This window comes from Candidatus Limimorpha sp. (genome assembly GCF_056203535.1).
The window spans coordinates 57672-100698 of the sequence record NZ_JBADWU010000054.1; the positions used below are offsets into that span (position 1 = coordinate 57672).

Sequence of the window (43027 nt, forward strand, 5' to 3'; positions counted from 1 at the left end):
TATGGTTGCAAAGTGATTTTCTAAGAAGTGGAAAGTTGAAAGTTTTAAAGTTGAAAGTTGAAAACTTATTACTGAAAACTGAAAACCGAAAACCGATAACTGATAACCGAAAACCGATAACTGATAACTAAAAAACATGTCAAAAAAGAATAAACTGGAACGTTTCGCCGAGAACAAGACATTCGGCAATTTGTTTGAATACTCCTACGAGCGCATTATGGGGGAGGGTTTCCCTTTGCAGGGCCGTTGGCACGAGGATTTTTTCCATAACGATAACCCGATTGTGCTGGAACTGGGTTGCGGCAAGGGCGAATACACCGTTGGTTTGGCACGGGCGCACAAGGGTATTAATTATATAGGTGTCGACATCAAGGGCGCACGCATCTGGCGCGGCTTGAAGCAATCGAATGAGGAGGATTTGAAAAATGTGGCTTTCATTCGTGCCCGCATTGACCAGATTGAGCATTTCTTCGGAAAGGACGAAGTGGCCGAGATTTGGGTCACGTTTCCTGACCCGCATCCTGGCGAAGGTGAACGCAATGCCCGCCACCGCCTGACTTCGCCCGAATTTTTAGAGCGTTACCGTAAAATCGTCACTTCTGACGGCATCCTGAATCTGAAGACGGATAGTCCTATCATGTATGAGTTTACCTTGCATGATGTGATTGAAAAACAGGGACTTAAACTCTATTACAATTACGATGACCTTTACGCCAACAATGATGACTTGGAAGTGAAAACCATCCGTACTTTCTACGAACAGATGTGGCTCGACCAAGGCCTGACGATTAAATATTTGAGATTTGACATCAATAAAAAATAATAGTCGCATGATTAGACACTGTTAATTTTAGGTGTTTTTGCTGAACAAATAGTTGAATTATGGAAGTGCAGAAAAAAGACAATATGATATTTGCGCCACTTAAAAACAAGTGGTTGGTGCAAAAACCTGAAGAAGAAGTTCGACAGACTTATATTTGCCGTTTGGTTGATTATTATGGCTATAATCTGAATCAGATGGGACAAGAAATACAAGTCAACAACTCCCAGCGTGGTCAAGGTATGGCACGTGCTGATATTGTCATTTGGCGAAATGAGCAAGATAAATTGGAGTCAAACTCACCATTGATTGTTGTTGAGTGCAAGGCAGAAAATGTTACCATACGTCAGGCTGATTACTTCCAAGGCTACAACTATGCAGGTTGGGCTGGAGCCGATTTCTTTGTCACCACCAATTTGAAAGAAACTCGTATCTTCAAGGTTGACAAGTCGAAGATGCCTAAGGAACTGGATGAGATTGCTGACATTCCCAAGGCTGATGTCGCCAATGACAGAAAAAAGATTCAAGAGATACTTAAACAGACCCGTGAATTTACCCGTGAAGAATTCACCCGTATGTTGATGACTTGCCATAATATTATTCGCAACAATGATAAGTTGTCGCCCGAAGCAGCCTTTGATGAAATCAGCAAGATCCTGTTCATTAAGATACGTTATGAAAGACAAAATTCTAAAACTCAGATATTTTCGCTCGACACATTTAAAAAAGACAGAGATAGTTATAATAAATATCGTCCAAAAGATGGGCCTGTGTTCTATCAGTTCTTGTTCCAACAGACAAAAGATGAGTTCAAGAACGACAACCTTTTTGAACCCTCAGAAACCATCCGTATCAGAGAGGATAGTTTTGAGAAGATAGTAAAGGAACTGGAGGTTTACAACCTATCCATCACCAGCGATGATGTGAAAGGCATTGCCTTTGAAAAATTCTTGGGCAAGACTTTCCGTGGTGAACTGGGACAATTTTTTACTCCGCGCACTATTGTCAATTTTATGACAGAGGTGCTCGATCCTATGGAAGGTGAACTTATTTGTGATCCTTGTTGTGGAAGTGGCGGTTTCTTGATAAAAGCCTTTGAATATGTCCGTGAAAAAATAGAAAACGAATTGTCGGAACATAAAAAAGAACTTAAAAACCAAATCTATCCTGAGAATTACGAAGAATTATCTGACAGCCAGAAGGCTGACATTGACAAGAATGTCACGGATGCTTTTGCCAAGATGAACTATGAAATCGACTTGAGCAATCCCAACGGACGGTTGCGCAATCTTTCGTACAATTGCATTTTTGGCACCGATGCCAACCCTCGTATGGCTCGTACCGCCAAAATGAATATGATTATGCACGGCGATGGACATGGTGGCGTGCATCACCACGATGGCCTGCTGAATGTCAATGGCATTTGGGAAAACCGCTTTGACGTCATTCTCACTAATCCACCTTTCGGTCAGCGTGTCAGTAAGGATATGAAGATTAACGAAGCCGACAGGTTTACCGACCAAGACAAAATCAAGGCGTATCGTGAACACTATGGCAAGGAGTATGACAATGCTTTGCGTCAAGTCAATGATAATATTGGGAAACCTTTTTGGGATCTATATGAGACAGGAAAGATGAGCGGCGGACTGACCGAGGTGATGTTTATTGAGCGTTGCATCAATTTGCTCAAACCGGGTGGCCGTATGGGTATCGTATTGCCCGAAGGTGTGCTCAACAACAGCAAGCTGCAAAATGTCCGCGAGCATATTGAGGGCAAGGCTAAGATTCTGCTCATCGTCTCCATACCGCAAGATGTCTTTATTGCTTCCGGTGCCACGGTAAAGCCTAGCTTGCTTTTCTTCAAGAAGTTTACAGACGAAGAACGCATACGTTACGAAAGAGCCATTGAAGACGCTGGCGTGCGTGTGAGAGCCAACCACAATGTGGAAAAGCTGGAATTGCTTAAAAAAATGGAAGCAAAAGGTAAGAATGCCCCATCCAAAGAGGAAAAGAAAGATTTGAAGAATCAGCTGAAGCGCCTTGAAGAGCGCATGGCTGCCGAAACAGTATCGCTCATCAAGGAGCTGTTTGATTATGAGATACCTATCGCTGAGGTTAAGTATGCAGGCATTTCCACTACGGGTGCAACTATCAGCGATGAACTTCCTGAGGTGTGCAAGGCTTTTACGGCCTATCGTAAAGAACACAATTTATGGACATCGGCTGCCAGAAAAGTGTCTTATCGAAAAGATGACCAAGGCAAAATATACCGGCAAACGGTAATGCAAAATGGTGAAGCCCACGAGAGGGAACTCGTTTATGGAAAGGATGAGGAATGATGGACGCATTAAGTTTTGTCAGGTTCAGTGAGTTGCAGAACTGGAGTGTGCTCTATCTCACCACAAAGGCGATTGGGTATAATCGAAATTATACGTTATTTTCCATTGGGTCTTTTCTCCATCGTAGTGATGACTCAATCGTTATCATGGACGAAGAAGAATATATTCAAGTAACTGTACATACAAACAATGGAGGAATAGAAGCACGTGATTTGACTCCCAAATTGGGAAAAGATATTGGCACAAAAAGGCAATATCGAATCCATGAAGGACAATTCCTCATGTCGAAGATTGATGCACGAAATGGCGCATTTGGCATAGTACCATCAGATTTGGGAAATGCTATTGTAACCCAAGATTTTCCAGTATTTAATGTTGATAACTCGAAATTAAATTCTGAATATTTATTGTTGGTCACGACAACAGAACATTTTAAAAAAGTTGCCCAAGATTGTAGTAGTGGAACCACAAATAGACAGCGTATTGACATTAAGAAATTTCTAGCACAACGAGTGCCTCTCCCTTCCAAGTCTCAACAAGATGAAATTGTTGCCAGATACAATCAAACCATAGCTGAGGCTGAAGCTAAAGAAACTGAAGCTGAGCAGCTTGAAAGTGAGATTGAACAGTACTTGATGGGAGAGTTGGGAACAAGTGTTTTAAAATCAGCTTTTAAAAACAGAATAAACTTTGTTAGATTTGCTGATACGGAACGATGGGATGTACCATACTTTATTTCTTCTACAAAAGCTAAGTCGAAATACGAGACGGTAAGCATTACAAACTGTTTGGATCATTTCATGGAAGATATGAATGGCAAGGCAATCCGTATTGAGACAGCAAAATTCCCTGATAGCAATTTTCATTATTTAGGAATGGAAAATGTTGAAAAGAATACTGGTGAATTGATAGACTTGCCTGTTGTCAAAGGTTCGGAGATTAAAAGCCAGACAATACTGATTCCACAAGATTTTCTTATTTATGGAAAGTTACGTCCCTATCTGAACAAATATTGGCTCAATGAAACTCAATTGACGGATATTGTATGTTCTTCAGAGTTTTTTGTGTTTCATGTCAAACCGAGTATAAACACCCTGTATTTCAAATATGTTTTGGCTTCTTCTTTCGTGCAGCAGCAATTATCTGACCAATCAAGTGGAGCAAGAATGCCAAGAATTAATGAAAAGATTTTCAATAATATACAAATTCCCATTCCTCCCATTGATGTCCAAAAAGAAATTGTCGACCATATTTCAGAAATGAAGGCTCGAATCAAATTGTTGAAGCAGGAAGCTGTCACCCTGCGCGACAAGGCATTGAAAGATTTTGAAAATGAAATATTTGAATAAGATATGACCAAAGAAGAATTAAATAGTATTGCTGAATCAATCAAGCAAACAAAAATGCCGAATGAAACTATCACATTAAGGAATATTCTTAATGCATACGGTCGTTCTTCAAGAACAGAACCTGCAATTAATGTAGTTAAATCTTGGCTGTCAAATAATAATTTAATAACAGACAATTCAATCAATCCATTTACACCTTTAGATGTACCGCTTCATATCAAATTTAAATATGTAATTAAGCACACTCATTTTCAATTATATTCATTATGGATTAGCAGCTATCGCAATCTTAACGATTTTTCCATTGACTTTGAACAGACTGATCAATATTGCACTTTGATTGGATTGAATGGCTCTGGCAAAAGTAATGTCTTAGAAGCCATTAGCGAAATCTTCCACAGTTTGTATAAAGGCAAACCTCGTCCATTTGACTACATTTTGCGATATATAATGAATGGAGAGTTTTATGAGATAAAAAATGGCAAAATCAATGGAACACCTGTTACTGATACCCATTTGCCTCGAAATATTGTTGCGTCATATAGCGGTGAGGACAATAGGATGTGGAAGTCGCATTATTGGCCATTTTATCAGGAATATTGCCAACAAATTACAGTTATGCCCAATATTGCAGTGCCAAAAATGTTGGCAGTTGGGCGAAAGCAATGGAATATAGCATTCCTGACATTGCTATATGCACGTAGTTTAAATACCGCAGTGGATGATTTTTTGAAAAGTATCATTCAAACATCCGATTGCCAAATCCATTTAAGATTCAATGATGATAATCTTAAGGATTGGAAAGAGACTATAGGGAAACGTTTTGTCAATGCTCTCAAAGCTAAGGCTGTATATTCTGTTGAAGATTTTACCTTAATTGTTGATAGTTTAGGTTATGTGGATTCTCCTTCAACATTGTTTAATCTGTTGTATCAGGCTACTGCTGAAAGGGGGAATAATCCAATCAGTGATGTTGACATTATTATTGATGGTCATGGCAGTTTAAATGGGCTTAGCGAGGGTGAAAAGAAAATGATTGTGGTGACTACAATAATGGAGATTCTCTCTACCGAACGTAGTCTTTGCCTTTTTGATGAGCCAGATTCTCATGTTCATGTATCACGGAAAATGGAGATGCTAAAACTTATTGATACGGATAACAGGTATTCAGTACTTACCACGCATTCTCCAATGTTCATTGACGAAGATAAGGAAGGAAACGTCCGTTTTATGAATAACGGTAAGGTCGAAAGTGTTGACAAATTGAGGCTAGTTAAACAGTTGTCAGGTGGAACAATTAGCTTAATTGATGCTGCATATATTATTGGTTGGAAAAAGAAAATCCTTTTTGTTGAAGGACAGTATGATAAAAAGTATATAGAAAAAGCCATTGATGTATTGTCTGCCACTTACCCGATTTTTGTGCGTTTGAAACAGAACGTGACCATTCTTTCTATCGGTGGTACAGGAGACACAGAAGCCAAATACGATGAATTAATACGAGGTATCATAGATGAACTAGATAAAGTTGTTTTTCTGTTTGATTACGATGGAAGTAAGAACAAGAGTGGCGGTTTGCGTGGCTGGAATAAGGTATCACAAATTACCGAAACGAATCCATCTTTAGCATCGAAAGTCATTCCATTGTTTTATCAACCTGGATACGGTACGGATTTTGATTCAGAATATCCTAACGACGTTAGCTCAATTAAAGATGTGGATTCCTGTATGGTTGAAGATTTATTTAATGAAAATGATTATGAGACCGAAATCGCACAAGTTACATCGTCTAAAACACACAAGGATTTTAGGTGCATCAAAAAATCAACAGCTGAAAAAATCAAAGAATTCATTGAACAGAATTATTCCAAATTCACAAACTATAGTGGTTTTGAACCTGTATTAAAAAAGTTAATTGAAGTTTTTAATTTAAGCTGATTTTTGTCGTTCAACAGAATGGATTTACACAGAGCTCGATTTGTTATGAAAACCACAAAAATAGAATGGACAGATAAGACTTGGAATCCAATTACGGGATGCACAAAGTATTCTTTGGGTTGCCAGCATTGCTATGCCGAAACGATGTCGCGTAGGCTTAAAGCTATGGGACTTGAGAAATATGCTCACGGATTCAACCTTACATTGCATGAAGACTGTCTTGATGAGCCTAAAGCATGGAAGAAGTCGCATAATATTTTTGTGTGCTCAATGAGCGACTTGTTCCATAAGGATGTGCCTGACTGGTTTATTGACAAGGTGATGCAAACTATTTTAGAGACACCTCAGCACCGATACCAGATCCTGACCAAGCGAGCAGAGAGAATGGCGAATTATTTTGCGAGTCATGCTGTACCTGAAAATGTGTGGCTGGGGGTCACAGTTGAAGCTCCCGAAGTAAAGTTTAGAATTGACCTTTTGCGGCAATTGCCCTCAGTAGTGAAGTTTTTATCATGCGAACCTTTAGTTAAAGACTTGGAAGAGATTAATCTTGAAGGCATAGATTGGGTAATTGTAGGTGGAGAGAGTGGACCGCAAGCACGTCCAATGGCAAAAGAATGGGTGGAAAACATCAAAACGCAAGTAGAACAATCGGAAGCCGCATTTTTCTTCAAACAATGGGGCACTTGGGGCAGCGATGGCGTCAAACGCAATAAACATGCAAATGGGAAACTGCTTGACGGTAAAGTGATGCAGGAAATGCCGAAATGATAACATGTAAAATATTTATAATCAGATATAAATCTTTAAATCTTAAATTTTGAATTTTTAAATACAAAATTATGTATACCGACGAACATCAACTATACATCGCGCATAGCGAGAATGGTCCTATCAACCTGATAGGCAAAATGGCCAACCGCCACGGACTGATTGCTGGCGCAACAGGTACCGGAAAAACCGTCACATTGCAAGTCATTGCCGAATCGTTCAGTCAGGCGGGTGTGCCTTGTTTCATGGCCGACATGAAAGGCGACCTTTCGGGTATCAGTCAGGCGGGTGCCATGAGTAGCTTCATCGAAAAACGCTGCCCTGAATTTGGCATTTCCAATCCGCAGTTTGCCGGCTGCCCGACACGTTTCTTCGATGTGTTTGGCGAGCAAGGCTACCCGATGCGTGCCACCATTTCATCGATGGGACCGCAACTTTTGGCCCGTCTTATGGAACTCAACGAAACCCAGGCTGGCGTGCTGAATGCCGTGTTTCGCATTGCCGATGACAACAACCTGCTGCTCATCGACTTGAAGGACCTGCGCCTGATGCTCGATTTCGTGGGCAAAAACGCATCGAAGTTCACAACGGAATATGGTAACATTGCTTCTGCAAGCATTGGCGCCATCCAACGTGCCGTGCTGCAACTCGAAAGCGAAGGCGGCGACAAGTTTTTTGGTGAGCCGGAATTCAATATCGAAGACCTTTTTGCCGTTGAAAACGGTAAGGGCGTGATGAATGTGCTGACCGCCGACCGACTGATGCTGAATCCGAAACTGTATTCCACTTTCCTGCTTTGGCTGATGACGGGACTCTATTCGCGTCTGCCCGAAGTCGGCGACTTGGAACTGCCTAAACTGGTGTTTTTCTTCGATGAAGCTCACATGCTTTTCGATGGCACTTCTAAGGCTTTGGTGGATAAAATCGAGCAGGTCATCCGCTTGATTCGTTCAAAAGGCGTTGGCATTTACTTCATTACGCAGGTGCCGAACGATGTGCCGGCCAATGTTTTGGCGCAACTTGGCAACCGCGTCCAGCACGCTTTGCGTGCCTTTACGCCACAAGACCAGAAAGCCGTGCGCGCTGCCGCCCAGACTTTCCGCGTCAATCCGGCCTTTAAGACCGAGGATGCCATTATGGATTTGGCCACAGGCGAGGCCCTCGTTTCGTTCTTGGATGAAAAGGGTTCGCCATCAGTCGTTGAACGTGCCAAGATTCTCTTCCCTTTGAGCCAGATTGGTGCCATTACTGCCGGTCAAAGACTTGACATTCAGAATGCTGCTCCTGACCATATCAAGGAATACCTGAATTACGTCGACCGTGAAAGTGCCTACGAAGTGCTGACCGAAGTAAACCAGCAATTGGAAGAAGCCAAACAGCAGGAATTGCAGGCCATCGAAGAAGAAAAGGCCTTGAAAGCCAAGGAGAAAGAAGAAGCCAAGGCTGCCAAGGAAAAGGAAAAGAGCGAGAAGAAGAGCAAAGGCATCAAGCGCACCATTTTGGGCACGATGATTGGCGCTGCCGCTTCAAGTTTTGCCCGCAGCATCGGGACACAGGTGGCAAAGAGCATTGGCGGCTCGAAGAAAACCACAAAGGCAAAATCATCGAAAAAAAGCGAAGAATCGGTGTTAGGCAAGGCCGCCAAGAAAGCCGCTCAGACGGCCACTTCCACTGCAACACGAAAAATTACGGAAGAAATCCTGAAAGGAATCTTCAAATAAGAATCGCGAATTTAAGCGAACACAAATGAAACGGATTGTCTGGATGTTTTTCCATTCGGGCGATCCGTTTTGCTTTTTTTATCTGAAAGTATTTTGTGATATAATTCGTAGATAATTTACGGTTCAAAAAAATCATATTCCGCCAAGGCGGGAGAGAGTAAATTCGGAGTAAATTTTTCGAGTAAATTTTGAGTAAATTTCTTTTCGTGCGCCAGCCAATCCATGTCAATTTATGCGCTTTGCTCCCTGAGCTTGTCGAAGGGCGCATTTGAAATTTAATTTGTGTAATCTGTATAATCTATAATTCGTTAAAAATCAAAGTAATAAGCGCAATCTGTGGTTTAAAAAACCTCTGCGGAAATCAGCGGCATTAGCGGGAGAAAAATTCATCCTTAAAATTTACAAAATAGAGCCGTTCCTGGGCGCGTGTGACTGCCGTGTAAAGCCAGCGGACATCGTCTTTCTCCAACTCGTCTTTCAGGTTGAAAGAGGAATCGATGAACACGTCTTTCCATTGGCCGCCTTGGGTCTTGTGGCAGGTGAGGGCGTAGGCGAATTTCACTTGCAAGGCATTGAACCACGGGTTTTTCTTCATCTCCTTGTAACGTTCGCGGCGGCTCGGAATGTCCATGTAATCTTCCTCAACAGCATCGTGCAGCCTTTGGCTTTCCTCGTCAGTCAGTGAGGCACTTTCGCTGTTCAGCGTGTCCAAAATGATTTTCACTTCCAGATTGGGCGCATCGGGATAATCTAAGAAACTCAGCTCCACATCAGCGAAACGGAATCCGTACATTTCCTCGTAACGGCGGATTTTGCGTATCTCGGCCATGTCGCCGTTGGCAATGAAACTGATGTTCTGGTTGCCATCGGCCCAAAAGTAATTGTTTTTCACAATCATCAGGCGGTCGCCGGTGGCGATTTCTCCTTCAATGTTCAGGATTCGGCTCCTGATGGCCTGATTGAAAAGATTTGTCCTTTTGTTTGATTTGCAGATGATTACGGTTTCGGTGTTGTGCTCGGCATCGAAGGCTTGATAGAGCAATTCCTCGAAGGTCTCAGGCTCAATGCGTGTGGTGTCGCCGAAATCCTTGATGTTGAAAAGCGGCAATTCGTATTCGTAAAGGTTTTCGTTGAGCAATTGCCGAAGGTGCGTTGCATTGGAAAGAATGCCCGACTCCAAAGCCTGACGCATGACTTCAGTGAGTTCGTAGGTGGCAATGGTGACTGGGAATTCGCTTTTAAGGTAGTCGATGTCCAAGGCGGGACTGTGGTCGCTGCCGACGGGAGGCAGCTGCGCCGCATCGCCGATGAGCAGCAACTTGCAGTTGTCGCCGCTGAAGACGTATGACAAAAGGTCGTCAAGAAGGCTGGCGTTGCCGAAGTCGCGCTGTTCGCCAATCATGGAGGCTTCGTCGACGATGAAAAGCGTGTTCTGAAATTTGTTTTCGGCGCGGCCAACACGGATGCTTCCATCGGGGAAAGTCATCACTTGATAGATGCGTTTGTGAATGGTGGTGGCATACTGTTTCGTGTAGCTGCTGATGACTTTGGCGGCACGGCCTGTGGGCGCCATCAGCACGTATTTCATGCCGATTTGCGGCAGCGTTTCTACCAAAGCCGTCACCAAAGTCGTTTTTCCGGTTCCGGCATAACCGCGCAGAATGTAAGTTGGATTTTCTTTCTGAGAAAGCAGGAAAGCGGAAAGATGGCGCAAAACGGTGGCTTGGCCTTCGGTTGGCTCAAAGCCGAAGGAGTCTTTCAGTCGCCAGAATAATTCTTCCCTGCTGAACATGATTTAGAACGGATAGCCAATGCCGATGTTGAAGTTCCAGTTGCGGTATTTACCGTTGAAACGCCAGCGGCTTCCGCTTTCATCGCGGTATGGATTGAGCATGGCCATGGCAATGTCGGCTCTGAGGACAATGAATTTTATGTCGAATCGCAAGCCGATACCCGCATCCATAGCCAATTGCTTGTAAAAAGTATCGAACTCGAAATTGCCGTCAGGCAAGGCTTCGTTGGCAGTGTAGGTCCACACGTTTCCGGCATCGACAAAAACGGCACCTTTTACGATGTCGTAGATCGGGAAACGGAATTCGGCGTTCATTTCCAACTGCAAGTCACCGATTTGTTCCAAATCGTTTTGTGTGGGTATATAGGCACCAGGTCCCAAGCTGCGGTAACGCCAACCGCGCATCCCGTTGGCACCTCCGGCATAGAAACTGCGTTCGAAAGGCATGTCTTTCGAGTTTCCAAATGGAATGCCAAGGCCTATCTGTTCACGGAAAACGAGCCACGTTTCGTTGTGAATCAGGATGTGCTGCCTGAAATCAAAATTACCTCTGACATATTGCGCATAGCGTATGCCGAACAATTCATGGTGGGCTTCGTTTTCATCGATAAGGTTTGTCTTGTTGAAAAGCGAAATGAGGTTCCCGCTTGTTTCGAAATCGGTGCGCAAATAGATGAAACTGCCTTTGCGGTATAGGTTTTGCGTATTGTAGACGAATGAATAACGTAGGCCGAAAATCAAATGGTCGGTGTATTGGTCTTTTTTCCTTTGATTGTATTCTTGGTCGAGAATCCGCTTGAAATCTTTATTCAGATTGCTGATTTTCACCGTATTGAGATAAATCGGGGTAAGGAAGTGCTGTAGACGCATGTTGCTTTTCCAATCGAAACCGTAGGAAGCCTGAATGATGTACCGGGTGTAGTAATACCTGACTTGTCCGTTAAAACCGAGCGTGATGTTTGTCTTTGGCTGATAGTCGCGAGCAAAATTGCGCAAAGGGAAAGGACTAAGGAATTTCGGGAAAATGAGACTTGCCGTGAGACCGAATTCTTTCGTGTTGAACAGTTTGTCGGCACGGTCTAACGTGTCGAGGCTGATGACTTTCTGGGCTTCAAGGCCGCCTCTCAGACTTATCTGCAGGATTTCGGCGCCACGGAAAATATTCCTGTTGGTGTAGGATAGACCGCCTTTTATGCCGAGGTCGCTTTCGGCTCGTGTGCCTTCCAACTGAAACGTGTAGGAATGCCTGTCGACTTGTTGCATCGTGATGCGGCAATCCAAAAGGTTGGCGGTGTCGGGGGCATTGGGCACCGTGTCGAAGGTTATGTTGATGTTGTTGAAAGCCTTGAAATTGTTGAGGGCATTGTAGGTTTGGGTGACGCGCCGCAAACTGTATGGCATTCCCGTCTGAATCTGAATGGCTTGCGAAAAGGTCTGCGGCTTTATCATGGGCTTGCCGAAATAATAGAATTTAAGCTTGTTAGGCTCTTTTTTACGTCCCACTTCGACAGTGATGCTGTCGGTGCTTGTCGGTTCAACACCTTGATAATTCAAGATGTAATTGGGATAAATGCTGATGCTGTTGATGACGTATTGTTTGTGGGGCTGCGTGGAGCCGTCGGCTTCGTTTTTCATGTCGGCAATTTTCATGGTGACGGAAAGCGTGTGGTTGTGAAAATTGCTGTCCACTTCGTAAGTGATGTTGTCGCGTGTGAAATAGTAATAGCCTCTGTTGCGCATCATTTCCGTAATCTGGTCGCGGATTTCGTTTAGCTTGTATTCATCGTAAATGTCACCTTCCTTGATGGGATAAGCAGGTGCAATGCGATGCACATATCTGGAAATCAGCGTGTCAGAAATTTCGTATTTAAAAGCGTTGATGGTATAGGGCCGCCCCAATTTCACATTATAGATGACAAAAGCCTTGAACCGTCGTGTCTTAACCGAATTCGTGACTTTTGAATTGAAATATCCGACATGGTCGAGGTAGCGTTCCATTTGCTGTGAAGAGTAGTCGGCACTGTTCTTTTCGTAATAAAACGGTTCCTGTCCTACGGTTTCGTTCAGCCATCTCATTGTTTTTTTGTCGGTCTTGTCTTTCGTGACATAATAAACCCACGGCTTCAGATTCAGGCTTATGAGGCCTCTGTAAGGTTTCTGGGTGATGTAATTGGAAAGCTCCGATTCGCTGACATCGAATTTTGCCGAGTCAATGATGATATAGTTCTGCCTGACAAGATATTGACCTTGAGGGACATGATGCCTCAGGGAACAGGAAGAGAGCAAAAAGGCTGTCAACAGCAAAAATATGATATAAAAACCTTTGCGGCGCATCGGACCAATTTTGCCGCAAAGGTAAGAATAAATCGTTTATTAGAGACGGTTTTGGCTTTAATGAAAAATACAAATTATGACACTGATTAACAGACAGCTCCTGCGTGGAGAAAAAAAGTCACGGTCAGAACTGACCGTGACTTTCAACTTTACTAACCTGAGACACTTATCGTGACTCGGCATGTTTCTTCGATTTCTTCCTGTCTTTTGCCCAAAGGCCGTAAACTTCGCTCACATTGCCTGCCGTGGTGAAAGCGTTGATTTCGTTCTTGTTAAGGAATTCCATCAGCGATGAGAACTCGTCTTTGGTCAAAAGGGCTTCCAATTCGATGGATTTTTCGTTGGTGTAACCGCCAATCACTTCGTAAAGCGTGCAGCCGCGTTTCAGGTCATCGATGATGTAACGACGGACACGGTCGTAGTCTTTCGTAACGACACAGACACGCTTACGGTTGTTGAGGCTTGCCGTGAAATAGTCGACCACAAGGCCGTTAATCCAGGTACCAATCAAACCGATGACGACCATACGGAAAGGATTGATGGCGAAAGCCGAAAGGCAGATGATGGCACCGGCAATGCTCACCGATTTACCAATATCGAAGTGCAAGTATTTGTTCACGATTTTTGCCAAAATATCGAGGCCGCCTGTTGAAGCATTGATAGAGAACATGATGGCTTGAGCCGCACTCAACATCAACACGAAGCAGCAAAGGTCGAACCAAGGGTCACCCATGACTGACTGTGCGCCGGTGACAGGATTATCGGTGGCAAAAGTCTGCCAAGGCAAAACGGCATTCCAAAAATCGGTCAAAGGACCGAGAATCATGGCCGAATAAACCGTCTTGGCACCAAACTCCTTATCGATAAGGAAATAAGCCAAAACGAGCAGAATGGCATTGATGACCATGATGACGACAGAGAGGCTAAGATGAATGCCCATGTTCTCAAAAATGCCACACAACACAATGGAGAAACCCGAAATGGTTCCCACAATCAGTTTACTCGGGACAAGGAAATAATAGACGGCTGCTGCGGTCAAAAGCATGCCCAAGGTCATGATAATGAGTTCGACCCAGAACTTTTTGGTGCCCAATGTTTGGGCAACCGTACTGAAAAACTTATTCATATCTAACTAATTACTAAATATTTAATTAAAAAAATACAAGCTCAAAAAGCGGCTGCAAAGAAACGGAATATTTTCCAATTTCCGTCCTTTGTTGCAAAATAAAATGTACTTTTGTGCTTTAATTAAATCTAATCCAAACAATCTATGAAAATCATAGCCATTTGCGCCATTGAGCAGGAAGCCGTGAAATTTGAGCTTCCAAATGCCGAAATCCATTTCATTCAGGGCGGTGTGGGCAAAACCCTTTCCGCATTTCATCTCACCAAAGCCATTTGCGAAATCAAGCCTGACATGGTCATCAATTTCGGAACGGCTGGAACCGTAAGACACAATGTCGACGACATTATCGTCTGCAACCGTTTTGTTGACAGGGATTTACGGAAAGTCAGCATTGACTGCATTGAAAGCGAATATCAATTCGAACCTATTAAAGGTCTGCCGTTTTTGGAGAAAGTCAAGGAATACGGAACCTGCAACACGGGCGACAGTTTCGTCACCGAATTGGCCGATTTGGAAGGCGATGTAGTCGATATGGAAGCCTTCGCCGAAGCCACGGTTTGCCACGAAATGAACATTCCTTTCGTCTCCGTGAAATGCGTCACCGACGTCATTGGACAAAACTCCGTGAAACACTGGGAGGACAAACTGGCTGATGCACGGGAAGTGCTGAAGGCGTTTTTCAGCCTATAACACGGATAATATTAAATCGAACACGGATTAAACGGATTGACACGGATTCGTTTTGCGGGCAAAACATTTTCCGTGTCCTAATTCTGTAGAGACGTAGCGCGCTACGTCTCTACTATTTTCAATGCCTAAGGGGGAACGGGCAGAAACGACATACCCAAATGAATTTTCCATATAGATAACCGCAAAACGAAAGTGGCTTGAAAAAATGTACACATTCGGCAAAAAGTCGTTTGAAAAAATGTAGAATTTATAAAAAAGTCATTTGAAAAAGTGTAATTTTGCAGCGTTAAAACTCTACAAACAAGATGCTTGCAAGAAAAATCGAAAATACATTGTTAAAATGGAAACAAGCACAAGGTCATAATCCATTGGTCATCATGGGCATACGCCAATGTGGGAAGACCTTTATCGCCATGGAATTTGCAAACAGCAACTACGAGCATGTCGTTTATATAAACTTCATCAAACAGCCGGAACGGATTATGGCTTTTAACGGCTCAAAGGACGTAGAAAACATTCTGCTCAATCTCTCTTCACAAATGTCCAATGCCAGATTCGTACCAAACAAGACCTGCATCATTCTCGATGAAATCCAAGATTGTCCCGATGCCCGCACTTCACTCAAGTTCTTTAAGGAAGATGGCCGTTTCGATGTGATTGCAACAGGCTCTCTTTTAGGCATTTCAGGTTACGGAGAAAAACAAAAGAAAGCAAAGAAGCAACAAGAGGACATCCTTTTAGGAAAAAATTCCGTTCCCGTCGGTTATGAAACCATTATCGAAATGTATCCTCTTGATTTCGAAGAGTTTTTGTGGGCAAACGGTATCAGCAGCGAAGTGATTGACGTCTTGAAAAGATGTTTCCAATCCGAAAACCCAGTGCCGGAAGGGATTCATGTTGCAATGAAAAATTTGCTTTACCGCTACATCGCCGTAGGAGGGCTTCCATCAGCAGTAAACAAATTGTTGGAAACCAACAACATGGGAGAAGTTGATAAAGTTCTCAAGTCAATCATCAGGGAATACAAAGACGACATGGTTAAATATGCTTCAGACGATGACAAGCCACGCATCAGGGAATGTTTCGAGTCGGTGCCACGGCAATTGTCAAAAGAAAACAAGAAATTTCAGTTTTCCAATGTCAAGCCTGGCGGAAGAAGTTCAATGTATCTCGGTTCATTGCAATGGCTTGAAGACGCAGGCATTGTGCAGCGATGCTACAACACTGAAATAACCGAATTGCCATTGGAAGGGAACGCTATCGATAATGTATTCAAGGTTTATGTCACCGACATCGGTATTTTAATTACAATGTTAGGAGCTTCTACCCGCGCAGACATTCTTCAAGGAAATCTTGGCGGATTTAAAGGAGCTATTTTCGAAAACCTAATGGCCGAAACGCTGCACAAAAAACAGCAAAACCTTTATTATTACCATAAGGATTCGGGCCTTGAACTCGACTTTTTGATTCGCTATGGCAATCAATGCGTTCCTGTGGAAGTCAAAGCCAATTCAACACAAGCCAAAAGTCTGTCAACCGTCATGAAACATCCCGAAAAATACCACATCAGCCAAGCCTTTAAGTTCGGCAACTATAACATTGGCCGGGAAAATGGAGTTTTGACTCTGCCAACATACATGCAATTTCTATTAAACCTTGAACCCAAGGAAATGCAATTGGAACCCTTCAATGCTAACGCCATCAATCAACTTGCAGCAGCATTCCTTCATTCTCAGGAAAACGACTGACATTTAGAATTCTGTAGAGACGTAGCGTGCTACGTCTCTACTATTTTCAATGCCTGACGACAAATTGGCAGATGCGATAAGCTTTTTGTGCATCGGTGACGCGAAGCAGATAAAGCCCATCGGTCAAAGTGCTGACATCCAATGTTGCCGTTCCGTCGCAGCCATGCAAATTGCGTTGCATGACTCTCACGCCCAACACATTGAATATTTCAACTTCTTCGAAGTGTCCGCCTTCGATGCACAAAGTGCCTTGCGTAGGATTTGGATAAACTACGAAACCGTTTTCCGACACTTCGTCAACTGCCATATCAAGTCCCATGAGGATTGGGAAACCGCTGTTATGGTTTTCTTCATCCATATTCCATACATCGGTATTATCGTTGAGCGTGGCCACAAAATCAGGTGTCCGCATGGCATCTTCAGCCATTGCAACACCTAATCCATTTGCCCCGCAAGTATTCAGATAATAGCAATTACTTACAGAATCCATTCCGGCTCCTTGTCCGACAACACCGCCCGTAAAGCCATCCAGCCCATCAATGTCGCCAACATTGTAGCAATTGTGGAGATTAATGCCATCCGAAGTACTGTACCCTAGGCCCAAAATGCCGCCACAACCTTTTGCTTCAACTTTTCCTTCCGCCAACGCAGTAACAGAACCGGTGTTGTAGCAGTTTTCAATGTTTCTTATGCCCATGATGCTGCCAACGATGCCTCCTGCAATGGCTCCTTTCGAAATCACATCACCTGTATTATAAGATTGCTCAATTCTGCTATTGGATCCTGCAATACCGCCTGCGGAATATTCCGCCGTTACTTTTCCTTTGTTGTTGCAGCGTTTCACACTGCCTCCTTGACCGACAATGCCTCCGGCCATTCCTGTTCCGTATATTTCAGCATAATTAGTGCAATCAGAGATCAAGGCCCGCGAATAACTAGACACTAAGCCGACAATGCCGCCCGTATCCTCTCCTTTAATATAACCACTGACAATACGGATATTTTTCAATACGATAGTGTCAGACACTTTGCCAAACAGTCCAGCATAACTCTTGCAATCCACATAAATATTGGAAATGGCATAATCACCGCCATCGAAATTGCCCGAAAAATAACTATAAGCAACATGTTTATCTTCCCTTTCGCAACCATCTTCATAATAATAGAATGAACCAATAGGATCCCAACGCAGGTCTTCACTGCCATTGAGGTCAATATCTGTGGTAAGTTTAAAATACAAATCTTTCGTACTGAAGCCTTTGTTGACCACATACGAAAGCATGGCCAGCTGATCGGCACTTTCAATAAGATAAGGACTTTCTTCGGTTCCTTCGCCGCGCGTCCACATTTCGCGGCCGCCATGCCAGACACTCGTCTGCGCCACGGCAAGATTGCCTGCAAAAAGCAAGGCTATAATGAAATATATCTTTTTCATAGTTGTAATTCTTTGAATTTGAAACAATAAACTTTCATATTACTTTTTCAGGCCATTGAAGAAAAACTCCCTGACATGGTCGATGAATTCGCCTCGGCGTTCCATAGCCGACTGGCTTTCGTTTTTCCACACTGTGGTAAGTGCAAAATCGATTTCCTGCATTTCCTGATAACCTAAATTGAAAGGTCCCATTGAGCCAACGCCACGACGGTCATATGGATCTTTATCGCAATATTCTTCAGTCCAATATTTTCCTTCAGTATTGAAACCATCTTGAGGGGCAATACCGTCCGTGCCTAAATTGACCGGATCCGAATCGCCCGGATACATGAAATGACATGCTGGGCCGGAATAATCGCACCCATACCCTACAGTTGAACCATCACCGCCCCTCATGCGCATCATGTTATAATAATCATTGACATATTTGGGAAAATGCTCATTATATTGTGCTTGATAGCAGAAATTGCACAGCCCCAGACGTTCGTCATCGGCAATGCCATTGCCGAAATTGATACCATTATAGGCGAACTTGTCGTTAGGAAACTCCTCGTTGAAAAGATGTTCGCCAACGCCATCGAAAGCAGGATTATCGCGGCCATCGGCTTCCACGCGCGGACCTGCCAACACCGTTACAACCTGCACGGGAGGATTACTACCGTATGCAAAAGGCTGGCCTTCACCATCCGTAGGAGTAGCGTTATAGCCATAGAACGAACCGCGTTGCACATCGCAACCTATAAAGTCGTCATAACCATCACCAATATCAAAATCGGCAAACAAACCAGCATAGCACAATGAATATTCAGATGCGCGCCTGTTGAAACACTTGTAGTTGAAGAAGATGGTGTTATTGATGGCTTCATCTTCGGGAGCATCGAAGGCATACACCATGGCATGAACTTCAAGGCCAATACTCTGACCGAAGGTTTCCGTATGCTCACACGCATCGTTGAAAATGAAAAACAGGCACTGGTCGCCCTTGATGTCGGGATAGTCGCCATCGGCAGGCACATAACGCCCGTCGCCGTTGACATCGACAAAAGGCGCCAGATTCGGGGCAAAGCCTTCATCACCATGAGCCGGCCATTCGAGAATGTCCTTGGGAATCTCGTAACCACTATCGCCATGATGAGCGATGAACTGTTCGATTTCGGTTCGCGTAAGATTCCAAATGCGCATGTATTTCATTTGGGTCATAAGGTCGTTTGTGCCATAATCCTGTCTCAAAGGCCCCATCACAAAATCCCTACCCATATTATTGTAATACGTTCCCGAAAGATGAAGTTGATTGGCAATATCCACTGCGCCAAACCAAAACGAAAACTGAAAAAATGTCTGGCAGCCGCTGCCTTGCGGCACTTCATACCACGGACAAGGGTTGGGTTGGCCCGATTGGTAAGACCATTCCGAAGGCGGCATAATGGAGCCATTGCCCAAGATGGTAGCCCGAATGTTGTTAATGTCGAGATGCGAGATAGGCGGAGTCTGGGCCTGAAGCACTCCGCACAGGCCAAAGGCCAAAAGAAAAGCTAATGTCTTTTTCATAATGCAAAGTATTTAGTGAGTAATTAATTTCGCAACAAAGATAGAGAAAAAAACATACGAAAGGCAAAAAATGTCAAAAAAGTCCAAAAGGCAAACAATAAAGCCGCCACCTCGACAAGCTCAGTGAGCTAAGTATCTCGCAATTTTATTGTCTGCAAGTCCAAATATCTAAATGTCCAAATGTCCAAAAGTCAAATTGTCCATTCACAATTTATTACTACCTTTGCATAAAATATCAAACGATGAACTTATTAGACTGGCTCCCGATAACGAAAAAAGAGACCGACCTGCGCGGCTGGGACGAGGTGGATGTGGTTTTCATCACGGGCGATGCCTACGTTGACCATCCGGCCTTTGGCGCTGCCGTCATCGGGCGCGTCTTGGAACACGCCGGCTATCGTGTCGCCTTGATTCCGCAGCCCAACTGGCGCGATGACCTCCGCGACTTCAGAAAATTCGGCAAGCCGCGCCTGTTTTTCGGCGTTTCCGCCGGTTGCATGGATTCGATGGTGAACCACTACACCGCCAACAAGCGCCTCCGCTCAAACGATGCCTACACGCCAGGCGGCGAAGCCGGTTTCCGCCCCGATTACGCAACCGTCACCTACTGCAACATCCTGAAAAAACTCTATCCCGATGTGCCCATCGTCATCGGCGGCATCGAAGCCTCGCTGCGCCGCGTGACGCATTACGATTATTGGTCGGATACCTTGAAGCCCAGCATTTTAGTCGATTCGAAAGCCGACTTGGGCGTTTACGGCATGGGCGAAATCACCATTATTGAAATTGCCAAGGCCTTGGAGCAAGGCAGGAAAATCAACGAACTGACCGACATCAAGCAGACGTTTTTCCTGCAAGACAAGAGCACTCCCCTACCCGATTTTAATGGTCAGACCATCGAATTGGTCTCGCACGAAACCTGTCTGAAAGACAAACGACAATACGCTTCCAATTTCAAGCACATTGAAGAGGAATCGAACAAGAAAATTGCTGCACGGCTAATACAGGAAGTTGGCAGTCAAAGGCTTATCATCAATCCACCATTGCCGACTTTCACTGAAGCACAAATTGATGCTTCGTTTGATTTGCCTTACACAAGACTGCCGCACCCGAAATATGCCAAACGCGGCACAATTCCGGCCTACGAAATGATTCGCCATTCCATCAACCTGCATCGCGGCTGTTTTGGCGGCTGTGCCTTCTGCACCATCTCTGCGCACCAAGGCAAATTCGTCGCTTCACGCAGCAAGGAATCCATCATGAAAGAAGTGGAAAAAGTCGTTGAAATGGAAGACTTTAAAGGCTACATCAGCGACTTGGGCGGACCTTCGGCCAACATGTACCGCATGAAAGGCAAAGATGAAAGCCTTTGTGCCAAATGCGCACGGCCAACTTGCTTGCAGCCAACGGTTTGCAAGAACCTCAACACCGACCATCATCCGCTTTTGGAAATCTACAAAGAGGTTGACCAGCATCCAAAAGTCAAGAAAGCTACCATCGGTTCGGGCATCCGCTACGACCTTTTCCTGCACGAAAGCAGTGCCGAGGAAAACCGAGCCATGGGCTACGATGAATATTTCCGCCAGCTGGTGACGCGCCATGTCAGCGGACGCCTGAAAGTGGCCCCCGAACACACCTCCGATGCCGTGCTGAAACTAATGCGCAAGCCATCATTCGACATGTTCGTGAAACTGAAAAGGAAATTCGACCTCATCAATGAAAAGGAAAACCTAAAACAGCAACTTATACCCTATTTCATTTCCTCCCATCCCGACTGTTATCTGGAAGACATGGCCGATTTGGCCGTGAAGACCAAGGAACTCGGCTACCATTTGGAACAAGTGCAAGACTTCACGCCAACACCTATGACTTTGGCCACCGAGATTTACTACTCAGGCTACAATCCCTACACTTTGGAACCTGTTTTCGTGCCCAAGACCAAAGACGAAAAGCTGGCCCAGCAACGCTTCTTTTTCTGGTACAAGCCCGAAAACCGCGAATGGGTGAAAAACAGTCTGCGCCGCATGGGTCATACCGATTTGATAAAAAGGCTGTTTGGAAAGTAACTTGTTCATCTTTAAACAAAAAATAATATTTTTGCCGAAAAATAATCATCATGCCAGAAATAAGTAGATTTTTAGGAATTATCATAACAATGAATTTCAGCGAACATAACCCACCACATTTTCATGTCCGCTACAATGAATATGAAGCTGCCATCAGAATTGACAATCTTGGCATACTTATTGGAGACTTGCCGCCAAAAATATTCGGTTTAGTCGCAGAATGGGCAAAGATGCATCAAACGGAGTTGAAAGAATGTTGGGATAAATCCCATAATGGAGAAATTATCAAAATCAAACCTTTAGACTGATTATCATGAACTACGATTTGGAAAAAATTGAATATCAACACGATTTCATTCTGAAAGTCACATTCAAAGATGGGACTTCAGGATTCGTCGATTTTGCAAAAGAAATCAATTCCATCAAGCCATATAACGCACTGAATGACATCAATTTATTTAAAAGCGCATACATTCATCCGGAGTTGCACACTCTGACTTGGTCTGACGATTTGGACTATGATCCAATCCTTCTTTATTACAAAGCAAACAACATTCCTTTCCCTGAATCTTGGGAAATAACAGCGTAAATTCTAACAACAACATAAAATGAATAAAAAACACATTTTCGGAGCAGCAATGCTCATCGTGGCCATGGTTTTCGCTGGCTGCGGCAACAAAAATCAGAAAAATGAAGAAGCGAAACCTGAAGAGGAAACTACAACTGAAGTGAAGCAAGCCAAGCGTTTGCTCCTCATCGTCGATCCGCAAATCGATTTCACCACGGGCAGCTTAGCCGTCAATGGCGGATGCGAAGCCATGGATAATCTCATCGAGGCTTTCCAAAGCGGTCTGGCAAGAAACTACGACAGGATTTTCGTGTCCCAAGATTATCATCCTGCCAACCACTGCTCTTTCGTTGAGCAAGGCGGTGTATTCCCACCTCACTGCGTACGAGACACCAAAGGATCGAAAGTTTATCCTGACCTTCAAGATGAACTTGAACATGTAAATGGTATCGAAGTCGAATATCTTACCAAAGGCGACAAGGCCGATGTGGAAGAATTCTCCATCCTGAAAAACCAAAAGTCGTGCGAACACATCAAGGAAATGATTAAGGCCGAAGAATATGCCGGCATCGACATTTGCGGCATCGCTTCCGACTATTGCGTCTATGAAACCTTGAAAGACCTTCTTGAGTTTTATCCAGCCGAAAAAATCCGCGTCGCCACCAACTGTGTTGCAGCTGTTGCCGACAACGAAATTCTTCCAAATTTCATGGCCGAAAAAGGCATTGAAGCCATCGAATTTTAATTGATAACGAGTAATTGCGGGATTATGGCTGACAATAACCGTAGTCCCGCATTTAATAATTAGATTTCCGCCTGCGCGGAAATGACGGTCTCAAAAAAGGCCGTCAAAAAGTCCAATCGTCTAATTGTCAAAAAGTCCAATTGTCCCAAAATCCCTAATCATGTCCAAATTCAAAGATTTCTGCTCGCGCAAAGGCGTCGATATGACCTGGAAAGCCTATTTCGTCGATGCCTTGGGCGCAATGGCTTTAGGCTTGTTCGCCTCTCTGCTCATCGGAACGATTTTCCAGACCATTGGCGACAAGACCAACATTGAGGCTTTCGCCACCATTGCCAAATATGCCAAGCAAGCCACAGGTGCCGCCATTGCCGTCGCCATAGCTTACACCTTGGGCTGCAAAGGCTTGGTGCTTTTCAGTGCCATTGCCGTTGGCATTGCAGGAAACGAATTGGGCGGCCCGATGGGTGCTTACATTGCCGTCATCGTGGCCATCGAATTGGGCAAAATGGTCTATAAGGAGACGCAAGTCGATATTTTGGTGACGCCAGCAACGGTCATCATTAGCGGTGTGCTGATTGCCTTTGCCATCGGTCCAACTATCAATGCCGTAATGACTGCCTTGGGCGCTTTCATCGAAAAAGCCACCGTGATGCAGCCTTTCCTGATGGGCATCATCGTTTCGGTGGTCATCGGCATGGTGCTCACCTTGCCCATCAGTTCGGCCGCCATTTGCCTTGCCATTGGCTTGGGCGGACTGGCTGGCGGTGCGGCCACGGCAGGTTGCTGCGCACAAATGATTGGCTTTGCCGTGATTAGCTTCCGTGAAAACCGTTGGGGCGGACTCGTTGCACAAGGCTTAGGCACTTCCATGCTGCAAATGGGCAACATAGTCAAAAACCCGCGCATCTGGATTCCGCCTACTTTGGCAGCCGCCATCACGGGACCGATTTCAACCTGTGTCTTTCATTTGCAGAACATTCCTATCGGTGCCGGCATGGGCACCTGCGGCTTGGTCGGCCCTATCGGCATTTATACCGCCATGCCCGAAGGAGGCCTGAATATGTGGTTAGGCATGTTGCTCGTGTGCTTTGTATTACCAGCCGTCTTATCCTTGATTTTCAGCGAAATATTACGCAAAATCGGGTGGATTAAATTGGGCGACATGAAGATTGACTGCTGAGTTGTTGAATTGTTTTTTGTTGAATTGTTGAATCGTTGATGCCCACAAAACCGCTTACACCCGATCAAGTCCTCGACAAAATGGCGAAATACTGCGCCTATCAGGAACGTTGCACCAAAGATGTGACGGACAAACTGAAGACCTTCGACATTTCCGAAACTGACAAAAAGGAAATCCTTGATTACCTCATCGACAATCGTTTCGTTGACGATGAACGTTTTGCACGCAGTTTCGTAAGAGGGAAAATCAACCAAAGCGGCTGGGGCGTGAACAAAATCCGATACAACCTAAAACGAAAAGGCATTGCCGACGAACTCATCAGCAATGCCTTATCGGAATATGACGGCGACCTTTACCGCCAGAAGTTAGAGCAAATCCTCAAAACCAAGAAAGTCAAGGCCGCAACGCCTTTCGAGGCCAAACAAAAACTGGCTGCCTACGCCATTCAGAAAGGCTTTGAGCCAAGTCTGGTTTGGGAAGTGCTGAAAGAATCATTTCAATGATTTCGTTTTTTTGTTGTAAAGTTATCATTGTTGTCCAGCAAACGGACAGCAGTTATAACTGGCAAGAAGTTCCACCAAAATCAGTAAAAAACCCGCTATAACCAGCAATATATCCGATTTTCCCCGAACTATGGCTGGATTATACGGTTTCGCCAAAAGCATTTAAATTTCTATTCCAGCTTGCTTCACAATAGACATAAATGTCCCTTTTTTCAAATCCTTACCATTATGAAAAGGGACGACAATTGTCTTGTTTGAAATCGAATTATAATAGACCTGATGAGAGCCTTTCGACCTTTTAAACACGAAACCGTTTTCTTCAAGAAGCTTTATCAGATAATCAGGGCTTAGATTCATATAGCAAAATTCAAGGAATACTCCAACATATTACTATCATCAGGCACCATTTCGCCATGATCCTGCAATTCCTCAACATACAATTCAATAGCTTCCTTTGCCATTTCTATGGCTTCATCAACAGTCTCGCCGTATGTTATGCAACCTGGTAACGCAGGAACCAGAACCGTATAGCCGCCTTCCTCTTCTTTTCGCAAATTTATCCTGTAAGTACGCATCTGAAACTAATTTTGTGCAAAACTACACATTTTTCCGAAAAACGGAAACTCCTATTGCCACATTTCTTTCGCGATTTTATCCATCGAGTTTTCTTAAAACGATAAAAAAACACCATAACCAGCCATAAGTCCGATTTTTAAGAGTTATGGCTGACTATAGCACATTTTAGGCAATTAGACACTTTCACAGTCTCTCCGCACTTCGAGAACCTGCTGTAACGGGCAAAAATGATCTCCGACTAAGGTTATTTATACCAGGGTCTGCTTCCAATGACTTGAGCAAGTCATTGCATTAACTTGGGCAAGTTATTCCTATGATTTGGGCAAGTCATTTAAGCGAGTTATGGGTGTTATTTCCTTATGACCCTGGTTGGAATTCTAAATGATGGTAATGGTGGTTTTTCTGCAATAAGGACTGGGTAAATCAAATTGCAGCAAAAATCAGATTGTCTGTTTGGGCAAAAACTACCAAACGGCAATCACTCAATAATACTTTCACTTACATCATTATGTTTTGCCTCGTTCTTTAAAACCGATTCTTTTGAAGTATTCGCATAACAATAGACGCAAAGATGACGGCAAGTATTATACATTCCAATGTCTTTACTTACCATACAGCCACACACTTTACGTTGTCCTTTATCCTTTAACTTTTCCGGGGACAAAGGCGGCTGATTGAAATCCAGTCCAAACATCGCATCGGGCAAATCACCATAATACAAATAATAAAGCAATTCCTTATCCTGATGCCATAACCTTTTCATCAACTCCCCATCAATACAACGATTGTGCTCAATTTGATATTTCTGCAAATCTATCATTTCTCCACAAGTAGCCAACGAAACATTCCATCCCTCTTGTTCCCATCGTTCTCTACACTTAACCAAACCATCGGCAATTACATTCATTTGACTTTCGGACAATTCGTTTTGGCCAACAGTTTCCTTTTCAAAAAACGGAGTTTCCTTTACGAGATTGCTTTGCACCTTCCGATAACCATTGATGTCAATAAAACTAAAAACGAGTTTATCAGTAAAGCCCTTTATCTGATTCCCGATATGCCATATACGGACGAGCAAATCACGAGGCGAAAGCAGAGGAGTGACAATCAAAGGGTCGAAACGCCAAATCACTCTTTCTTTTCCTATCTTATTTGATAATTCCTTAAAAGTCTCGACACGCTCACAGAGTGGTGGCACATTAGGTTCAAAACGCTCCGGTTCATAATCGTTCAGCGTATACTGAAAATAATAATGTATGCCACGCTCATCTAATTCATGCAAATAGGGTATAATTGGCTTGGGATTCTTTGTCCAGAAGACCACCACCCTACAATTTTTAAACGAAACGTATGTTTTCTGCCTATTGAAAGGGTTGTACCAGACCACATATCCAACCTTTAGCCTATTGATGAACCACTGCGCATAAAAAGCGGGGATATCAGTACTACGCGAAGCCGAAATGATAACGGGAGCTTGAGCTTCGACACTTTCGCCAGAAGGAAGTTGTATTAGGGTTTTATTTAGCATAAACAATTCGTTTTTCGAATAAAAACGCTTTTCTCGACAAAGATATTAGTTTTTCAAATTCTAATCTCGTTCTTTTAGTTCTTTCCTAAATTGTTCCGCAATTTCAGAAGTAAAAAAACCAAACAACGCCTGATAAGATGATCTGCTTCGACCATCGCCTTCTTTTCTACAAAGATTGATAAAATAGCTTATTCTCTCATCTTTTTTTTCCGGGTATTTACTTGAAGCAATATCCCACCAATATTCCAACTGGGATAATCTATCCTCACTCAAATCTTTACAACAAGGCAATCTGCGAATCATACTGTCTTGATTGAACAAATCATTTTGTTTTTGTCTCGTTTCTTTTTTTGGTTCCAAAAATTTGACACAGTCTTTCCACTTGCCCTTCGTACCTTTTACCATAGGGTCAGATGATAATTTTTTCAATTCATTGACAAATCCCTTTGTAATTTTAATTTGTCCAAAGTTCTGCCACAATTCCAACGTCTTTTCTTTATACCAGTTTCGCGCTTCCGGCTTCATTTTATTGAAATCATCTAAATCAAAAAGGGATTGAAGACATTCTGGAATTATTACGGCCACTTCTTCAATTTTAGTCTCATTCATTTTACTCGAAATCGCAGAAGCGGCATTCAATTTATCCAAACTGCCTTGCAAATCATAGCCGTGCAACTGATAATATATGTGCTTGTAAACATTTTCTATTCGATCAATATCATCTGATTCAAACAAAGATTTAGTAATGCTTCTCGACATATCCACATATCCACAAGCCGCACCCCAAAAACCTAAAACATACCGATAATCTTCCATCGCATTATATTGCAAATACGACATCATATCACCATAATCATTACCCTTAAGCAAAAAGGCTGCTACTGACTTAAGCACAATATTCTTTGTTGCAGAAAAATCAAAAGGAAGGGCTTCATTAATGTTCATCACAAGAGACTTCAAATAACTGCATTCCTCGCTATCACCCCATTGGCGATTATTCTCCTCAACAAAGAATTTTATTTGTTTGACAAAATCCATAGTCACACCTATTCTATCCAATCTTACTGTTTCTAGAGAAATTTTACCGTTGATAATATGAGCAACGAGTTTCTTGAACAAAGTGTCAGACACGCCACCTTCATCATATAACTCGTAAGAACTGGTTTGTTTTGAACACAGAAATTCTGTATAACGGATCAATTCAGATTCATATTCGTCATAAGAATCTACAGGTATAGATTTACGCACACTAATATTATTGAATTTCAAAAAGTTGTTTTTCAATAATTTTTCACCACCAACTTGTTCAACGAATTTGTCAAATTCAGCTCTATTTGAACAAAACGAAAAAACCTTTTCTTCCCATAAAGAATTTGCCAAACTAATATTTGGATCATATTTTTTATATTCTGCATCAAGCGCTTCAAGTTTAGTACGATATTGTTCACTATTATTATTCTTCATAGCCGAGATGTAATCGCACATTTCCAATTCGACAGCTCTCATTTTAGCAAATTCAGGTTTGACACTTTTTCCACTGCCCAAATACCAAGCATACAGAAAACCTTTCCTCTTATTAATACGGTCTGCCTCAATTGCTAAATCATCGTTTCTGTTTTGACAAACGTCTTGCAGAAGCGACAAATCAGTCTTTGAAATATCAAAAGCAGATTTCTTATCTATCAATGATTTATGATAAAATTTATATAACTTATTGGTTTTACTATCAGAACATTTCAAATCTAATTCTCTTATAGCACTGGAAGAGAAAAACAATATCCTACAATTGAAGGGGTTAACATATATTGTTTTTCCCGTTACAAAAATGCGATCACTGACATCCCTTAAAGATGAATCGTTTAACTGGCAATCATCCTCTATCTCCAAAACAATAGGATAGTTGCTCCTTTCAGAATCCACTATCTCAAAATAAGGGATAAAACCAAACAAAACAATTTGGTCATCAGGAAAATCCAATCCTTTTATCTTTTCAAAACACTTGTATCCAAATGTACTACTTTGATACAAAGAAACAGGTGAAATGCTTTCTGAAGACAAAACATTATCAATGTTAAGACTTGATGTTATGATGTATGCTTTCATATTGCTCACTATTGAAAAACAGAATAATCCACATTATTACTTTTATAAAGATTTGAGCCCTTTTGTGGAAATCGAGCACTAAGATTTCCACTATAGAGCAAATGAAGATTTTCACTCACACGAGTAATTGCGACATATAAAGCACTTCGTTTATCATCACCATAATTAATTTGGCAATTAGGAATAAACACGTCCTTGAATTGCAAACCTTTTGCACACCACCACGTCATCACCTTGGCGTTTGAAGAATGGAAGTTCAAATCCATTTCCGTATCCATATCGGCACTATATTTATACTCTATTGGTTCCCCCTTTGAAACAAAATAATCCTTCACATACTCAACGGATAATTTTTCTGGCTCAGCAGCAGAAATATAACCATTCTTCTTTGCTGAAAGAGCCCTTTCTTTTGTATTAAACGGCATCAAAATTCCAACACTATTTAAAGTTTTGTTCTTCTTTATCCTTATTATTTCATCTAACTGAGCATCTATAGATGATGTCTCTATCAGTTCGGGTTTTTCTCCATGACGTACACATTTTTCCACAACGTCCTCAACCTTTCCGATTTTTTCCGCCAAAGAAGCGTTTTCTATTGTTAATCTGTAATTTTTATACAATTCTGTTGGTCTACGAAACCCCAATACATGAGCTGTAGCGTCAACATCTTGTGTTTGTTTCTTGAAACCCATTATAGACTGATCGGTATCTCCAAAGAAGAAACAAATATCGGCATATGAAATCAGTTCATCTATTTCTTCTTTCGAAAAATCCTGACATTCATCAACTATCAAATATTTGACCTTGGACTTGTTTTCAAGCTTTTTCCAATCAGCATAATGAAACACTTTCTCTGGATTAACTTTTCCATACTTTTTTCCGTTATTATTTACCGTTTCATCATCTTTAGCAAACCCATCTTTAAAATATTTTTTCAAGGTTTTGGTATAAACGATTACTAAGTATGAGTCCGTCAAAGCAGCTACTTGTTTTGCTTTATGTATTGCAATTAACGATTTCCCACTACCTGCGGTTCCCGTCACTACCATAGATAGATTTTTTTTATCAATAAACACTCTATCTGGATCAATTTCCTTATCAACCAAAGTCTTTTGACCAGCATCTAATTTAGCATAATCAATATAAAATTCATCTTCCATATTTTTATCGTTTTATCATCCTCCAAGCCACTTTGCTTTTATCATTTGACTTGTGAGAATGGGTTATTGTATATGTTTGATTATATCCTTCATTTTGCATAACAATCTTACAATTAGCTACTTTCAGTCCTTTGTCCATCATCTTCGGCAGCCACTCTTGAGAAGTATGACTATATGTGGTTACATCTTCTAAAAGCAGAATGCCATCTTCGCCTAGTTTGGGGAGAAGAAACTTTGCAATATGCTCGTATGGGTTTTTCTGTTCAAATTGCTGTTCGGTGACAAATTCACAAATAGCTTTGAATGACATAATAATGTCAAATTGCTCATTCATCACTTCGTTAAGAATGTTCAAATCATAGAAATCATCAATGTATATTGCCGCGGGGTGATTTTCTATCTGGCATTGAAATTGAATGTTTTCTTGCATTATGCCCATTATCTGCTCATATTTCAATAGCGCATTCTGATTGCCATCCAAAGCAACAATTCTGACTTTCTTCAACTTTGTGAATTTTTCACTTAACACTGTCAGCAAACCAATAATCTCCCCTCCTGTTCCGCAGCCAAAATCAAAGATTGATATTTCTTCACGATTCTGCCATTCGGGGAAATAATTGCCGAAATAATCAGAAAAAATCGAATACGCCTCTGCGTAACTTCTCGGAAAATAAGTACCAAGATAATTAAGAGTTTCCTCACGACTATCATAAATATTTGTCATATCCGAAAACGAAGGCTTATATTTCGCTCCCAAAGTGTCAAATATCAAGTCATCTATCCATTTTGGCAATGTCATCGTATCAAGCATATCGCTAATTTTTCTCGCAAAATAACATTGCAAAATTACTATCCGAAGTCCGAAACAAGGGTTCCAAATCATTGCGTTCTTCACAACAAACCATTGCATTTTTTACAATGACAAAAATTCCAAAAGTGACTGATTACTCCTATTTTTCAAGCATTCTTTTGCAAAAGCTGGTCGGCAACCACAACCGAGTACTCGTAACAGAAATTGAAATTCAAGGAGAGGGAAATGCGGCGCAAAAGGTCCATGTCCATAGAGGGCTTTTTCAGGATGCGATTGAAGTTGCCTGGGTCGCAATGCACCTTGCGGGCCAGCCATGCCTCGCTGCGTTCCTGCTCTTTCAGCTTTGCCTTTATCGCATTGCCTATGTGGTATTCTTCTGATTCCATCCTTTTATCCTCATTTCGTTATCATTGCAAAAATACAATTAGCCGACTGTTTTCCAGCAATCTATCATTGCATTGTTTACAATGTTTCATTGCGTTATTTACAATGTTTTCTGCCTACAATGAAAAAGCGCAGGTTTCCATTGTATAGTTTCCGAGGGCTACCACACCCCTGCCCCAATACAATTTCTGCCTGCGCAAAACGCAAGCATCAACTTGTATTCTGTGAGGCAATTGAAAGTGGTAGTTTCGGAAACTCACGAATAAAAGCTAACGCTTATTCAGTATGTCAAAATGATTGTCTTTCTGTCTCTTCCTTTTATACCTTAATTAATATATGGTTTGTGTTTATTTGGCAAAAGTAAGGTTTTATTGGTTTTGGAAACAAAAAAAATGTCACTTTTCACATTCCACGAAACAAAAACTTTGGCAACAACATACAATTAAACACAATTTTTAACTTATTGATTTAGGAGTAATACACTTCTCGACCTAGCATATACCGAAAGGCCAAAGGCTTCATTGAAGTCAGCGATCCATCCATTTAACGTTTTAACATTTAACATTTCGGGACGTTCCCAGAGCCCAAAATGATTTCCCTAGTTAGAGAAAAAAATTTCCCTAGTTAGAAAAATGAAAAAAGACATTTTCCCCTTATGGTCGGCAAGATGTTAAAACGTTAAAATGTTAAATGCGCACATTTATCGTTTCCAAACTTCGCTTATCGAAATTCAACTTAATGAATTCCAACATCTTGCATATCTCTTCTTTCTTTTAATCTTAATTACACTTTATGCATCACATGCACACGAAAATCATTGTCATTTTACTAAGTACATGACAAAATTTGAAAGATGTCGAATTTAGGTATATGATTAGGGTTCATTATGCACTCGGCGATGTAGTCCAGGCCGTACTTGAAGAATGACACGGCCTTTCTCCCGTTCTTGAGTATTCTGATTTTCTTGACCAGTCTGTCTCTGGAGATTCCGACCAGGTATGCCCAGAGGAAGGCGATGGTGACGATGGCGAAGAGCCTTTCAATCCGTTCGATGTCAGCCAGGTGGGTGTCCTCAATGTTGAACCCGCTGGATTTCATGGACTTGAAGCAGGTCTCGATCTGCCAGCGCATCCTGTAGGTCTCGGCAGCTTCGTCGGGGCGGTTGTAGGACACCAGTATCTGGAGTTTGGGGACACCGTCTTCGTCCTTCATCCTTGCCGCCGAAAGATAGCACATCTGTCCGTTGACGACGTATATGCCGTCGAGGCTCTTCGACTGCCCGGCCCTCAGGCCCAGGAAAGCCCACGATGCCTTGAACCTGCTTCCCGTGCCCGGCTTTGTGACCCAGAAGTTCTCCCTGATGCGGATGTGGTAGCGGATGCGCCTGACGTTGAGGTAGGCCAGCCAGTCGGCCCCGACGAACTCCCGGTCGGCCACGAGGCAGTCTATGGAGTCCCTGCCGAAGAGCGCGATGTAGCGTTCGATGATGGCTATCCGTTCCTCCGTGTTGGAGTTCCCTTTCTTTTGCAACAGCCTGAACAGCAGCGGGAAAGCCACGCCTTCGTAAGTGACGCCGAGCACCAGCGCATTGATCTTGAAACTGCCGAACTGCCAGTTCGTCCTGTCCATCGAGAGCGTGTAGGGACCGTCGTGCGGAAGCAGACGGAAGATGAACCGGGCGATGAGCGAGAGGTCGAGGGCGTAGCCCGACATGAACCTCTGTATGCGTCGCATGTTGGACGAAGCTTCCGCCGCACCGCCGAAAGCCAGCGCCAGCCTGCCGAAGCTGACGGTCTGCATCTTGCACAGAGCCGAAATCAGCAGCGCCATGAAGCGTATCCGTGCCAAGTTGATTGTTTTGCCGAAATGACTGCACAGTATGTCGAATAAATCGCTATCTTTGCGCCGTATCTTGGAATCAGTAGCTATGGAAAACATAGGAAATTTTCTTCAAAGTTACTGATTTCCAAGATATTATGCAAGTGCTTTAACTAAAAAAAACACCGGATTTTTCCGTTTTTTTGCTCTTCTTGAAATTTTTGTCATGTACTAAGGAGTAAATTACTATTTTTGTCGCAACTTAAATGACAACAGGATGACACCCGAAGAAGTAATTATCAGAACACAAACAATTCTAAAAGAGAATTCAAAAGACTGGCAAGAGCGTTATGTCAATTATTTGACAAAATCAGTTGAAAATATACCTTCGATTGTCGAAAAGCGACAACTGTTTCATAAATGGGGAAATCTTAATGTTTATTTCACTATTGGTAGAGCCAAAGATAATTCAGGTGATTTTGACCTAAGGTATCAAGGGCAAAGTGTGGGAAGCGTTAATGTATCAAAAGAAGGTAAGGTTACACTTCACATTAGCGAAGAACAATATAAAAACAATTGTAATGAAAAATACTTTATTGGATATCCAAAGAGTATTTGTCTACCAAGTGGGAAAGAAGGATACGACTGGAAAAAATCAGTTGAAGCCAAAGAGTTTAGAAAATATTATAAGAGTCACCCAGAAAAGCAGGGGCATCAAGAGCATAAGTATGAGAATCAACTTTTAGTTGAATTTTTCAAAGAACATAGCGACAAGTCTCTTTGTGGAATACAACCAGTCACAATTGGTGATAGTGATTTGTTTTTCCAATTAACTACACCGTTAACAGCGAGTACATCTGAAATTAAATATGCTCCCCAAAAAGGTGGTGGAATAGATATTTTGGCTCGTAGAAATAGAGTATTAACTATATTTGAGCTTAAAGATGAGTTTAAGACAAAAGGAGAAAATCCAGAAAAAGTAATTTGTCAAGCAATTGCTTATGCAACTTTTATTGTAGAGTTATGTGGCACAAAAGCTAAAGATAAGTTTTGGGAGTTTTGTGGATATAGCGGTGAAAAACATGGGAATGAGAAAATCAACGTTTCAATTCTTATGCCTGACCCAGGAGATGGAACCGTGCCTGAATTCATGCATAAAGAAAGAGTTCTTGCTGTGCCAGGTTCAAAAATGAAATTAGAATTGCATTACACCTATTATGATAAGGAAAATGCTACAATAACAAGAACTTCGTTATAGAAACAACAAAACAGGGCGGATTTGATTCCGCCCTGTTTTGTTTCTCAGATTGCTTTTACACTGGTGATAAGTTCTATCGGCCAAACGCCTCTTCCTTGCTCACTTCCTTGAATTTTGTAATGGGATACATACTTCCCTTTTCTCTTTCTGGCTTAAACTTGCTGATTGGAACGGCAACTCTTTCGTGCGCTCCAAATAGTTCTTGGAGGATGTAGTATTTATCACCTAGTATATAAAAGTCTCTGGCATCGCATAGAAACTGATAATATCTACCAGCCAGGTCTTTATAATACCTTGTCTTTATCTCAGGCAGAGATTTCAAGCCTTGCAAACAGCGTTCTAATATATCCTCCGGACGGGCTATGTCTTTAGACAAGGCATCGCTGATGGCTTGCTTCATCATATCCTTGCCAAGAATATACTGGTTTTCTATACAAGCAAGCTCAACATCCATCACAACCATGCTGATGCGCTTGATGAGGAAATTGATCTCATCGGCGTTTTGCCCGTTGTGGTTGTGCGCATCGGCTTTCACCAATCTGCTTTTCTCGTTCCAATCTTCTTTCTTGATGGAAATCCCTAATGTTGATTGGACACGTTCTCCCATAAAGCTCCATGAAATCCTGATGGGACTTTCATCATGCAAGTTGGTGCGTTTCTCCAAGGTAAAACTGACTGACATATCTATTGGGTTTTGCGTGCAAAGATAGAGAATTATTCTGTTACGCACATAATTTACGCACTTATATTTTTACTTATTAGTATGCTGTTTCTTAGCGATTTACAATCAAATTGATTTCAATGCGATGAGGCTATTCGTATTAGTATCTTGTTTCAAAAAACATTTGTTCTTTAAAATACTGAAAAATGAGATTGGGAATCGTTGGCTCCAGAGAGTTCTTGGATTACTCTCTGCTGGCCGAAACAGTCGACAACTTTGTCGAAAAAACCAAGATTAAAGTCGAAAAGATTGTTTCAGGTGGTGCCAAAGGCGCGGATACGCTGGCCGCCCGATACGCTTCGGAACACAGCTATCCGCTGGAAGAATTCAAGCCTGATTATGGCCTCTACGGTCGCGGCGCTCCTCTGAAACGAAACACGACTATTGTCGAAAACTCTGACATCATTCTCGCCTTTGTCACGGCATCGAGCAAAGGCACTTGGGACACCATCCGAAAAGCCCAAGCACAGAATAAAATTGTCAGGATTTACAACGTCTGAGTCCCTTCGGGGACTTAGACACCCCTAAAAATCAAAGTCTAATTTAAACAGAAAGAAATATGGCAAATTGCGAATGGTGTGGGAAGTATTTCCCCGATGGAAAAGGGTACACTGGTGGCCCTCGATGGAACAGGAGGTACTACTGTTCCAAGAAATGCGCGCTGGAAGGCGAAAACAATCTGACGAGTGCCGACGAGGCAGAAGATAATCTGAGTTTTGCTCAAAGAGTGGGCAGGTTTATCAAAAACCTCATCATCACGGTCGTCATTATTTTGGCTATTTTAATCATCATAGGGATTTTATCATGAATTAAAAACAATGTTATGACAGAAACCGAGAAACTATTTGAAAAGTACGCCGAAGAAGGCGAAAAGATGGATGCCTTTGAAGCTTTGCGTCTGCTGACCAAAGCTTACATGAAAGAATGCGGGATTAGCCTTAGTATGCGAACCACGGTTTATACCGCTGCTGAGCAATGGCTATATCACCGCCTTCCTGAACAAAGCAACAATCCTTTCACAAAAGAACAAAGTGAAGAGCCATTGGTTAACCTGATGCCTCTGCTATGTAAGGAATACGACCCTGAGTATTACGGTCAATGGGACATCTGCGGCGGGTTAACGCTTGCACAAGAAGGCGAAACGGTTGAGGATGCTTACAAGCGCATTTGTCTCATCGCCGTTGAGGAAAGACGTTATGACATTTCTACGCTACGCGCCTTCTGTTGGGCCATCAAGAAATATCCATACTATTTTGAGTTATGGTTGGACGAAATGCTGAAAAGTTAAACGCAAGACAGTATCAGAAAAGCTGAATTATTACTTTTACGCACAGCTTTTACGCACATAAATATATAGCTATCATCTTACTGTCTTATAGCGTTTTGCAATTTTCTTGTAAAGATTGCATTACTGCCAATCGTATTGTATAGCGAAATTTAAAAACAAACGCACCATGAGTACAAAAAAATCCCACAAAGAACAAGAGAGAAAAAGAAAGCAACAACTGGAAGCCCGCGCCAACATCGACGCCTTCCGCACCCAACTTGAAATGAAAATCCGCAACCGCTTCCCGGAGTTGGGCACCGACCACCCCGCTGTGGTCGCCGAAATGGACGCCATCTGCGCTGCAGGACTGGCCGAGGGAATGATTGTCTTGGGCAAAATGGTGACTGGAATCCGCACTGAAATGGGAGTGAATCCCGAGGCCGACAAAGGGTCGCTCATCGGGTCCATCGTGCCCTACGTGCTCGGCATCACCATGGAGAACCCGATTGAGAATGGCCAACTGGACAGCACCCTTGCCAACGCTGCCGAAATCAAGACCCCGTTGCAGGTGAAGCTCTACTTTGACAACGAAGTCCGCAACAAGGTGGTGGAATGGGTGAAGGCTACCAACTTCGGCACCGTGACAGCGCGCCTCGGCCAGCCCATCGTGAAGTTGCCAAACGTGGTCGCCGAGTTCAAAAAAGTGGTCAAGGATGCTGATTTTCAATATCTTTTGGAACAATAAAAAAGCAATGAAAAAAAGTGGCATCAACGGCATTCGTACCATTGTGGTTTTGGATTCAATGGGCCTTAATGGTCAACGGACAATAAATCAGCTCAATCCAAAGGCAAGGCGTTCTCCGCTCTCAATCATTAAGAGCGGAGGCTATGCCTGCGTTCCAGCGATGGAAAATTTCGGGAACTTTTATCACCCATACGCCATATTCAACATTTCGCTTGACCTGGCAAAGAAGATATGTGGCAAGCAACAGCAAGCCTCATTTGTGTTTAGTGTACTGAATGAAAAAGGCATGATTCACAGTGAGTATTATTCAAAACAAGATCCAACACTTCCGTATAGCAAACAAGCCAATGACTATATCAAAAATGACGAGTGCGACACTTGGGAAGATACGTCTTATGCAGATGGCAATTTCACGGTAATAGGAAAAGAATTCAAATATGGTATGCCATTCAAAACTCTTTATGCGGTAAATGAAGCAATTTGTGAAAACTTGAAGAAAATGGTATCTATTGAGAAACTTCGTGGAAATCATTCAATCACAGAAGAAAGCGCACTTGAATATACGATAAATGGTGTAGGTCTATCTCCGTACTTGTGGCGAAAAGCAACAACAAAAGGACTATTATGACGAACTCTGTGCCGAATTTTTAGACAATACAAAGAATGTCTTTATTTTTGCAGAATGAAAATTAATGTTTAATCTTGCAATAATTTTATACCATGGAAAAAATTGAAAATTCAATTAAAAATGCTATCGAAAAGTCTTTCGAAATCCTAACAGAACTAAAAAAGAATGGTTTTTCAAAAGAAACTAAACTAATCATCCCAATTTATCAAAACAACAAGAGGAAGAATTCGGATTCGGATGACAAAATTAGGATTAGCGAGCAAGAATTAAGGTTCATCTTTATTGAGCAGCTCAATAAAATTATGGCCCCAGGCTTTTACTATTCAATTGAAACGCCTACAAAAAGCAGATACAAATTCTCAGACAAAGGTAAAGATTGTGAACCGGTAAGAAATGAAGGCCAATCTGGAAATTTTGACCTTACAATTCAAGATGAAAAGAAACAAATCATTGCCATTGTTGAGTTTAAGTCTAAGTCTGCATCTCCCCACGCATATGCTAAAGATTTATGTAAATTATGGAATAAAGAAGAAGGGCTTGGGGCAATAAGATACTTTATCAATGTTTTTGAAAATATGGATAAAACAACTCTGAATAGATTTGTGCAAAAAATTACTAATAACAATTGGATTAAAAAACAAAAAGGAGATGTTGATGCGATTATTGTATGTAAATCTTTGACCGAAAACCAAGAAGATTACGAATTCTTCGGAAAAGATAGTGAATTAAAAGAACTAAAATAGATCTCATTATTTGAATAAGAACATGAATAGCAATCAAAACGATATAAAGTTCATAATTCACCGTGGTTCCCACCAAATCGGTGGGAACTGCGTGGAGCTTGCGACACGCAATGCCAGGATACTTATCGACTGCGGCTTGCCCTTGGATTACGATGAGCAAGACATAGAGACCCAAAATGAGATTCGTGAGAATGCACGAAAATGGCTTCAAAACTGCGACGCTGTCTTCCTCAGCCACTACCATGCAGACCATTACGGGCTGCTCAATGAGGCTCCACAAGGCACCAAGGTTTACGCCACGAAGGAAACCGCTGAGCTGATGAAAATATCAGGGATGTTTGGCGAAGACCTCACGGAATATCTAGACATTCATCCTATCGAAGACACGGTGACTGTTAAAGACTTTCGTGTCACGAAATACGACGTTGACCATTCAGCTTTTGGGGCATGTGCGTTCCTCTTCGAAGCGTGCGGGAAACGTATCCTTTATAGCGGTGACATCAGACTGCACGGGAAGAAAGGTGTGCTATACAAAAACCTTCCTCAAAACGTGGATTATCTCTTTTTGGAAGGCACTAATTTGGGCAGGGGCGTTAGGCAAAAGACGGAAACGGCCATTGAGAATGAGTTTGTCAAACAGTTCTCTTCCAATTCGGATAGTTTGCATCTTGTGTGGTGCTCTTCTCAAAACATCGATAGGATCGTTGCATTGTATAGGGCTTGTGTCAGAACCAACCGCGTTTTAGGTGTAGACCCCTACGCTGCGTATGCCTTGGAGCTTGCTCATCAGAATCGGCAAAGCATTCCTAACAAAACATTCCCAAGTTTGGAGATTTATTTCCCATGGTCGTTTACCAGTTGGATGTTTGAGAAAGACAGACAATTGGTCCTTGACCTGCGTAGAGGGGCAACGAAATTAGACCAAACGGATTTGCCTGTGAATCCTTCAAAATATGTGCTGCTATATCGCCCTAAACTTATTGGCGACCTCAACAGGTACATCTCGAAGACTAAGGTTTGTCTGACCAATTCTATTTGGGCGCAATACTGGGAGCAAGACAAAAGTGAAATCAATCGTCTGAAGGCTTGGATTGAAGATAAGCCAGAGCTTAGGCAGAAACTGCCTGACATCCACACCAGCGGCCATGCTGACGTGGCATCGCTACAAAAGATTGTCGAGCATGTTCAGCCGAAATGCATCGTTCCCATACACACGGAAATGCCCGAAAAGTATAAAAAGCTTTTCCAAAGTTATTCCGTTCTCGCTGTCACTGACGAAACGACAATAGATTTAACTAACACAAAGGAATAAACATGAAAATACTACATATCTCTGATACTCACGGCAAGCATCAGATCCTGAAAGATTTGCCTAATGCCGATGTCATCGTGCATACGGGTGACATCACTGAAGACGGCATCGAAGAGGAAGTCAAGGACTTCATCGAATGGTTTGGCCAGCTGCCTTACAAGCACAAGATCTTCATTGCAGGCAACCATGACAATTGTTTGTATGGTGCCAACATTGAAGGCTTGCCAGATAATATGCATTATCTCTGCAATGATGGCATCACCATTGACGGCATCAAGTTTTACGGTGTGCCCATGTTTTTGCAGGACGACCTTGACGGCAACTTCCCTGAGCTGTTTGGCCGCATCCCTGCTGATACGGATGTGCTGCTTACGCATCAACCTCCATTAGGCATTCTCGATGAACAGGACGGTATCAATTATGGTGACTATACTCTTTACAAGCGTGTAATGGATGTAAGACCGAAATATCATCTTTTCGGACATCTGCACCACACTGAGAAAACACAGGAAGCGTTTCGGAGGGTGCGGTTTTCAAATGCGGCTGGAGGCAAGTATGGCCGATATGAATTGCTAAAGATTTGAGTCATAGGAGGGAAACTAATGGAAATCAAACAACTTGAACCCAAAGAAAAGATAGTTACTTTCTTTGGTGAAATCAAAAACACAACAGTCGAAGCGGCCATCAAGGATATTGCAAAAATCAACGCTAACGACCTTGACTATTCTGAGAAATGCCGTCAATGGGCGATTGAGAACCGTCAGGAGCCAGCTGTAGTACTCCTCACGCCAATCAGATTTTACCTTTCCACGGGCGGTGGAACGTGCTATGATGGAATGGCTCTCCACGATGTGATTGAGGCTTCAAAAACTCCAATAGAAATGATATGCACGGGCAAAATCATGTCGATGGGCATTGTGGTTGCGCTTGGTTCTAAAGTTCGCAAGGCCTACCGCAATACAACCTTCATGATTCATCAGGTACAAGGAATTTCCATTGGCTCATTGAGAGAAATGGAAGACACGGTGGCCGAAGCCTCTCGTATCAATGACATGCTTTTTAGAATCATCAAGGAAAAGACCAGCATCACGGATGCCCAGCTTAACGATGTGGTCCAGAATCGTAAGGACTGGTTTCTTACGGCTGAGGAAGCCTTGAAGCTGGGGATTGTGACGGAGATTATTTGAGGGGCAATAAGAAAAGAGGAAATGACAAAAGGAACAATGACTTTATTAAATGGCGCAATACTGGACTGCTATCCTTTGAAGCATACAGAAGCAAGGGTGGACAATGAAATGAGGCTTGACACTACAGGCAAATATTTATCTATTGGGAAGTCAAAGCATAGACATGATGCTGCGTCAAAAACTGACAAGGAGAAAGAGAAGGAGAAAAAACTATTCCTGAATAATGCCTTCTTGTTTCTTCAAAACAAAGACAGAATTATGTCGGATAGTCGCATGTTTCTTTGCCCAGTACCCATCCAGAACGGTTTGGCCTATACGGGAACAGCTGGGTTTAACCGTCCGACTTTGGGTGTGTATCTTGAATGGTGGCTAAACTGTGAAATAGCCACGATATTCAAAGAGGATAAAACGAGATGGCTCGTGCATTTCATTTCAGGTAGTCCTTTAACAGGAGCCAACAAATGTGGCATTGTCAACGAAAAGGGTGATATAGACTCAGAATCCCTTTGCCCGTTTTCGTCTATATGGTCGAGTTTTACGAGCATAAATAAGCGCTATGACGAGGAAAAAAGTTTGTATCAAGCGTACACTTTGGAAGAAGTCGTTAATAAGCTGGGACGAAGGGGTGTATTGAAACCTAGACGGGGTTTGGGAAGGTGAAATCAAAATTGCACAACTTATTCCTTAATTCCGCAGCACTATAATTTATAACTTTTTTAATGTCCTGAGCGACAAAAAGTTGCCCAGGACATTGCCATGTCAGAAATTTCACCTATCTTAGTGCTGTAAATAACGTAAGTTCGATATAAAATAATTGCTTGAAAAAGAATAACATAGCGATATTTTTTTTGTATATTTGTAGTGTAAAAATAACACTAGTACTTTGTAACATCTAAATATTGCATAAAACAAAGAATAATCGTATCTTTTGCCGCGTCACATACAACACGATACGATTATGCCTATCCAGAAGTACGAGGTAAGTCTGTCTGCAACGGAGCGCAAGCAACTTACCAAGATTGTAAAGTCCGGCAAGATGCCGGCAAGGACCATCCTTCGGGCCAATATTCTTCTTGCGGTGGACAAGAACGGGAAAAGTCCCATGACCGTGCAAGAAGCTGCGATTGCATTCAACACATCGTCCACTACAGTTCAGAATGTCCGGACTGCTTATGGGGAGAGGGGGCTCGACGCAACGCTTCAGAGGAAGAAGCGGGAGACTCCACCCGTGGAGGCAAAAGTCACAGGAGAAGTCGAAGCCCATATCATAGCCCTCGCATGTGGGGATCCGCCCAAGGGATATGCCAAATGGACACTCCGTCTCCTTGCCGACAAGTCGGTCAAACTGGGGTATATCGATTCCATATCGCACACACAGGTTGGACGCATTCTAAAAAAAACGAATATAAGCCTCACCTGAAAAAGTGCTGGTGCATCCCGGCCGACCATAATGCAGCCTTTGTTGCCGCGATGGAGGATGTCCTTGAGGTTTACAGCCGGCCGTATGATGAGAAGCGTCCGGTCGTATGCATGGACGAGAAGCCGGTGCAGCTGCTGGCGGAAGCCAGGGAAGGCTTTACGTCCAACAGTTCCGGCATACGCTACGAAGACAACGAGTATGTGAGAAACGGCACCTGCAGCATCTTCCTTTTCACCGAGCCTCTTGCCGGATGGCGACAGGCTGAAGCTAAACGGCAGAGGACCAGAACAGACTGGGCAGAGTGCATCAAGTGGATGCTTGACATGCACTATCCTGATGTTGAGCAGGTGGTCCTTGTATGCGATAATCTCAACACCCATAATATCGCATCGCTTTATGAAGCGTTTGAACCGGAAGAGGCTCTTCGGCTGGCTAAACGCCTTGAGATACATCATACTCCCAAACATGGGAGCTGGCTGGACATCGCTGAAATTGAACTTTCAGCCCTGGGAAACCAGTGCCTGTCGAAAAGGCGCATAGACAGCATTGAAAAGTTGAATGAAGAGATTGCTTCTTGGAATGCCGAGAGGAACGCCACTCAAAAGAGCGTCAATTGGCAGTTTAAGACTGTCGATGCCCGAATCAAACTGAAACATCTCTACCCTATATTGAACTTTTAAGTGTTACAAAATA

42 protein-coding genes (1 of these 42 running past the window's edge) are annotated in these 43027 nt (G+C 42.7%); 28 read left to right on the forward strand and 14 right to left on the reverse strand.

Features of this window, described 5'->3' with window-relative positions:
* The 7 genes from AC06MN_RS06475 to AC06MN_RS06505 form a co-directional block, all read left to right on the forward strand.
* Nucleotides 1–16 carry the final stretch of an HU domain-containing protein gene (locus AC06MN_RS06475; RefSeq protein ID WP_475671536.1) on the forward strand. 1061 nt of this gene lie to the left of the window's left edge, so 16 of the gene's 1077 nt are visible here — the last part of the coding sequence; its start codon lies beyond the left edge, outside the window; its stop codon occupies nucleotides 14–16.
* Between the two features lie 120 nt (nucleotides 17–136).
* Nucleotides 137–823, forward strand: coding sequence for a tRNA (guanosine(46)-N7)-methyltransferase TrmB (gene trmB, locus AC06MN_RS06480; protein WP_475671537.1), 687 nt, complete (start codon nucleotides 137–139; stop codon nucleotides 821–823).
* A gap of 59 nt (nucleotides 824–882) precedes the next feature.
* A complete protein-coding gene (locus AC06MN_RS06485; RefSeq protein WP_475671538.1) occupies nucleotides 883–3159 on the forward strand; it encodes an N-6 DNA methylase in 2277 nt (758 codons plus the stop codon).
* 146 nt (nucleotides 3160–3305) lie between these two features.
* Complete coding sequence (locus AC06MN_RS06490; RefSeq protein WP_475671539.1) at nucleotides 3306–4508, forward strand: restriction endonuclease subunit S; 1203 nt, start codon at nucleotides 3306–3308, stop codon at nucleotides 4506–4508.
* A gap of 3 nt (nucleotides 4509–4511) precedes the next feature.
* Nucleotides 4512–6446: an ATP-dependent nuclease gene (locus AC06MN_RS06495; protein WP_475671540.1), complete on the forward strand. Its 1935-nt coding sequence runs from the start codon at nucleotides 4512–4514 to the stop codon at nucleotides 6444–6446.
* A 45-nt stretch (nucleotides 6447–6491) separates the two neighbouring features.
* Complete coding sequence (locus tag AC06MN_RS06500; protein WP_475671541.1) at nucleotides 6492–7217, forward strand: phage Gp37/Gp68 family protein; 726 nt, start codon at nucleotides 6492–6494, stop codon at nucleotides 7215–7217.
* Nucleotides 7218–7288: 71 nt separating this feature from the next.
* Nucleotides 7289–8938: a helicase HerA-like domain-containing protein gene (locus AC06MN_RS06505; protein ID WP_475671542.1), complete on the forward strand. Its 1650-nt coding sequence runs from the start codon at nucleotides 7289–7291 to the stop codon at nucleotides 8936–8938.
* Nucleotides 8939–9308: 370 nt separating this feature from the next.
* Here the strand turns inward: AC06MN_RS06505 and AC06MN_RS06510 are convergent, their stop codons facing one another.
* The 3 genes from AC06MN_RS06510 to AC06MN_RS06520 all read right to left on the reverse strand — a co-directional run bounded on the left by AC06MN_RS06510 (nucleotide 9309) and on the right by AC06MN_RS06520 (nucleotide 14190).
* Nucleotides 9309–10730 carry an ATP-dependent DNA helicase gene (locus tag AC06MN_RS06510; protein ID WP_475671543.1) on the reverse strand — a complete coding sequence of 474 codons (1422 nt, stop codon included), beginning with the start codon at nucleotides 10728–10730 and terminating at the stop codon, nucleotides 9309–9311.
* Nucleotides 10731–10733: 3 nt separating this feature from the next.
* Nucleotides 10734–13064, reverse strand: coding sequence for a translocation and assembly module lipoprotein TamL (gene tamL / locus AC06MN_RS06515; protein ID WP_475671544.1), 2331 nt, complete (start codon nucleotides 13062–13064; stop codon nucleotides 10734–10736).
* A 166-nt stretch (nucleotides 13065–13230) separates the two neighbouring features.
* Nucleotides 13231–14190, reverse strand: coding sequence for a YitT family protein (locus tag AC06MN_RS06520; protein WP_475671545.1), 960 nt, complete (start codon nucleotides 14188–14190; stop codon nucleotides 13231–13233).
* Between the two features lie 144 nt (nucleotides 14191–14334).
* On the opposite strand from AC06MN_RS06520, the gene AC06MN_RS06525 reads away from it, so the two are divergent.
* Nucleotides 14335–14880 carry a 5'-methylthioadenosine/S-adenosylhomocysteine nucleosidase family protein gene (locus AC06MN_RS06525; RefSeq protein ID WP_475671546.1) on the forward strand — a complete coding sequence of 182 codons (546 nt, stop codon included), beginning with the start codon at nucleotides 14335–14337 and terminating at the stop codon, nucleotides 14878–14880.
* A gap of 305 nt (nucleotides 14881–15185) precedes the next feature.
* The gene (locus AC06MN_RS06530) at nucleotides 15186–16628 is read left to right on the forward strand and encodes an ATP-binding protein (RefSeq protein WP_475671547.1); all 1443 of its coding nucleotides are present in this window, start codon (nucleotides 15186–15188) and stop codon (nucleotides 16626–16628) included.
* A 46-nt stretch (nucleotides 16629–16674) separates the two neighbouring features.
* Here the strand turns inward: AC06MN_RS06530 and AC06MN_RS06535 are convergent, their stop codons facing one another.
* Nucleotides 16675–18063: a T9SS type A sorting domain-containing protein gene (locus AC06MN_RS06535; protein WP_475671548.1), complete on the reverse strand. Its 1389-nt coding sequence runs from the start codon at nucleotides 18061–18063 to the stop codon at nucleotides 16675–16677.
* Nucleotides 18064–18102: 39 nt separating this feature from the next.
* Nucleotides 18103–19611 carry a hypothetical protein gene (locus AC06MN_RS06540; RefSeq protein WP_475671549.1) on the reverse strand — a complete coding sequence of 503 codons (1509 nt, stop codon included), beginning with the start codon at nucleotides 19609–19611 and terminating at the stop codon, nucleotides 18103–18105.
* A gap of 242 nt (nucleotides 19612–19853) precedes the next feature.
* Between AC06MN_RS06540 and AC06MN_RS06545 the strand changes: the two genes are divergently transcribed.
* The 6 genes from AC06MN_RS06545 (at nucleotide 19854) to AC06MN_RS06570 (ending at nucleotide 24673) form a co-directional block, all read left to right on the forward strand.
* Nucleotides 19854–21677, forward strand: coding sequence for a YgiQ family radical SAM protein (locus AC06MN_RS06545; RefSeq protein ID WP_475671550.1), 1824 nt, complete (start codon nucleotides 19854–19856; stop codon nucleotides 21675–21677).
* 50 nt (nucleotides 21678–21727) lie between these two features.
* A complete protein-coding gene (locus AC06MN_RS06550) occupies nucleotides 21728–21985 on the forward strand; it encodes a DUF4160 domain-containing protein (protein WP_475671551.1) in 258 nt (85 codons plus the stop codon).
* A 5-nt stretch (nucleotides 21986–21990) separates the two neighbouring features.
* Nucleotides 21991–22266, forward strand: coding sequence for a DUF2442 domain-containing protein (locus tag AC06MN_RS06555; RefSeq protein WP_475671552.1), 276 nt, complete (start codon nucleotides 21991–21993; stop codon nucleotides 22264–22266).
* Nucleotides 22267–22285: 19 nt separating this feature from the next.
* On the forward strand, nucleotides 22286–22990 hold the full coding sequence (locus AC06MN_RS06560) for an isochorismatase family protein (protein ID WP_475671553.1): 705 nt from the start codon (nucleotides 22286–22288) through the stop codon (nucleotides 22988–22990).
* A gap of 160 nt (nucleotides 22991–23150) precedes the next feature.
* Entirely contained in the window at nucleotides 23151–24170 is a 1020-nt protein-coding gene (locus AC06MN_RS06565) for a PTS sugar transporter subunit IIC (protein WP_475671554.1), read from the forward strand.
* Nucleotides 24171–24250: 80 nt separating this feature from the next.
* Nucleotides 24251–24673: a regulatory protein RecX gene (locus tag AC06MN_RS06570; RefSeq protein ID WP_475671555.1), complete on the forward strand. Its 423-nt coding sequence runs from the start codon at nucleotides 24251–24253 to the stop codon at nucleotides 24671–24673.
* Between the two features lie 162 nt (nucleotides 24674–24835).
* On the opposite strand, the gene AC06MN_RS06575 is transcribed toward AC06MN_RS06570, so the two are convergent.
* The 8 genes from AC06MN_RS06575 to AC06MN_RS06610 all read right to left on the reverse strand — a co-directional run bounded on the left by AC06MN_RS06575 (nucleotide 24836) and on the right by AC06MN_RS06610 (nucleotide 33173).
* Nucleotides 24836–25030, reverse strand: coding sequence for a type II toxin-antitoxin system HicA family toxin (locus tag AC06MN_RS06575; protein ID WP_475671556.1), 195 nt, complete (start codon nucleotides 25028–25030; stop codon nucleotides 24836–24838).
* Complete coding sequence (locus tag AC06MN_RS06580) at nucleotides 25027–25248, reverse strand: type II toxin-antitoxin system HicB family antitoxin (RefSeq protein ID WP_475671557.1); 222 nt, start codon at nucleotides 25246–25248, stop codon at nucleotides 25027–25029. Before AC06MN_RS06580 ends, AC06MN_RS06575 begins: the two co-directional genes overlap by 4 nt.
* Before the next feature lie 479 nt (nucleotides 25249–25727).
* Entirely contained in the window at nucleotides 25728–26777 is a 1050-nt protein-coding gene (locus tag AC06MN_RS06585; RefSeq protein WP_475671558.1) for a DUF1848 domain-containing protein, read from the reverse strand.
* 60 nt (nucleotides 26778–26837) lie between these two features.
* The gene (locus AC06MN_RS06590; protein ID WP_475671559.1) at nucleotides 26838–28880 is read right to left on the reverse strand and encodes a hypothetical protein; all 2043 of its coding nucleotides are present in this window, start codon (nucleotides 28878–28880) and stop codon (nucleotides 26838–26840) included.
* Between the two features lie 8 nt (nucleotides 28881–28888).
* Nucleotides 28889–30040, reverse strand: a complete 1152-nt coding sequence (locus AC06MN_RS06595) for an AAA family ATPase (RefSeq protein ID WP_475671560.1) — start codon at nucleotides 30038–30040, stop codon at nucleotides 28889–28891.
* Between the two features lie 4 nt (nucleotides 30041–30044).
* Nucleotides 30045–30851 carry a class I SAM-dependent methyltransferase gene (locus AC06MN_RS06600; protein WP_475671561.1) on the reverse strand — a complete coding sequence of 269 codons (807 nt, stop codon included), beginning with the start codon at nucleotides 30849–30851 and terminating at the stop codon, nucleotides 30045–30047.
* Nucleotides 30852–30997: 146 nt separating this feature from the next.
* Nucleotides 30998–31237 carry an XRE family transcriptional regulator gene (locus AC06MN_RS06605; protein WP_475671562.1) on the reverse strand — a complete coding sequence of 80 codons (240 nt, stop codon included), beginning with the start codon at nucleotides 31235–31237 and terminating at the stop codon, nucleotides 30998–31000.
* Between the two features lie 826 nt (nucleotides 31238–32063).
* On the reverse strand, nucleotides 32064–33173 hold the full coding sequence (locus AC06MN_RS06610; protein ID WP_475671563.1) for an IS4 family transposase: 1110 nt from the start codon (nucleotides 33171–33173) through the stop codon (nucleotides 32064–32066).
* A gap of 157 nt (nucleotides 33174–33330) precedes the next feature.
* Here AC06MN_RS06610 and AC06MN_RS06615 point away from each other — a divergent pair, with 157 nt between their 5' ends.
* Entirely contained in the window at nucleotides 33331–34311 is a 981-nt protein-coding gene (locus AC06MN_RS06615) for a hypothetical protein (protein ID WP_475671564.1), read from the forward strand.
* Nucleotides 34312–34384: 73 nt separating this feature from the next.
* On the opposite strand, the gene AC06MN_RS06620 is transcribed toward AC06MN_RS06615, so the two are convergent.
* The gene (locus AC06MN_RS06620) at nucleotides 34385–34993 is read right to left on the reverse strand and encodes an Arm DNA-binding domain-containing protein (protein WP_475671565.1); all 609 of its coding nucleotides are present in this window, start codon (nucleotides 34991–34993) and stop codon (nucleotides 34385–34387) included.
* Between the two features lie 185 nt (nucleotides 34994–35178).
* Here AC06MN_RS06620 and AC06MN_RS06625 point away from each other — a divergent pair, with 185 nt between their 5' ends.
* The 12 genes from AC06MN_RS06625 (at nucleotide 35179) to AC06MN_RS06680 (ending at nucleotide 43014) form a co-directional block, all read left to right on the forward strand.
* A complete protein-coding gene (locus AC06MN_RS06625) occupies nucleotides 35179–35532 on the forward strand; it encodes a DUF2493 domain-containing protein (RefSeq protein ID WP_475671566.1) in 354 nt (117 codons plus the stop codon).
* 59 nt (nucleotides 35533–35591) lie between these two features.
* Entirely contained in the window at nucleotides 35592–35840 is a 249-nt protein-coding gene (locus tag AC06MN_RS06630) for a hypothetical protein (RefSeq protein WP_475671567.1), read from the forward strand.
* A 15-nt stretch (nucleotides 35841–35855) separates the two neighbouring features.
* On the forward strand, nucleotides 35856–36320 hold the full coding sequence (locus AC06MN_RS06635) for a hypothetical protein (protein WP_475671568.1): 465 nt from the start codon (nucleotides 35856–35858) through the stop codon (nucleotides 36318–36320).
* Nucleotides 36321–36435: 115 nt separating this feature from the next.
* A complete protein-coding gene (locus AC06MN_RS06640) occupies nucleotides 36436–37044 on the forward strand; it encodes a hypothetical protein (protein WP_475671569.1) in 609 nt (202 codons plus the stop codon).
* Entirely contained in the window at nucleotides 37013–37672 is a 660-nt protein-coding gene (locus tag AC06MN_RS06645; RefSeq protein ID WP_475671570.1) for a hypothetical protein, read from the forward strand. Before AC06MN_RS06640 ends, AC06MN_RS06645 begins: the two co-directional genes overlap by 32 nt.
* A gap of 92 nt (nucleotides 37673–37764) precedes the next feature.
* Nucleotides 37765–38415 carry a hypothetical protein gene (locus AC06MN_RS06650; protein ID WP_475671571.1) on the forward strand — a complete coding sequence of 217 codons (651 nt, stop codon included), beginning with the start codon at nucleotides 37765–37767 and terminating at the stop codon, nucleotides 38413–38415.
* A 10-nt stretch (nucleotides 38416–38425) separates the two neighbouring features.
* Complete coding sequence (locus AC06MN_RS06655; protein ID WP_475671572.1) at nucleotides 38426–39727, forward strand: MBL fold metallo-hydrolase; 1302 nt, start codon at nucleotides 38426–38428, stop codon at nucleotides 39725–39727.
* A 2-nt stretch (nucleotides 39728–39729) separates the two neighbouring features.
* Nucleotides 39730–40311 carry a metallophosphatase domain-containing protein gene (locus AC06MN_RS06660; protein WP_475671573.1) on the forward strand — a complete coding sequence of 194 codons (582 nt, stop codon included), beginning with the start codon at nucleotides 39730–39732 and terminating at the stop codon, nucleotides 40309–40311.
* Between the two features lie 18 nt (nucleotides 40312–40329).
* Nucleotides 40330–40914: an ATP-dependent Clp protease proteolytic subunit gene (locus AC06MN_RS06665; RefSeq protein WP_475671574.1), complete on the forward strand. Its 585-nt coding sequence runs from the start codon at nucleotides 40330–40332 to the stop codon at nucleotides 40912–40914.
* A 21-nt stretch (nucleotides 40915–40935) separates the two neighbouring features.
* Complete coding sequence (locus AC06MN_RS06670; RefSeq protein WP_475671575.1) at nucleotides 40936–41574, forward strand: hypothetical protein; 639 nt, start codon at nucleotides 40936–40938, stop codon at nucleotides 41572–41574.
* Between the two features lie 298 nt (nucleotides 41575–41872).
* Nucleotides 41873–42334, forward strand: a complete 462-nt coding sequence (locus tag AC06MN_RS06675) for a helix-turn-helix domain-containing protein (RefSeq protein ID WP_475671576.1) — start codon at nucleotides 41873–41875, stop codon at nucleotides 42332–42334.
* Nucleotides 42223–43014, forward strand: coding sequence for an IS630 family transposase (locus AC06MN_RS06680; protein WP_475671577.1), 792 nt, complete (start codon nucleotides 42223–42225; stop codon nucleotides 43012–43014). The genes AC06MN_RS06675 and AC06MN_RS06680 overlap by 112 nt, the downstream gene beginning before the upstream one ends.
* Nucleotides 43015–43027: the final 13 nt, after the last annotated feature.

What these genes read in the sequence shown, in the direction of transcription:
- AC06MN_RS06540 (WP_475671549.1), bottom strand. Translation starts at nt 19,611, where the DNA reads ATGAAAAAGACATTAGCTTTTCTTTTGGCCTTTGGCCTGTGCGGAGTG.
- AC06MN_RS06535 (WP_475671548.1), bottom strand. Translation starts at nt 18,063, where the DNA reads ATGAAAAAGATATATTTCATTATAGCCTTGCTTTTTGCAGGCAATCTT.
- AC06MN_RS06485 (WP_475671538.1), top strand. Translation starts at nt 883, where the DNA reads ATGGAAGTGCAGAAAAAAGACAATATGATATTTGCGCCACTTAAAAAC.
- AC06MN_RS06555 (WP_475671552.1), top strand. Translation starts at nt 21,991, where the DNA reads ATGAACTACGATTTGGAAAAAATTGAATATCAACACGATTTCATTCTG.
- AC06MN_RS06575 (WP_475671556.1), bottom strand. Translation starts at nt 25,030, where the DNA reads ATGAATCTAAGCCCTGATTATCTGATAAAGCTTCTTGAAGAAAACGGT.
- AC06MN_RS06500 (WP_475671541.1), top strand. Translation starts at nt 6,492, where the DNA reads ATGAAAACCACAAAAATAGAATGGACAGATAAGACTTGGAATCCAATT.
- AC06MN_RS06680 (WP_475671577.1), top strand. Translation starts at nt 42,223, where the DNA reads ATGGACACTCCGTCTCCTTGCCGACAAGTCGGTCAAACTGGGGTATAT.
- AC06MN_RS06635 (WP_475671568.1), top strand. Translation starts at nt 35,856, where the DNA reads ATGACAGAAACCGAGAAACTATTTGAAAAGTACGCCGAAGAAGGCGAA.
- AC06MN_RS06580 (WP_475671557.1), bottom strand. Translation starts at nt 25,248, where the DNA reads ATGCGTACTTACAGGATAAATTTGCGAAAAGAAGAGGAAGGCGGCTAT.
- AC06MN_RS06615 (WP_475671564.1), top strand. Translation starts at nt 33,331, where the DNA reads ATGACACCCGAAGAAGTAATTATCAGAACACAAACAATTCTAAAAGAG.
- AC06MN_RS06620 (WP_475671565.1), bottom strand. Translation starts at nt 34,993, where the DNA reads ATGTCAGTCAGTTTTACCTTGGAGAAACGCACCAACTTGCATGATGAA.
- AC06MN_RS06560 (WP_475671553.1), top strand. Translation starts at nt 22,286, where the DNA reads ATGAATAAAAAACACATTTTCGGAGCAGCAATGCTCATCGTGGCCATG.
- AC06MN_RS06675 (WP_475671576.1), top strand. Translation starts at nt 41,873, where the DNA reads ATGCCTATCCAGAAGTACGAGGTAAGTCTGTCTGCAACGGAGCGCAAG.
- AC06MN_RS06550 (WP_475671551.1), top strand. Translation starts at nt 21,728, where the DNA reads ATGCCAGAAATAAGTAGATTTTTAGGAATTATCATAACAATGAATTTC.
- AC06MN_RS06520 (WP_475671545.1), bottom strand. Translation starts at nt 14,190, where the DNA reads ATGAATAAGTTTTTCAGTACGGTTGCCCAAACATTGGGCACCAAAAAG.
- AC06MN_RS06590 (WP_475671559.1), bottom strand. Translation starts at nt 28,880, where the DNA reads ATGAAAGCATACATCATAACATCAAGTCTTAACATTGATAATGTTTTG.
- AC06MN_RS06525 (WP_475671546.1), top strand. Translation starts at nt 14,335, where the DNA reads ATGAAAATCATAGCCATTTGCGCCATTGAGCAGGAAGCCGTGAAATTT.
- AC06MN_RS06570 (WP_475671555.1), top strand. Translation starts at nt 24,251, where the DNA reads ATGGCGAAATACTGCGCCTATCAGGAACGTTGCACCAAAGATGTGACG.
- AC06MN_RS06565 (WP_475671554.1), top strand. Translation starts at nt 23,151, where the DNA reads ATGTCCAAATTCAAAGATTTCTGCTCGCGCAAAGGCGTCGATATGACC.
- AC06MN_RS06610 (WP_475671563.1), bottom strand. Translation starts at nt 33,173, where the DNA reads ATGTTTTCCATAGCTACTGATTCCAAGATACGGCGCAAAGATAGCGAT.
- AC06MN_RS06650 (WP_475671571.1), top strand. Translation starts at nt 37,765, where the DNA reads ATGGAAAAAATTGAAAATTCAATTAAAAATGCTATCGAAAAGTCTTTC.
- AC06MN_RS06495 (WP_475671540.1), top strand. Translation starts at nt 4,512, where the DNA reads ATGACCAAAGAAGAATTAAATAGTATTGCTGAATCAATCAAGCAAACA.
- AC06MN_RS06600 (WP_475671561.1), bottom strand. Translation starts at nt 30,851, where the DNA reads ATGCTTGATACGATGACATTGCCAAAATGGATAGATGACTTGATATTT.
- AC06MN_RS06595 (WP_475671560.1), bottom strand. Translation starts at nt 30,040, where the DNA reads ATGGAAGATGAATTTTATATTGATTATGCTAAATTAGATGCTGGTCAA.
- AC06MN_RS06490 (WP_475671539.1), top strand. Translation starts at nt 3,306, where the DNA reads ATGGACGAAGAAGAATATATTCAAGTAACTGTACATACAAACAATGGA.
- AC06MN_RS06645 (WP_475671570.1), top strand. Translation starts at nt 37,013, where the DNA reads ATGCTGATTTTCAATATCTTTTGGAACAATAAAAAAGCAATGAAAAAA.
- AC06MN_RS06670 (WP_475671575.1), top strand. Translation starts at nt 40,936, where the DNA reads ATGACAAAAGGAACAATGACTTTATTAAATGGCGCAATACTGGACTGC.
- AC06MN_RS06660 (WP_475671573.1), top strand. Translation starts at nt 39,730, where the DNA reads ATGAAAATACTACATATCTCTGATACTCACGGCAAGCATCAGATCCTG.
- AC06MN_RS06630 (WP_475671567.1), top strand. Translation starts at nt 35,592, where the DNA reads ATGGCAAATTGCGAATGGTGTGGGAAGTATTTCCCCGATGGAAAAGGG.
- AC06MN_RS06545 (WP_475671550.1), top strand. Translation starts at nt 19,854, where the DNA reads ATGAACTTATTAGACTGGCTCCCGATAACGAAAAAAGAGACCGACCTG.
- trmB (WP_475671537.1), top strand. Translation starts at nt 137, where the DNA reads ATGTCAAAAAAGAATAAACTGGAACGTTTCGCCGAGAACAAGACATTC.
- AC06MN_RS06625 (WP_475671566.1), top strand. Translation starts at nt 35,179, where the DNA reads ATGAGATTGGGAATCGTTGGCTCCAGAGAGTTCTTGGATTACTCTCTG.
- AC06MN_RS06530 (WP_475671547.1), top strand. Translation starts at nt 15,186, where the DNA reads ATGCTTGCAAGAAAAATCGAAAATACATTGTTAAAATGGAAACAAGCA.
- AC06MN_RS06585 (WP_475671558.1), bottom strand. Translation starts at nt 26,777, where the DNA reads ATGCTAAATAAAACCCTAATACAACTTCCTTCTGGCGAAAGTGTCGAA.
- AC06MN_RS06505 (WP_475671542.1), top strand. Translation starts at nt 7,289, where the DNA reads ATGTATACCGACGAACATCAACTATACATCGCGCATAGCGAGAATGGT.
- tamL (WP_475671544.1), bottom strand. Translation starts at nt 13,064, where the DNA reads ATGCGCCGCAAAGGTTTTTATATCATATTTTTGCTGTTGACAGCCTTT.
- AC06MN_RS06665 (WP_475671574.1), top strand. Translation starts at nt 40,330, where the DNA reads ATGGAAATCAAACAACTTGAACCCAAAGAAAAGATAGTTACTTTCTTT.
- AC06MN_RS06605 (WP_475671562.1), bottom strand. Translation starts at nt 31,237, where the DNA reads ATGGAATCAGAAGAATACCACATAGGCAATGCGATAAAGGCAAAGCTG.
- AC06MN_RS06510 (WP_475671543.1), bottom strand. Translation starts at nt 10,730, where the DNA reads ATGTTCAGCAGGGAAGAATTATTCTGGCGACTGAAAGACTCCTTCGGC.